This window comes from Frigoribacterium sp. CFBP 8754 (genome assembly GCF_014841815.1).
GTDB classification, from domain to species: Bacteria; Actinomycetota; Actinomycetes; order Actinomycetales; family Microbacteriaceae; genus Frigoribacterium; species Frigoribacterium endophyticum.
This window is the reverse complement of the sequence record NZ_JACYUO010000003.1, coordinates 1-55,905: the sequence shown is the minus strand read 5'-3', so window position 1 is coordinate 55,905 and position 55,905 is coordinate 1. Positions and strand designations below refer to the sequence as shown.

The 55,905-nt window shown below is 73.0% G+C and carries 53 protein-coding genes and 4 tRNA genes (1 of these 57 only partly in view); 42 read left to right on the top strand and 15 right to left on the bottom strand.

From position 1 onward, the window contains the following. Window positions 1-339: the final stretch of a dimethylargininase gene (gene ddaH, locus IFT72_RS10675; RefSeq protein WP_056057959.1), read on the top strand. Its footprint begins 540 nt before the window's first position; only the last 339 of its 879 coding nucleotides appear in the window; the start codon falls outside the window, past its left edge; its stop codon occupies window positions 337-339. Continuing rightward, the gene (rocD, locus tag IFT72_RS10670; RefSeq protein WP_192046423.1) at window positions 336-1,571 is read left to right on the top strand and encodes an ornithine--oxo-acid transaminase; all 1,236 of its coding nucleotides are present in this window, start codon (window positions 336-338) and stop codon (window positions 1,569-1,571) included. The genes ddaH and rocD overlap by 4 nt, the downstream gene beginning before the upstream one ends. A gap of 57 nt (window positions 1,572-1,628) precedes the next feature. On the opposite strand, the gene IFT72_RS10665 is transcribed toward rocD, so the two are convergent. The 4 genes from IFT72_RS10665 to IFT72_RS10650 form a co-directional block, all read right to left on the bottom strand. Further along, entirely contained in the window at window positions 1,629-3,158 is a 1,530-nt protein-coding gene (locus IFT72_RS10665) for a glycosyltransferase family 39 protein (protein ID WP_192046422.1), read from the bottom strand. A gap of 251 nt (window positions 3,159-3,409) precedes the next feature. Further along, a tRNA-Phe gene (locus IFT72_RS10660) sits at window positions 3,410-3,485 on the bottom strand. Between the two features lie 59 nt (window positions 3,486-3,544). Then, window positions 3,545-3,618, bottom strand: a tRNA-Asp gene (locus IFT72_RS10655). Between the two features lie 64 nt (window positions 3,619-3,682). Continuing rightward, window positions 3,683-3,755 (bottom strand) — tRNA-Glu (locus IFT72_RS10650). A 261-nt stretch (window positions 3,756-4,016) separates the two neighbouring features. Between IFT72_RS10650 and IFT72_RS10645 the strand changes: the two genes are divergently transcribed. Beyond that, the gene (locus tag IFT72_RS10645) at window positions 4,017-5,312 is read left to right on the top strand and encodes a M23 family metallopeptidase (RefSeq protein ID WP_192046421.1); all 1,296 of its coding nucleotides are present in this window, start codon (window positions 4,017-4,019) and stop codon (window positions 5,310-5,312) included. A gap of 69 nt (window positions 5,313-5,381) precedes the next feature. Here IFT72_RS10645 and ppa read toward each other — a convergent pair whose 3' ends face one another. Beyond that, the gene (gene ppa, locus IFT72_RS10640) at window positions 5,382-5,873 is read right to left on the bottom strand and encodes an inorganic diphosphatase (protein WP_192040539.1); all 492 of its coding nucleotides are present in this window, start codon (window positions 5,871-5,873) and stop codon (window positions 5,382-5,384) included. A gap of 67 nt (window positions 5,874-5,940) precedes the next feature. Here ppa and tilS point away from each other — a divergent pair, with 67 nt between their 5' ends. The 13 genes from tilS (at window position 5,941) to IFT72_RS10575 (ending at window position 19,968) form a co-directional block, all read left to right on the top strand. Beyond that, entirely contained in the window at window positions 5,941-6,933 is a 993-nt protein-coding gene (tilS, locus tag IFT72_RS10635) for a tRNA lysidine(34) synthetase TilS (RefSeq protein ID WP_192046420.1), read from the top strand. Between the two features lie 107 nt (window positions 6,934-7,040). Further along, window positions 7,041-7,592, top strand: coding sequence for a hypoxanthine phosphoribosyltransferase (hpt, locus tag IFT72_RS10630; RefSeq protein WP_056057941.1), 552 nt, complete (start codon window positions 7,041-7,043; stop codon window positions 7,590-7,592). A 160-nt stretch (window positions 7,593-7,752) separates the two neighbouring features. Next, entirely contained in the window at window positions 7,753-9,750 is a 1,998-nt protein-coding gene (gene ftsH, locus IFT72_RS10625; RefSeq protein ID WP_056057937.1) for an ATP-dependent zinc metalloprotease FtsH, read from the top strand. Between the two features lie 90 nt (window positions 9,751-9,840). Further along, window positions 9,841-11,331, top strand: coding sequence for a dihydropteroate synthase (gene folP, locus IFT72_RS16670; RefSeq protein ID WP_371741257.1), 1,491 nt, complete (start codon window positions 9,841-9,843; stop codon window positions 11,329-11,331). Further along, on the top strand, window positions 11,328-11,819 hold the full coding sequence (gene folB / locus IFT72_RS10615) for a dihydroneopterin aldolase (protein WP_371741256.1): 492 nt from the start codon (window positions 11,328-11,330) through the stop codon (window positions 11,817-11,819). The genes folP and folB overlap by 4 nt, the downstream gene beginning before the upstream one ends. Further along, window positions 11,816-12,484, top strand: coding sequence for a 2-amino-4-hydroxy-6-hydroxymethyldihydropteridine diphosphokinase (folK, locus tag IFT72_RS10610; protein WP_192046419.1), 669 nt, complete (start codon window positions 11,816-11,818; stop codon window positions 12,482-12,484). Before folB ends, folK begins: the two co-directional genes overlap by 4 nt. Further along, on the top strand, window positions 12,481-12,954 hold the full coding sequence (locus IFT72_RS10605; protein ID WP_167260846.1) for a DUF3180 family protein: 474 nt from the start codon (window positions 12,481-12,483) through the stop codon (window positions 12,952-12,954). Before folK ends, IFT72_RS10605 begins: the two co-directional genes overlap by 4 nt. A 38-nt stretch (window positions 12,955-12,992) precedes the next feature. Beyond that, window positions 12,993-13,472, top strand: coding sequence for a PH domain-containing protein (locus tag IFT72_RS10600; protein ID WP_192046418.1), 480 nt, complete (start codon window positions 12,993-12,995; stop codon window positions 13,470-13,472). Beyond that, window positions 13,469-15,742, top strand: coding sequence for a PH domain-containing protein (locus tag IFT72_RS10595; RefSeq protein WP_192046417.1), 2,274 nt, complete (start codon window positions 13,469-13,471; stop codon window positions 15,740-15,742). The genes IFT72_RS10600 and IFT72_RS10595 overlap by 4 nt, the downstream gene beginning before the upstream one ends. Then, window positions 15,739-16,509: a Rossmann-like and DUF2520 domain-containing protein gene (locus IFT72_RS10590; RefSeq protein ID WP_192046416.1), complete on the top strand. Its 771-nt coding sequence runs from the start codon at window positions 15,739-15,741 to the stop codon at window positions 16,507-16,509. The genes IFT72_RS10595 and IFT72_RS10590 overlap by 4 nt, the downstream gene beginning before the upstream one ends. A gap of 67 nt (window positions 16,510-16,576) precedes the next feature. After that, window positions 16,577-18,103, top strand: coding sequence for a lysine--tRNA ligase (lysS, locus tag IFT72_RS10585; RefSeq protein WP_192046415.1), 1,527 nt, complete (start codon window positions 16,577-16,579; stop codon window positions 18,101-18,103). 77 nt (window positions 18,104-18,180) lie between these two features. Next, entirely contained in the window at window positions 18,181-18,363 is a 183-nt protein-coding gene (locus IFT72_RS10580) for a hypothetical protein (RefSeq protein WP_056057920.1), read from the top strand. A 585-nt stretch (window positions 18,364-18,948) separates the two neighbouring features. Continuing rightward, window positions 18,949-19,968, top strand: coding sequence for a sigma-70 family RNA polymerase sigma factor (locus tag IFT72_RS10575; protein WP_056057917.1), 1,020 nt, complete (start codon window positions 18,949-18,951; stop codon window positions 19,966-19,968). Window positions 19,969-20,084: 116 nt separating this feature from the next. Here the strand turns inward: IFT72_RS10575 and IFT72_RS10570 are convergent, their stop codons facing one another. Then, window positions 20,085-21,131: an NAD(+)/NADH kinase gene (locus IFT72_RS10570; RefSeq protein WP_192046414.1), complete on the bottom strand. Its 1,047-nt coding sequence runs from the start codon at window positions 21,129-21,131 to the stop codon at window positions 20,085-20,087. A 185-nt stretch (window positions 21,132-21,316) separates the two neighbouring features. Between IFT72_RS10570 and IFT72_RS10565 the strand changes: the two genes are divergently transcribed. The 4 genes from IFT72_RS10565 to IFT72_RS10550 all read left to right on the top strand — a co-directional run bounded on the left by IFT72_RS10565 (window position 21,317) and on the right by IFT72_RS10550 (window position 25,939). Next, on the top strand, window positions 21,317-23,800 hold the full coding sequence (locus IFT72_RS10565) for an ATP-dependent Clp protease ATP-binding subunit (protein ID WP_056057913.1): 2,484 nt from the start codon (window positions 21,317-21,319) through the stop codon (window positions 23,798-23,800). Between the two features lie 249 nt (window positions 23,801-24,049). Beyond that, window positions 24,050-24,583 (top strand): amino-acid N-acetyltransferase, encoded by a 534-nt coding sequence (locus IFT72_RS10560; RefSeq protein ID WP_056057910.1) that lies wholly within the window; start codon window positions 24,050-24,052, stop codon window positions 24,581-24,583. A 155-nt stretch (window positions 24,584-24,738) separates the two neighbouring features. Further along, entirely contained in the window at window positions 24,739-25,416 is a 678-nt protein-coding gene (locus tag IFT72_RS10555; RefSeq protein ID WP_167260832.1) for a hypothetical protein, read from the top strand. A 4-nt stretch (window positions 25,417-25,420) separates the two neighbouring features. Further along, the gene (locus IFT72_RS10550; protein ID WP_192046413.1) at window positions 25,421-25,939 is read left to right on the top strand and encodes a dehydrogenase; all 519 of its coding nucleotides are present in this window, start codon (window positions 25,421-25,423) and stop codon (window positions 25,937-25,939) included. An 844-nt stretch (window positions 25,940-26,783) separates the two neighbouring features. Here the strand turns inward: IFT72_RS10550 and radA are convergent. Both radA and IFT72_RS10540 read right to left on the bottom strand, forming a co-directional pair. Next, complete coding sequence (gene radA, locus IFT72_RS10545; protein WP_056057903.1) at window positions 26,784-28,148, bottom strand: DNA repair protein RadA; 1,365 nt, start codon at window positions 28,146-28,148, stop codon at window positions 26,784-26,786. 161 nt (window positions 28,149-28,309) lie between these two features. Then, window positions 28,310-29,185, bottom strand: a complete 876-nt coding sequence (locus IFT72_RS10540) for an SGNH/GDSL hydrolase family protein (protein WP_192046412.1) — start codon at window positions 29,183-29,185, stop codon at window positions 28,310-28,312. Between the two features lie 216 nt (window positions 29,186-29,401). Here IFT72_RS10540 and IFT72_RS10535 point away from each other — a divergent pair. Beyond that, window positions 29,402-29,491, top strand: a tRNA-Ser gene (locus IFT72_RS10535). Between the two features lie 129 nt (window positions 29,492-29,620). Here the strand turns inward: IFT72_RS10535 and IFT72_RS10530 are convergent. Beyond that, a complete protein-coding gene (locus IFT72_RS10530) occupies window positions 29,621-29,827 on the bottom strand; it encodes a hypothetical protein (protein ID WP_056057898.1) in 207 nt (68 codons plus the stop codon). A 96-nt stretch (window positions 29,828-29,923) separates the two neighbouring features. After that, the gene (locus IFT72_RS10525) at window positions 29,924-30,919 is read right to left on the bottom strand and encodes an NADP-dependent oxidoreductase (protein ID WP_192046411.1); all 996 of its coding nucleotides are present in this window, start codon (window positions 30,917-30,919) and stop codon (window positions 29,924-29,926) included. A gap of 388 nt (window positions 30,920-31,307) precedes the next feature. Here IFT72_RS10525 and IFT72_RS10520 point away from each other — a divergent pair, with 388 nt between their 5' ends. Beyond that, window positions 31,308-31,682 carry a hypothetical protein gene (locus IFT72_RS10520; RefSeq protein WP_192046410.1) on the top strand — a complete coding sequence of 125 codons (375 nt, stop codon included), beginning with the start codon at window positions 31,308-31,310 and terminating at the stop codon, window positions 31,680-31,682. Between the two features lie 33 nt (window positions 31,683-31,715). Here IFT72_RS10520 and IFT72_RS10515 read toward each other — a convergent pair whose 3' ends face one another. After that, window positions 31,716-32,156 carry a hypothetical protein gene (locus tag IFT72_RS10515; protein WP_192046409.1) on the bottom strand — a complete coding sequence of 147 codons (441 nt, stop codon included), beginning with the start codon at window positions 32,154-32,156 and terminating at the stop codon, window positions 31,716-31,718. Between the two features lie 211 nt (window positions 32,157-32,367). Between IFT72_RS10515 and IFT72_RS10510 the strand changes: the two genes are divergently transcribed. Beyond that, on the top strand, window positions 32,368-33,213 hold the full coding sequence (locus IFT72_RS10510) for an oxidoreductase (RefSeq protein ID WP_192046408.1): 846 nt from the start codon (window positions 32,368-32,370) through the stop codon (window positions 33,211-33,213). Between the two features lie 40 nt (window positions 33,214-33,253). Here the strand turns inward: IFT72_RS10510 and IFT72_RS10505 are convergent, their stop codons facing one another. Next, the gene (locus IFT72_RS10505) at window positions 33,254-33,613 is read right to left on the bottom strand and encodes a hypothetical protein (RefSeq protein ID WP_192046407.1); all 360 of its coding nucleotides are present in this window, start codon (window positions 33,611-33,613) and stop codon (window positions 33,254-33,256) included. Between the two features lie 144 nt (window positions 33,614-33,757). On the opposite strand from IFT72_RS10505, the gene IFT72_RS10500 reads away from it, so the two are divergent. The 15 genes from IFT72_RS10500 to IFT72_RS10430 all read left to right on the top strand — a co-directional run bounded on the left by IFT72_RS10500 (window position 33,758) and on the right by IFT72_RS10430 (window position 49,715). Next, entirely contained in the window at window positions 33,758-34,060 is a 303-nt protein-coding gene (locus IFT72_RS10500; protein ID WP_192046406.1) for a hypothetical protein, read from the top strand. 215 nt (window positions 34,061-34,275) lie between these two features. Then, entirely contained in the window at window positions 34,276-35,169 is an 894-nt protein-coding gene (locus tag IFT72_RS10495) for an EamA family transporter (protein ID WP_192046405.1), read from the top strand. A 236-nt stretch (window positions 35,170-35,405) separates the two neighbouring features. After that, window positions 35,406-36,335 (top strand): phosphate/phosphite/phosphonate ABC transporter substrate-binding protein, encoded by a 930-nt coding sequence (locus IFT72_RS10490; protein ID WP_192046404.1) that lies wholly within the window; start codon window positions 35,406-35,408, stop codon window positions 36,333-36,335. 137 nt (window positions 36,336-36,472) lie between these two features. Then, window positions 36,473-37,357 (top strand): phosphonate ABC transporter ATP-binding protein, encoded by an 885-nt coding sequence (gene phnC, locus IFT72_RS10485; RefSeq protein WP_192046403.1) that lies wholly within the window; start codon window positions 36,473-36,475, stop codon window positions 37,355-37,357. Next, window positions 37,354-39,192 carry a phosphonate ABC transporter, permease protein PhnE gene (gene phnE / locus IFT72_RS10480; protein WP_192046402.1) on the top strand — a complete coding sequence of 613 codons (1,839 nt, stop codon included), beginning with the start codon at window positions 37,354-37,356 and terminating at the stop codon, window positions 39,190-39,192. Before phnC ends, phnE begins: the two co-directional genes overlap by 4 nt. Beyond that, on the top strand, window positions 39,189-40,586 hold the full coding sequence (locus IFT72_RS10475) for a TIGR03364 family FAD-dependent oxidoreductase (protein WP_192046401.1): 1,398 nt from the start codon (window positions 39,189-39,191) through the stop codon (window positions 40,584-40,586). The genes phnE and IFT72_RS10475 overlap by 4 nt, the downstream gene beginning before the upstream one ends. Beyond that, a complete protein-coding gene (locus IFT72_RS10470) occupies window positions 40,583-41,383 on the top strand; it encodes a phosphonatase-like hydrolase (RefSeq protein WP_192046400.1) in 801 nt (266 codons plus the stop codon). The genes IFT72_RS10475 and IFT72_RS10470 overlap by 4 nt, the downstream gene beginning before the upstream one ends. Next, window positions 41,380-42,618: an alcohol dehydrogenase catalytic domain-containing protein gene (locus IFT72_RS10465; RefSeq protein ID WP_371741254.1), complete on the top strand. Its 1,239-nt coding sequence runs from the start codon at window positions 41,380-41,382 to the stop codon at window positions 42,616-42,618. The genes IFT72_RS10470 and IFT72_RS10465 overlap by 4 nt, the downstream gene beginning before the upstream one ends. Window positions 42,619-42,737: 119 nt before the next feature. Further along, on the top strand, window positions 42,738-43,856 hold the full coding sequence (locus tag IFT72_RS10460) for a 2-keto-3-deoxygluconate permease (protein ID WP_192046399.1): 1,119 nt from the start codon (window positions 42,738-42,740) through the stop codon (window positions 43,854-43,856). Beyond that, window positions 43,853-45,196: a four-carbon acid sugar kinase family protein gene (locus IFT72_RS16665; RefSeq protein ID WP_192046398.1), complete on the top strand. Its 1,344-nt coding sequence runs from the start codon at window positions 43,853-43,855 to the stop codon at window positions 45,194-45,196. The genes IFT72_RS10460 and IFT72_RS16665 overlap by 4 nt, the downstream gene beginning before the upstream one ends. Beyond that, window positions 45,193-46,233, top strand: coding sequence for a 4-hydroxythreonine-4-phosphate dehydrogenase PdxA (gene pdxA / locus IFT72_RS10450; RefSeq protein ID WP_192046397.1), 1,041 nt, complete (start codon window positions 45,193-45,195; stop codon window positions 46,231-46,233). The genes IFT72_RS16665 and pdxA overlap by 4 nt, the downstream gene beginning before the upstream one ends. Window positions 46,234-46,259: 26 nt before the next feature. Beyond that, window positions 46,260-47,177, top strand: a complete 918-nt coding sequence (locus IFT72_RS10445) for a GntR family transcriptional regulator (protein ID WP_192046396.1) — start codon at window positions 46,260-46,262, stop codon at window positions 47,175-47,177. 163 nt (window positions 47,178-47,340) lie between these two features. After that, entirely contained in the window at window positions 47,341-47,634 is a 294-nt protein-coding gene (locus tag IFT72_RS10440; protein WP_192129371.1) for a hypothetical protein, read from the top strand. A 231-nt stretch (window positions 47,635-47,865) separates the two neighbouring features. Further along, window positions 47,866-49,101, top strand: a complete 1,236-nt coding sequence (locus IFT72_RS10435) for an amidohydrolase family protein (protein ID WP_192046394.1) — start codon at window positions 47,866-47,868, stop codon at window positions 49,099-49,101. Continuing rightward, window positions 49,098-49,715, top strand: a complete 618-nt coding sequence (locus IFT72_RS10430; protein ID WP_192046393.1) for a DUF2461 domain-containing protein — start codon at window positions 49,098-49,100, stop codon at window positions 49,713-49,715. Before IFT72_RS10435 ends, IFT72_RS10430 begins: the two co-directional genes overlap by 4 nt. 49 nt (window positions 49,716-49,764) lie before the next feature. Here the strand turns inward: IFT72_RS10430 and IFT72_RS10425 are convergent, their stop codons facing one another. Together IFT72_RS10425 and IFT72_RS10420 are read right to left on the bottom strand one after the other, a co-directional pair. After that, the gene (locus IFT72_RS10425; RefSeq protein ID WP_206758286.1) at window positions 49,765-50,511 is read right to left on the bottom strand and encodes a TetR/AcrR family transcriptional regulator; all 747 of its coding nucleotides are present in this window, start codon (window positions 50,509-50,511) and stop codon (window positions 49,765-49,767) included. A gap of 13 nt (window positions 50,512-50,524) precedes the next feature. Next, on the bottom strand, window positions 50,525-52,021 hold the full coding sequence (locus IFT72_RS10420) for an amidase (protein WP_192046391.1): 1,497 nt from the start codon (window positions 52,019-52,021) through the stop codon (window positions 50,525-50,527). 434 nt (window positions 52,022-52,455) lie between these two features. Here IFT72_RS10420 and IFT72_RS10415 point away from each other — a divergent pair, with 434 nt between their 5' ends. The 4 genes from IFT72_RS10415 (at window position 52,456) to IFT72_RS10400 (ending at window position 54,864) form a co-directional block, all read left to right on the top strand. After that, window positions 52,456-53,025, top strand: coding sequence for a recombinase family protein (locus IFT72_RS10415; RefSeq protein ID WP_192046390.1), 570 nt, complete (start codon window positions 52,456-52,458; stop codon window positions 53,023-53,025). Between the two features lie 43 nt (window positions 53,026-53,068). Then, window positions 53,069-53,902, top strand: coding sequence for a CPBP family intramembrane glutamic endopeptidase (locus IFT72_RS10410; RefSeq protein ID WP_192046389.1), 834 nt, complete (start codon window positions 53,069-53,071; stop codon window positions 53,900-53,902). Window positions 53,903-54,007: 105 nt separating this feature from the next. Beyond that, a complete protein-coding gene (locus tag IFT72_RS10405; protein WP_192046388.1) occupies window positions 54,008-54,208 on the top strand; it encodes a hypothetical protein in 201 nt (66 codons plus the stop codon). Between the two features lie 158 nt (window positions 54,209-54,366). Further along, window positions 54,367-54,864 (top strand): helix-turn-helix transcriptional regulator, encoded by a 498-nt coding sequence (locus IFT72_RS10400; RefSeq protein WP_056059200.1) that lies wholly within the window; start codon window positions 54,367-54,369, stop codon window positions 54,862-54,864. Window positions 54,865-54,923: 59 nt separating this feature from the next. On the opposite strand, the gene IFT72_RS10395 is transcribed toward IFT72_RS10400, so the two are convergent. Next, window positions 54,924-55,733, bottom strand: coding sequence for a GH25 family lysozyme (locus IFT72_RS10395; RefSeq protein ID WP_371741252.1), 810 nt, complete (start codon window positions 55,731-55,733; stop codon window positions 54,924-54,926). Window positions 55,734-55,905: the final 172 nt, after the last annotated feature.

The window sequence follows — 55,905 nt, the reverse complement described above, 5'->3', positions numbered from 1 at the left end:
CGGTTCTACCACCTCGACACCGCGGTGGCCGTGCTCGACCCGGAGCCGGTCGAGGGCGGCGCCCAGAACATCGCCTACCTCGAGAGCGCGTTCGACGAGCCCTCCCTGGCCGTGCTGCGCGAGCGGTTCCCCGACGCCGTCCTGGTCAGCGACGACGACGCGACCATCCTCGGCCTGAACAGCTACAGCGACGGTCTCCACGTGGTGATCGCCGAGAAGGCCACGGGGTTCGCGCGACAGCTGCGCGAGCGGGGCTACGAGCCGGTCGGCGTCGACCTCTCCGAGCTGCTGCTCGGCGGCGGCGGCGTGAAGTGCTGCACCCTGGAGCTGCGACGATGACGATCGACACGACCCGCGCCTCCGGCCCCACCGAGGCGGCCATCGCCGTCGAGGACGCCGCGCTGGCCCACAACTACCACCCGCTGCCCGTGGTCGTCGCGACCGCCGAGGGCGCCTGGGTCACCGACGTCGACGGCCGCCGCTACCTCGACTGCCTCGCCGCGTACTCGGCCGTGAACTTCGGCCACGGCCACCCGACCCTCGTCGCGGCCGCCCGTGACCAGCTCGACCGGGTGACGTTGACCAGCCGGGCGTTCCACAACGACCAGCTCGGCCCGTTCGCCGCCGAGCTCGCCGCCCTGCTCGGCAAGCAGATGGTGCTGCCGATGAACACCGGCGCCGAGGCCGTCGAGTCGGGCGTCAAGGTCGCCCGTGCCTGGGGCTACCGCGTCAAGGGCGTGCGGCCCGGGGCCGCGAAGATCATCGTGGCGTCGGGCAACTTCCACGGCCGCACCACGACGATCATCAGCTTCTCGGACGACGAGGAGGCGCGGGCCGACTTCGGCCCCTACACCCCCGGTTTCGTCACGGTGCCCTACGGCGACTCCGCCGCGCTCGAGGCCGCGATCGACGACGACACGGTGGCCGTGCTGCTCGAGCCGATCCAGGGCGAGGCGGGCGTCGTCGTGCCGCCGGCCGACTACCTGCCCGAGGTGCGCCGCATCACGCGGGAGCGCCGGGTGCTGTTCATCGCCGACGAGATCCAATCGGGCCTCGGCCGGACCGGCGCGACCGTGAGCTGCGACCTCGTCGACGTCGTGCCCGACCTCTACCTGCTCGGCAAGGCCCTCGGCGGCGGCGTCGTGCCGGTCAGCGCGGTCGTCGGCGACCGCGACGTGCTCGGCGTGCTGCGGCCCGGCGAGCACGGCTCGACGTTCGGCGGCAACCCGCTCGCGGCGGCCGTGGGCCTCGCCGTCGTGCGGATGCTCGCCACCGGAGAGTGGCAGGAGCGCGCGGCGCGGCTCGGCGCCCGCCTGCGCGAGGGCCTCGACGCGCTCGTCGGTCGGGGCGTCGTCACCGTGCGCGGCGCCGGCCTGTGGATGGGCGTCGACATCGACCCTGCGGTCGGCACCGGGCGGGAGGTCTGCGAGGAGCTCATGCGCCGCGGCGTCCTCGCGAAGGACACGCACGGCTCGACCATCCGCCTCGCCCCGCCGCTGGTGATCACCGAGGCCGAGGTCGACGAGCTCGTGTCGACGCTCGCGGCCGTGCTGCGCGACCTCCGCGCCTGAGGTCGGGTCGCCGGCCGGCCTGGCCGGCCCGGTCGGCCCGGCCGGGCCGGCCGGGCCTCAGCCGCCCGCGCGCCCCTCGGGCTTGACGAAGAGGTAGACGACGCTCCGCCCCGTGCGGTGCTCCTGGGCGTTCGCGAAGCCGAGGCCCTCGAGCAGCTCGCGGTCGTCGTCGGTCAGCACGTCGACCTGGCGCCGGACGATCCAGACCCGGTCGGTGGCGGCGAGGCGCTCCGAGAGCTCGGCGCGGTCGTCGGCGTCGTCGAGCTGGAGCGTCTCGTCGGTGAACCTCCCGGCGGCGATGCCCGAGCTGACGAAGGCCACGTCGTCGAGGCCCGCGAAGCGCTGCGGGTAGGCGTAGAGCGCCTGGCGGGGCCGGGTCGAGACGACCCCGGTCGCGTCGAGCAGGACGGCGTCGCCCGGGCGGGCCTGCTGCTCGACGTAGCTGGCGACCTGCGCGAGGTCGGCGCCGCCGCCCTTGCCGTCGGGCAGCCGCTGCAGCACGTACGTCGGCACCGAGGCCGCGACCAGCAGGGCGATCAGGGCGATGCTGACCCACCGCCTCCGGAACCCCGTGATGGCGACCGCCAGCAGCAGGCACATGCCCGGCGCCGACCAGGCCACCAGCCGGGCCTGGAAGAGCGGCGCGATGGCGAGGCCGACCAGCAGCATCACGCCGGTCGGCAGCACGACCCAGAGCGCGCCGAGCAGCACGACGCTGCCGGGGGTGCGCGAGCGGTCGCGGAGGCGCGTGCCGAGCAGGATGAGCAGGGCGGCGCCCAGCACGGCGTAGGCCACGGAGGTCGCGAACCAGGGCTCGACGAGCACCGAGTACCAGGTGACGTCGGAGCCCGTCGCGGGGTCGCCGTTGCCCAGCAGCCGAGTGCGCTCGCGGATGACCGTGCCGATCACCGGGGCGGTGACGAGCAGCGCGGCGCCGGTCGAGATGGACCAGCCGAGGAGGCGGTGGCGCGCTCCCCGACGACGTCGCTGCGCCGGGGCGAGCAGCAGGAAGACGCCGTGCACGAGCACGATCGTCGCCATCGGCACGAACACGGCGATGCACGCCGCGAGGCCGGCGCCGTAGGCGACCCACCACCACCGGCTCTGCCGCCGCGAGGCGACCAGGACGAGGACGGTCGCCCAGACGGCGAGGGCGGCGGTGAGGGCGTAGGGCCGGGCCTCCGCCGCCTCGAGGGTCAGCCGGGGCAGCACCGCGTAGATGCCGGCGGCGAGGACGGCCGTCGTGCGCGTCGTCAGCATCCGCACGAGCACCAGGAGGCCCGCGGCGCCGGCCCCCGCGGCGAGGGCGCTCGGCAGGCGGGTCGAGAGGGTGCTCTCGCCGAACAGGGTCGTCCAGGCGTGCATCACCACGTAGTAGGCGGTGTGCACGGCGTCCCGCTGGTGGGTGAACTCGAGCAGCGAGCCGAGGGGCAGGCGGGCGGCCTGGAGGGTGGTCGCCTCGTCGCTCCAGTACGACGGCACCCACGACGCCGCGAAGCCCACCAGCAGCGCCGCCAGGCCGGCGACCACGGGGTCGAGCCAGCGGCTGCGGGGGTGTGCGACCGCGGGGTCGTGCCCGATGCTCACGCGACGGCGGCCCGGAGGTCAGGGGAGCCGGGCCCCGCGGCGGCGGGGCCCTCGGCGTGGCTCTCGGCAGCTGGGCACGGCATCGATCCGTGGACCTCTCGGTTCTTCGGGCGCGGGGACGGTCGTCCGATGCTAGCGGGTGCCCCTCCGACGCGTCGCGAGCGACCCCGGGGGGAGCTGCGAGCGAGCCCGGGCACGTCGGCAGCGCGCGCCGGGCAACGAGAAAGCCCCCGGCGGGGCCGGGGGCTTCGTGGTGGCTGGACGCGGCGTCGATCCGCGGACCTTTCGATTTTCAGTCGAACGCTCTACCAACTGAGCTACCCAGCCGAGGGAGCCGTAGCTCCTGGTGAGAGGCGGTGCCTCTCGGACGGGGTGACCCGTCGCTGCGACCCTGACCGGACTTGAACCGGCGACCTCCGCCGTGACAGGGCGGCGCGCTAACCAACTGCGCTACAGGGCCAAACTGGTGGTGCGTGGTGTTTCCGTGAACGATGCTACCGGACTCGAGACCATTGCTGGAACCGTGACCCCAACGGGATTCGAACCCGTGCTGCCGCCGTGAAAGGGCGGTGTCCTAGGCCACTAAACGATGGGGCCGAGTGACCTCGGAAGATCACAGAGCAACCGAGGAAGGAGCATACGCAACCCGCGGCCACGATGCAAACCGGGGAGGCGCCTCCCCGGTCCAGGAGGGTCCCTCACGACCGCGACGCCCCGTCGCCACACCGACGGGGGTCTCGCTCGGAGGGGGGAGCGGGAGCTAGGTTCGACCTGTCCTTGATGCTTGGTCGCGACGGCCCTGCGCCCGGCCGGGCGGAGCCGCACGGCGCCTCGACCACGACGAACCGGTGATGCCTCATGATCTCGACCTCCCCCCGACGGCCGCGTGCCGCCCGCGGCCTCCTCACGAGCGCCGACCGCCGCCCCGTCCGCCTCGCCCTCGTCGCCGCCGCCCTCTCGCTGGTCGTCACCGGCAGCGTGCTCGCGGCCCCGACGCCCGCCCGGGCCGCCGACTACCCCACGTGGGAGCAGGTCGCCGCCGCCCAGGCGAACACGGACGCGAAGGCCGCCGAGATCGCCACCATCACGGGCCTCCTCGCCCAGCTCTCGACCGACCTCGAGGCCGCGAACGCCGACGCCGTCGCGAAGGGCGCGGCCTACGAGGAGGCGCAGACCGCCTACGACCAGGCCGAGTTCAAGCTCGGCCAGCTGCAGGACCAGGCCGACGCCGCGGACGCCGTCGCCGCCGCCAGCGAGGAGCGCGCGGGCCAGCTCGCCGCCCAGCTCGGCCGCTCGTCGGGCGGCAACGACATCAGCAGCAGCCTCATCGCCGACCCGGGCGACGCCAACGAGCTGCTGTACAAGATCGGCGCCATGTCGAAGCTGACCGAGCAGGCCGACGGCATCTACTCGCAGGCCACGCAGGACCGCAACACCGCCCAGTCGCTCAGCGACCAGGCCGACGTCGCCGCCACGGCGCTCAAGGCCCTGGCCGTCGAGGCGGAGGACGCGCTGGCGGCGGCCAACGAGGCCGCCCAGGCCGCGGCGGACGCCGTGGCCGCCCAGGAGGAGAACAAGAGCCGGCTCGACACGCAGCTCGCGATCCTCCAGTCGGACCTCACCACGACCAAGGAGGAGTTCGAGAAGGGCGAGGCCGAGCGCAAGGCCGCGGAGGCCGCCGCCGCCGCCGAGGCGGCCCGCCTGGGCAGCCCCACGAACGGCACCCCCACCGGCGTCGTCTCGAGCGCCGGCTGGACGCGCCCGTCGGGCGGGAACATCTCGAGCGGCTTCGGCATGCGGGTGAACCCGGTCACGCACGCCTACATCCTGCACGCGGGCACCGACCTCGCCGCGGCCTGCGGCACGCCGATCTTCGCGGCGACGAGCGGCACGGTGAGCTACGCCGGCTGGTACGGCGGCTACGGCAACTTCGTCCTGCTCGACAACGGCGGCGGCGTCACCACCGGCTACGGGCACCAGCCGAACGGCGGCATCACGGTGAGCGTGGGCCAGCACGTCGAGGTCGGGCAGCAGATCGGCCACGTCGGCTCGACCGGCAACTCGACCGGATGCCACCTGCACTTCGAGACGCGCGTCGGCGGCACGCCCGCCAACCCGGTCGACTTCATGGCGCAGCGCGGCATCCGCCTCTAGCGGCACGACGACGGAGGGCCCGACACCAGCAGGTGTCGGGCCCTCCGTCGCGCGGTCGGCGGGTGCGGGTCAGTGGCCCTCGGCCGCCAGCTTCACGATGCCGGCCTCGACGATGGCCTCGGCCTCGGCGGCGTCGCCCCAGCCCTCGGTCTTGACCCACTTGCCGGGCTCGAGGTCCTTGTAGTGCTCGAAGAAGTGCTCGATCTCCTTGCGCAGGTACTCGGGCACGTCGGTGACGTCCTGGATGTGCTCCCAGCGCGGGTCCTTCGCCGGCACGGCGATGACCTTGGCGTCGCTGCCGCCGTCGTCGGTCATGTTGAAGACGCCCACGGGGCGGACCTTCACGCCCACGCCCGGGAAGAGCGGGTAGTCGAGCAGCACGAGCACGTCGACGGGGTCGCCGTCGAGGCCGAGCGTGTTCTCGAAGAACCCGTAGTCGGTCGGGTAGACGAAGCCGGTGAAGAGCACGCGGTCGAGGTAGACGCGACCGGTCTCGTGGTCGACCTCGTACTTGTTGCGGCTTCCCTTGGGGATCTCGATCACGGCGTCGTACGCGGCCATGGGTGCTCCTGGTTCAGTCGTGGGGGTGCCGACCAGACCGGTCGGCGGCTGCCGGTAACGTTACAAGATGCCCGACAGACCGCGTCTGACCCCCGCCATGGCCGACGTCCGCCGGGCCGTCCGCGGCTCCCTCGGCGACCTGGCCGCCGACTCCCTCGTGCTCGTCGCCCTGAGCGGCGGGCCCGACTCGCTGGCGCTCGCCGCGGCGACCGCGTTCGAGGCGCCCCGGGCGGGGCTTCGGGCCGGAGCCGTCGTGGTCGACCACGGGCTGCAGGCCGGGTCGGCCGACGTGGCGACCGCGGCCGCGGCCCAGGCGACGGCGCTCGGGCTCGCCCCGGTGGTCGTCCGCCGCGTCGCCGTCGGCGTCGAGGGCGGCCCGGAGGGGGCAGCCCGGGAGGCGCGCTACCGGGCCCTGCGCGAGGTCACGGCCGAGACCGGTGCGGTCGCGGTGCTCCTCGGCCACACCCTCGACGACCAGGCCGAGACCGTGCTGCTCGGGCTCGCGCGGGGGAGCGGCCCCACCAGCCTGCACGGGATGGACGCGGTGCGGGGGCCGTGGCGACGGCCGCTGCTGGCCGTCCGGCGGGAGACGACCCGCGCCTCCTGCGCCGACCTCGGGCTGGACCCCTGGCTCGACCCGCACAACGACGACGCCTCGTTCGCCCGCGTGCGCGTCCGGCAGGTCGTGCTGCCGGTGCTCGAGCGCGAGCTCGGCCCCGGCGTCGCGGTGGCCCTCGTCCGCACCGCGGCGCAGCTGCGCGAGGACTCCGAGGCACTCGACCACTTCGCCGAGGAGCAGGCCGAGGAGGTCGCCGACCACGCCGAGGCCGGCATCTCGCTCGACGTCCGCGCTCTCGCGGCCGACCCGGCCGCGCTCCGACAGCGCTTGATCCGGCTGGCCGTCGAGGGCGAGTTCGGCGTCGTCCTCAGCCGCTCGCAGACCCTCGAGGTCGCCCGCCTCGTGACCGACTGGCACGGCCAGGGAGCCGTCTCGTTGCCGGGCGTTACAGTGGAGCGCACCGGGGGCGTGCTGCACTTCAGCGCCGCCGGCACCGCCTGAGGCCCGGCCGCTCGACCAGCGCCGCCGCCCCTCGCCCCCGACGTCGTCACCTCCGACGTCGTCGCCCCCACCCCGTCATCCCCGACCCCCCAGGAGAACGCGCGCCCATGGAACTCAGCGACATCGACGGCGACCTCACCAGCGTCCTCTACACCGAGGAGCAGATCCACGCGAAGATCGCGGAGGTCGCCCGCCAGGTCGAGGTCGACTACGCCGGCCGTGACCCGCTGCTCGTGGGCGTGCTCAAGGGCGCCGTCATGGTGATGGCCGACTTCGCGCGCGAGCTCAAGCTCAACGCGCCGATGGACTGGATGGCCGTGTCGTCGTACGGCTCGGGGACGAAGTCGTCGGGCGTCGTGCGCATCCTGAAAGACCTGGACACCGACCTGCACGGTCGCGACGTCATCATCGTCGAGGACATCATCGACTCGGGCCTGACCCTCTCGTGGCTGCTCGAGAACCTCAAGAGCCGCGGCGCCGCCTCCGTCGAGATCTTCGCCCTGCTCCGCAAGCCGGCCGCCGCCAAGGTGCAGGTCGACGTGAAGTACGTCGGCTACGAGATCCCCAACGACTTCGTCGTGGGGTACGGCCTCGACTTCGACGAGAAGTACCGCAACCTGCGCGGCGTCGGGGTGCTGGCGCCCCACGTCTACAGCTGACCGGGGCCCGGGCGGGCCGAGGGCCCGACGGGGGCCGTGGCCCCAGTGAGGGGCTCCCCGACCGCTCAGAGCGAACACCCACCAGCCCCCGAGGGGACGCGAGGTAACCTCTCCCTCACGTTCTCCCTGCAGAAAGGTGTCGGGCTCCGCCCGTACTGACATGGACCTCAAGAAACTCTTCCGCGGACCGATCATCTACGTCGTGATCGCGGTGCTCGGCATCGGGATCGGCTGGAGCGTCATCAGCGCCTCCGGCTCGACGCGCGTGTCGACCCAGAAGGGCCTCGAGGCTCTGAACGACGACAAGGTCTCCTCGGCGACCATCTTCAGCAACGAGCAGCGCGTCGACCTCGTCCTGAAGGACGGCGACGAGCAGCAGCAGTTCTACTACGCGACCCCGCGCGGCGACGAGGTCGTCCAGGCGGTCGACGACGCGAAGCTCGAGAGCTTCGACGACAACGTCACGCAGGGCAACTGGTTCCTCTCGCTGCTGAGCGTCCTCCTGCCCTTCGTGATCATCGGCGCCATCTTCTGGTTCCTGCTCTCGTCGATGCAGGGCGGCGGCAGCAAGGTCATGCAGTTCGGCAAGTCCAAGGCCAAGCTCGCGTCGAAGGAGACGCCGCAGGTCATGTTCACCGACGTGGCCGGCGCCGACGAGGCGATCGAGGAGCTCGAGGAGATCAAGGAGTTCCTCAAGGAGCCCGCTAAGTTCCAGGCCGTCGGCGCTCGCATCCCCAAGGGCGTGCTGCTCTACGGCCCTCCCGGCACCGGCAAGACCCTGCTGGCCCGCGCCGTCGCCGGCGAGGCCGGCGTGCCGTTCTTCTCGATCTCCGGCTCGGACTTCGTCGAGATGTTCGTCGGCGTCGGCGCCAGCCGCGTCCGTGACCTCTTCGAGCAGGCCAAGCAGAACTCGCCCGCCATCATCTTCGTCGACGAGATCGACGCCGTCGGCCGCCACCGCGGCGCCGGCGTCGGCGGCGGCAACGACGAGCGCGAGCAGACGCTGAACCAGCTGCTCGTCGAGATGGACGGCTTCGACGTCAAGACCAACGTCATCCTGATCGCGGCGACCAACCGTCCCGACGTGCTCGACCCCGCCCTGCTGCGCCCCGGCCGCTTCGACCGCCAGATCGGCGTCGACGCCCCGGGCCTCGACGGCCGCAAGCAGATCCTCGAGGTGCACGGCAAGGGCAAGCCCCTCGCCGCCTCGGTCAACCTCGAGGTGCTGGCCCGCAAGACGCCGGGCTTCACCGGTGCCGACCTGGCCAACGTGCTCAACGAGGCCGCGCTGCTGACGGCTCGCTCGAACGCGCAGCTGATCGACAACCGCGCCCTCGACGAGGCCGTCGACCGCGTCATGGCCGGCCCGCAGCGCCGCAGCCGCATCATGAACGACCACGAGAAGCTCATCACCGCGTACCACGAGGGCGGCCACGCCCTCGCCGCCGCGGCGATGCGCCACACCGACCCGGTCACGAAGATCACGATCCTGCCGCGCGGCCGTGCCCTGGGCTACACGATGGTGCTTCCCCTGGAGGACAAGTACAGCGTGACCCGCAACGAGCTGCTCGACCAGCTCACCTACGCCATGGGCGGCCGCGTCGCGGAGGAGCTCGTCTTCCACGACCCGACCACCGGCGCCTCGAACGACATCGAGAAGGCCACGGGCACCGCCCGCAAGATGGTCACCGAGTTCGGCATGAGCAACAAGGTCGGCTCGGTCAAGCTCGGCCAGGGCTCGGGCGAGCAGTTCATGGGCCGCGACATGGGCCAGCGCGACTACTCGGAGACGATCGCCGAGACCGTCGACGCCGAGGTGCGCGTGCTGCTCGAGCAGGCGCACGACGAGGCCTGGGCCGTCATCAACGACAACCGCGACATCCTCGACCACCTCGCCGCCGAGCTCCTCGAGAAGGAGACCCTCGACCACGACGAGCTGGCGGAGATCTTCAAGGACGTCAAGAAGCTGCCCGAGCGCCCCCAGTGGCTCTCCAGCGACAAGCGCCCCGTGTCGGACCGCCCCGCGATCCCGATGCCGACGAAGGCGCCCGTCGACGCCGACGCCGTCGACGGCGGGGTCGGCTCCGAGCCGGAGCCCGAGGGCCTCACGACCCGCAAGCGCCCGCCGCGCACCGCTCCCGGCATCGCCACGGCCTGAGCGGGCCACCCGACCGGGGCTGTGTGGAGCTCCCGCCCCGGTCGGTAGCCTGGTCAGTCGAACCGTAGGCCTGATGGCAAGGAGCACCTCGTGACCGACTCGCCGACCGGCGGCTCCCGCCGCGACCCGGCCGCCGCGCCCGACGCTCCGGCGTGGCGGCGGCCCCGCGGGCGAGAGCGGTACCCCGACCCGGTCGAGGTCGACGCTCCGCCGACGTCGGCCCCGGCCTCCGGCACGGAGCGACGCCTCGCGCTCGCCCTCGACGAGACGGCCGCCGTCCGGCCGCCCGCCCAGCTCCCTCCCGTGACGCACACTCCGGCGACGCGGGCAGCGGCGGAGGTGCCCGCCGCGGTGATCCGCGTGCCGCCGGCCCGGACCCCGGCGCAGCCGACGCCGACTCCCGCGCAGTCGACCTCGGCGCAGCCCGCGCAGCCGACGCCGGCGCGCGACGCCGTGTCGCGACGCGCGGTCTCGACCCCCGTGCAGGCGGGCGGCGAGGCCGAGCCGACCCGCGCCTCCGGCCGTCGCCTCGTCGCGGGGGGCCGCTTCGACGGCCCGCTGCCCGTCGGCGCCGAGCGCACCCGGGTCGGCTCGCACGCCGCCCCCGGGCTGGTCGACGGGCCCCCGCGCTCCTCGGTCGAGCCCGGCCGGCCCCGTGGTGAGCGCGCACGGCGTCGGGGAGCCGACGCGGCGCCCGTCGTCGTCCGGTCCCGCCCGGCCGTCCCGCTCGACCTGCTGCCCGCCGACGGCGGCCGCGCCCTCGTGATGGGCATCCTCAACGTGACCCCCGACTCCTTCAGCGACGGCGGTCGCTGGGTCGGCCTCGGCGCGGCCCTCGACCACGCTCGCGAGCTCGTCGCCGCGGGTGCCGACCTCGTCGACGTGGGCGGCGAGTCGACGCGCCCCGGGGCGTCCCGGGTCGACCCGCTCGAGGAGCAGCGCCGCGTGCTGCCCGTCGTCCGCGAGCTGGCGTCCGAGGGCGTGCGGGTCAGCGTCGACACGATGAACGCCTCCACGGCGCGCGCCGCCGTCGAGGCCGGCGCCGACGTGATCAACGACGTCTCGGGCGGCCTCGCCGACGACGCGATGGCCGACGTGGCCGCCGAGACCGAGCGGCTGTTCGTCGCCATGCACTGGCGCGGTCACCTCGAGCACGGCCGCGGCGCGCCCGACTACGGCGGCGACGTCGCCCGCCGCGTCCGCGACGAGCTCGCCGCCCGCGTCGACGCCCTCGCGGGTCGGGGCGTGCGCCTCGACCGCCTCGTGCTCGACCCCGGCGTCGGCTTCTCGAAGGACGCCGCCCAGAACTGGCGCGTGCTCGCCGCCCTGCCCGAGCTGGCCCGCCTCGGCCAGCCGCTGCTGGTGGGGGCGTCGCGCAAGAGGTTCCTCGGGGAGCTGCTGCCCGACGGCGCCCCGCCCGAGCAGCGCGACCTGCCCACCGCCGTGGTGAGCGTGCTCGCGGCCCAGGCCGGCGTGTGGGCGGTGCGCGTGCACGACGCGGCCGGCACCCGCGTCGCCCTCGACGTGCTGCACGCCTGGCAGGGCGCCGCCGTGCCCGCGCGACCGGCGAGGCACGCGTGAGCGCCGAGGTGCCGGCGGGCGGTGCCGCGGACGCCGCCGGCGCTGCTGCCGCCGGCGCTGCTGCCGCCGGCGCTGCCGCTGACGGCGCAGCTCCGGCCGCCCCGGCCCTCCGCCTCGTGCCGCGCGGCCTGGACGTGCTGCGCCTGAGCGGCGTGCGGGCCACCGGCCACCACGGCGTCTTCGAGCACGAGCGCCGTGACGGCCAGGAGTTCGTGGTCGACGTCGTCGTGCACCTCGACGCCGCGCCGGCCGCCGACGGCGACGACCTCGCGCAGACCGTCCACTACGGCGTGCTCGCCGAGCAGCTCGTCGCCGCCGTCGAGCGCGACCCGGTCGACCTCGTCGAGACCCTCGCCGAGCGGCTCGCGCACGTCGTGCTGTCGTTCCCCGCCGCGGTGCGGGCCGAGGTCACGGTGCACAAGCCCCACGCGCCGATCACGGTGCCGTTCGGCGACGTGTCGATCACCGTCGTCCGGGAGCGCGCGTGAGCACGGCGGGGCCCGCGCGCTCCGGCCGCGGCTCCGTCCCGGTCCCCGGCTCCCGCACCGCGCCTCCCGGGCCCCTCGCCCGTCGCGCGGTGATCGCGCTCGGCTCCAACCTCGGCGACCGCGACGGGCTGCTCCGCGACGCCGTCGCGGCCCTCGACGCCGTCGACGGGGTGCACGTCGTCGCAGCGTCTGCCCCCGTCTCGTCGGTGGCCGTCACGCTCGACGGGCCCGACGAGAGCAAGCCCGACTACCTCAACGCCGTCGCCCTCGTCGACACCACCCTCGGGGGTCTCGACCTGCTGGCGGCCCTGCAGTCGATCGAGTCCGACCGGGGCCGGGTGCGCACCGAGCGCTGGGGGGACCGCACCCTCGACCTCGACGTGGTCGTGCTCGGCGACGACGAGAGCGACGACCCGCGCCTCACGCTGCCCCACCCGCGCGCCGCCGGGCGGGCCTTCGTGCTCGAGCCCTGGCTGCAGGTCGAGCCGGAGGCGCGGCTCGGCCGGGCAGGGCGCGTCGCCGACCTGCTCGCCGCGCTGCCCGACCGCACCCGGCCGGTCGCGGGAGCCGGCGCGCTCTGGCCGCCCGCCGAGCGCGCTCCCGGCGCCGTGCGCTCCGAGCCCGCCGCCCCCGCCCCCGACCACACCCCCGGAGCCGACGCGTGAGACACACCCGCCCCGCCACCCTGATCGGCCTCGCCGTCGTCGCCCTCGTGGTCGGCTTCGTGCTCGACGCGGCGCTCGTCGCGACCGGTCGGCCGTCGATCGTGCCGCCCGTGGTGCTCGGGCTCGTGCTGCTCGCCATCGGCGGCATCGTCGTGACGATGGCGATGCCGGTCCGGCGCGTGGCCCGGGGCTCGCGCACCGAGCGCGTCGACCCGTACTACGCGACCCGGGTGCTGCTGCTCGCGAAGGCCAGCAGCCTGGCCGGGGCGCTCTTCGGCGGCGGCGCCGGCGGGGTGCTGCTGTTCATGACGACGCGCGGCGTGGGGGTGGCAGTAGGCTCCGTCGTGCCCGCGGTCGTGGCCGTCGTGGGGGGCCTCGGCCTCCTCGTCGGGGGGATCGTCGCCGAGCACATGTGCACCGTGCCGCCCGGTGACGACGACGACGGCGGGCCGGGGGCCCAGGCCGCCTGAGAGCACGCCCGCCGACCGCACCGCCCCGGAGGACCGCCATGAGCCGACTCGACGTCGCCGACGCGACCTGGACGGGCGTCTCGCCGCGGTACGTCTGGCCCGAGGTGATCGGCTGGCTCGTCACGGGTCTCGTCGTGGCGGCGGCCACCCTGCCGCTGTGGTTCCTCGACTCGCTGTGGTGGCGCCTCCTCACGGCCGGGCTGGTCGTCGTCACCCTCCTCGTCTGCGCGTTCGTGCCGCGGCGCGTGCGGGCCATCGGCTACCAGCTGCGCGACGACGACCTGCTGCTGCGCAAGGGCGTCCTGTTCACCCGCGTCGTCGCCGTGCCCTACGGCCGCATGCAGCTCATCGACATCAACCGCGGGCCGGTCGTGCGCGCCCTCGGGCTCAGCGACCTCAAGTTCGTGACGGCGGCCGCGTCCTCGGCCGTGACCATCCCCGGGGTGCCCGAGGCCGAGGCGGAGGCGCTGCGCGACCGCCTGGTCGAGCTCGCCGAGTCGAGGCGGGCGGGGCTGTGACCGACGTCGGGCCGTCGGCTGCCGGGCCGGCCGATCCCGCCGGCCCCGTCGGCCCGGCCGGTCGCGCTGGCCCCGCCGGCCCGTCGGCCCCCGCCGAGGTCGCGGCGCTCACCGACGGCGAGTGGCACCGGCTGCACCCGGCGACGCCCCTGCTCCGCGGCGGCACCGCGCTGATCGTCGCGCTCGGCATCATCGTCTACAACGCGCGCGACTGGGTCGTGCAGCTCGTCGCCGGCATCGTCAGCGGGCGCCGCGGGGGCGACGACGGCGACCCGTTCGGCTACGTCGTCGACCACGGCCTGCTCGGCTGGGTGCTGCTCGGGCTCGTCGTCGTCGTGGCCGTGCTGTCGACCTTCTTCTGGCTGGCCTGGCGGATGAACACGTTCCGCGTCACCGAGGAGACGGTGGAGGTGCGCAGCGGCATCGTCTTCCGCACCGAGCGTCGGGCCCGCCTCGACCGGGTGCAGGGCATCGCCGTGCAGCGGCCCGTCCTCGCGCGGCTGTTCGGCGCCGCCAAGCTCGAGGTCAGCCAGGCGGGCGACGACGCCAACGTCAGCCTCGCGTACCTGCGCTCCGCCTCGGCCGACGACCTCCGACGCGAGATCCTGCGCCGCGCCTCCGGGGCCCAGCGCGCCGAGGGGGTCTCGCTGGCGAAGGGGCCGGCCGGGCGGCCGGGCTTCGTCGGCCTCGTCGAGCAGCGCGCCGCGGAGTTCCTCGCGGACGGCACCGAGGAGGCGCCTCCCGAGTCGGTCGTGCGGGTCGACCTCCGCAGGCTGGTCGGCTCCGTCGTGCTCAGCGGCTACACGCTGTTCATCGTCGCCGCCGCGATCGCCGTCGTCGTCACGGTGCGGCTGACGGGGGAGTGGTTCTTGCTCTTCGCGCTGCTGCCGGCCGTGCTCGGCTCGGGCGGCTACTACGTCAACCGGGTGTCGAAGTCGCTGCGGTACAGCATCGCCGGCACCCGCGACGGCATCCGCATCGGCTACGGCCTCTTCTCCACCACGAACGAGACGCTGCCGCCCGGGCGCATCCACTCGGTGCGCGTGAGCCAGCCGCTGCTCTGGCGGCCGTTCGGCTGGTGGGAGATCAGCATCAACCGCGCCTCGCGCTCGAGCGCGGCGGCGTCGTCGTCGACGGGGCAGCAGGGCGCGAGCGTGCTGCTGCCCGTGGGCGACGAGGGCGACGTGCGCCGGGTGCTCGAGCTCGTGCTGCCCGAGCTGGTCGGGCTCGCGGCGGCGGCGGAGGCCGACGCGGACGGGGCGCCGACGGTGGTCGCCGACGGCCCGGCAGGGCCCGCTGCGGCGGCCTCGCCCCCCGACGACCTGCGCGCCGCGGCCGACGAGCACGCCTCGCACACGCTGCGCCTCGTCGAGGACGGCCTCACGTCGCGCGGCTCCGACGGCGGCTTCACGACGTCGCCGCGTCGGGCCGCGGTGCTGCGCTGGTTCTCGTGGCGGCGCAACGGCTTCCGGGCGGCGCCCGGCGCGCTGCTGCTGCGGAAGGGCGCGATCTGGCGTGAGCTGATCATCGTGCCGCTGCCCCGGGTGCAGAGCGTGAGCCTGCACCAGGGACCGCTGCTGCGGCGGCTCCGCCTCGCCGCCGTGCACCTGCACACGGTCGCCGGGCCGATCACCGCCCAGATCGGCGCCCTCGACGAGGCCGACGCCCTCGCCTTCTTCACCGGAGCCGCCCGCGACGGCGTCGAGGCCGCCCGGGCCGACCGCACCCACCGCTGGCTCGCCGTCGCCTCGGCCGCCGAGTCCCCCGCCTCCCCGGTCCCCGCCGCCGCCTCGGCTCCTGCCACCGCTGCCGGCGTCGTGCCCGCCGCCTCCCCGGGCCCAGCCGTCCCTCCCGCTCCCGCCGCTCCCGCTCCCGCCGTTCCCGCTCCCGCCGTTCCCGCTCCCGCCGCTCCCGCTCCCGCCCCTCCTGCTCCTGCTCCTGCTCCTGCTCCTGCCCCTGCCCCTGCCCCTGCTCTCAAATTTGAGAGTGATCCGGTGGCGAGCGACCAGGCAGCCGCGGAGAACGGGCTCGCTGCGTCGGATCCCTCTCGGATTCCCCCCGAGGAGTCGCGGGTCGGGTCGCCGACGCCCGTCACGCCCCCGGACGCCCCGCCGGCACCCGCCCCGGCACCGCCACGCGCACCCGCCCCGGCCCCGGCACCGGCCCCCGCACCGGCCCCGACGCCGGCGTCCGCACCCGCACCCGCGTCCGCACCCGCCTCCGCACCCACCCCCGCCCCCGCCCGCCACCGAGAGGACGACCCCCGATGAGCCCCCAGCAGAGCGGACGCCTCGGCATCGGAGTCGTCGGCGCCGGCCGCGTCGGGCCCGTGCTCGGCGCCGCGCTCGCCGCGGCCGGCCACGCGATCGTCGGCATCTCGGCCGTCTCCGAGCGCAGCCGCGACCGCGCCGAGGCGATCCTGCCCGGTGCTCCGGTGCTGACCGTGCAGCAGATCGTCGAGCGCTCCGAGCTCGTGCTGCTCGCGGTGCCCGACGACCAGCTCGCCGACCTCGTCACGGGCCTGGCCGCGACCGGCGCCTGGCAGGCCGGCCAGCTCGTCGTGCACACGTCGCCCGTGCACGGGCTCGAGGTGCTCCGCCCCGCGCTGCAGGCCGGGGCGATCCCGCTCGCCATCCACCCCGCCCTCACCTTCACCGGCACGACCATCGACCTGGTGCGGCTGCGCGAGGCGTACTGCGCGGTCACCGCGCCGGTGCCGGTGCAGCCGATCGGCCAGGCGCTCGTCGTCGAGATGGGCGCCGAGCCGGTGCTCGTCGCGGAGGCCGACCGGCCGCGCTACGCCGAGGCCGTCGCCACCGCGTCCGAGTTCTCGGCGGCGATCGTCACCCAGTCGGTCGGCATGCTCGCCGAGCTCGGCGTGCCCGACCCCGGTCGCGTGATCGCGCCGCTCGTCCGCTCGGCCATGGACCGCGCCCTCGCCGTCGCCGCGGGGTCGGTGGGCCCCGGTACCATCGACACTGCGCCGTTCGGGCGCCCGTCGGCCGACGACGGGCCGTCACCGCGGCACGGGGCGTGAGGTCCGGCCTCGACCCGCACCGCCCGCACCGCCTCCACCCTTCGTCCCCTGCAGGAGCCCCTCGCACATGACCGACGCCCCCGACACCAGCACCCCCACCGACGAGGCGGCCGCCGAGGCCGAGGCGGCCCGTGAGGCGTCGGAGCAGAAGCAGGTGCGCCTCGAGAAGCGCGCCCGCCTGCTCGAGTCGGGCCGCGAGGCCTACCCCGTGGGCGTGCCGGTGACCGACACGATCGCCGCCGTCCGTGCCCGCCACGCCGACCTCGAGCCCGGCGCCGAGACGGGCGACGTCGTCGGCCTGGCCGGCCGCGTCGTGCACGCGCGCAACACCGGCAAGCTCTGCTTCGCCGCGCTGCAGGCCGGCGACGGCACACGCATCCAGGCGATGGTCTCGCTCGCGGCCGTCGGCGAGCAGGCGCTCGCCGACTGGAAGGAGCTCGTCGACCTCGGCGACCACGTCTTCGTGAAGGGCGAGGTCATCTCGTCGCGGCGGGGCGAGCTGTCGATCATGGTCGCCGAGTGGAGCATCGCCGCGAAGGCGATCCTGCCGCTGCCGAACCTGCACTCCGAGCTCAGCGAAGAGACGCGCGTGCGTCAGCGCTACCTCGACCTGATCGTGCGCGACCAGGCTCGCGTGACCGTGCGGGCCCGTGCCGCGGCCGTCTCGTCGCTGCGTCGCACCTTCGACTCGTACGAGTACCTCGAGGTCGAGACCCCGATGCTCCAGACGATGCACGGCGGCGCCGCGGCGCGTCCGTTCCAGACGCACAGCAACGCCTTCGACACCGAGCTCTTCCTCCGCATCGCGCCCGAGCTGTTCCTCAAGCGCGCGGTGGTCGGCGGCATCGACCGCGTCTTCGAGATCAACCGCAACTTCCGCAACGAGGGCGCCGACTCCACCCACTCGCCCGAGTTCGCGATGGTCGAGGCCTACCAGGCGTACGGCGACTACGAGCAGATGGCCCGCCTCACGCAGGAGCTCGTGCAGAACGCCGCGCACGCCGTGGCCGGCTCGCACCTCGTCACCCTCGCCGACGGCTCGGAGTACGACCTCGGCGGCGAGTGGGCCCGCGTGCCGATGTACGAGTCGCTCAGCGAGGCCGCCGGCCGCGAGATCACGCCCGAGACGACGGTCGCCGAGCTGCAGGAGCTCGCCGACTCGGTCGAGCTCGTCGTGCCGCACGAGACGCACGGCAAGCTGGTCGAGGAGCTGTGGGAGCACTTCGTCAAGCCGTCGCTCGACCGCCCCACCTTCGTCGTCGACTTCCCGGTCGACACGAGCCCGCTCGTGCGCCAGCACCGGTCGAAGGCCGGCGTGGTCGAGAAGTGGGACCTCTACGTGCGCGGCTTCGAGCTGGCGACGGCGTACTCGGAGCTCGTCGACCCGGTGATCCAGCGCGAGCGCTTCGTCGAGCAGGCCGCGCTGTCGGCCCGCGGCGACGCGGAGGCGATGCGCCTCGACGAGGACTTCCTCCGCGCGCTCGAGCACGGCATGCCGCCGAGCGGCGGCATGGGCATGGGCATCGACCGCCTGCTGATGGCGATCACCGGCCTCGGCATCCGCGAGACGATCCTCTTCCCGCTCGTCAAGTGAGGGAGGCGCGGGTCGGCTCGTGAGGGCCGGCCGCGGTACCCGGTGGACTCCCGGGCACCATCGCTTACCCTTGTGGAGTGCCTGAGACTTTCTGGGGAGCTGCGCTCTTCGCCGTGACCCCGACCATCGTCGTCGGGCTGATCTTCTGGTTCGCCGTCCGGTCGCTGCTCCGAGCCGACCGCACCGAGCGGACCGTCTACTCGCAGATCGAGGCGGAAGAGCGCGCCCGCGCCGAGGCCGAGGAGCGCTCCGGCCGCTGAGGCGCCGCTCCGAGCTCTGACGAGGTGACTCGTCCTGGGTCCTCTCCCTCGTGGAGGGGCCCGGACGGGTCACCTCGTTCGTCGTCGTCAGCCCACTACCCCTCCCGCGGCGACCCCGCCCGCGGCGGGCGGCGGCACGCCCGCGACCGCGCTCTCGACCCCCTGCTCACCCGGGTGGTCTCGGGGGGCCGAGGGGTGCCTCCCACGGGCCTCGGTGTCCCCCTCCCCGGGGCAGGGTCAGCCGGTCGCCGCGTACCCCGGCGCGTTCGGTGGACAGTCGCGCAGTGTTCGCTTGACACCCCGCGATCCGCGTGTTCATGGGGATGCGCGGGGGTCGCACCCAGGAAGCCGTACCCCGTGCGGCCCCGACCGGGCTTACACCCGCGATGTGCCCCGAGTCAAAGCCGCACCCCGTTCGTCCCCCGAAGCACTCGAAACCCTGTACGTGCCCTCCGAACAACCTTGTGAACTGCCTGAATGACACCAGTGTCATTTCGTGCTGGCACCAGACTCGAAGTACGCCGAAGAGCTTCACGAACTATTCGACACGACACCACGGTCTGAATTCGAGCAGGGAGAGAAACGATGACTACCGTCACCACGCGCAACACCACCACGGACACCACCGACGACACCGAGGTCGAGGTCCTCTCGCAGGTGCGAGGCGCCTCCACCGACCAGGTGGGCGACTACCTCCGCCACATCGGCCGCATGCCCCTCCTCGACGCCGCGGAGGAGACGGAGATCGCCCGCCGCATCGAGGTCGGCCTCTTCGCCGGCGAGAAGCTCAAGGAGCTCCAGGCCGCCGACGCCGTCAAGAAGGTCCGCACGAAGGCGCACGCCGAGACGATGCGCGACCTCCGCTGGCTGCAGCACGACGGCGAGCGTGCGAAGGACCGCATGATCACCGCGAACCTCCGCCTCGTCGTCAGCATCGCCAAGCGCTACACGCAGCGCGGCCTCCCCTTCATGGACGTCATCCAGGAGGGCAACCTCGGCCTGGTGCGCGCGGTCGAGAAGTTCGACTACACGCAGGGCTACAAGTTCTCGACCTACGCCACCTGGTGGATCCGTCAGGCCATCGCCCGCGGCCTCGCCGACAAGGCGCGTGCCATCCGCATCCCCGTGCACACGGTGGAGCGCATCAACCGCATCTCGCGCGCCGAGCGCGACCTGACCGTCGACCTGGGCCGTGCGCCCACCGTCGAGGAGGTCGCCGCCGAGGTCGCGATGGAGGTCGCCGACCTCGTCGAGCTCAAGTCGCGCTCGCACGAGCCCGTCTCGATCCACACCGTCGTCGGCGATGCGGAAGACAGCGAGCTGGGCGACTTCATCGAGGACGAGGAGACCCCGTCGCCGACGGCCGCCACCGAGAACTCGCTGCTGAACCGCGACATGCACGCCCTCGTGGCGACGCTGCCGGAGGACGAGGCCCGCGTGATCCGCATGCGCTTCGGCCTCGACGACGACCAGCCGATGACCCTCGACGAGATCAGCAAGCGCGTGCACAGCTCGCGCCAGGCCGTCTCGCGCGTCGAGAGCCGCGCCCGCCTGCGCATGTTCGCCAAGGCCGTCAGCCAGGACCTGCAGCTGTACCTGCAGTAGTCCGGCGGCAGCGTCCGCTGCACCTGCACCACCACGAGAGGGCCGCCTCCCCGCCCCGGGGAGGCGGCCCTCCGTCGTGTGCCGCCCCGCGCCTCCCCGGGGCCTCCGGGGTCAGGTCAGGAGGCGGCGTCGCCCGCCTCGTCCTCGGCCTCGACGCTCGCCACGACCTCCGCCGCCTCGGCCTCGAGCTGCGCCGCGGAGACGAGCCCGCCGCGGCGGTGCGCCGTCCGGGCCTTGAACTTGGCGCGGACGTCGCTCGGCACGAGCTCGAGCAGCTGGTCCTCGCGGAGAGGCAGGTCGAGCAGGCTGAGCTTCAGCCGCCCCTTCGTCGCGTGCCGCCCGGCGTCGAAGCGGATCACCTGGCCGGCCTCGCGCTGCAGCCGCATCGACACGACGCAGCCCTCGCTGACGTCGGCGACCACGCGGCCGTCGACCTCGAGCGCCGCCGACCGGGTGCCCGCGCCGACCTGGAAGCGCAGGGCCTCGCCCGGCCCGAGCACCACCGAGCGGTCGATGCCCGACATCGGGGCGACCGGCGTGATGAGCGTCGCCGCGACGGCCGGCGACATGACCGGCCCGCCCGCGGCGTAGTTGTAGGCGGTGGAGCCGGCGCTCGTGGCGACGATGATCGCGTCGGCCTTGTAGTGGCCGTAGGGCGTGCCGTCGACGACGAGGTCGGCGGTGACGACGCCCTCGCCCGGGCGGCGGGCGATCGAGACGTCGTTGAAGGCGAGGAAGGTGTGCTCGTCGGTGGAGGTGGAGTGCACCACCTCGACGGCGTGGTGCGGCTCGAGCGAGAAGCGCTTCGCGGCGAGGCGCTCGAGCGCGTCGGGCAGGTCTGCCGGCTCGACCTCGACGAGGAAGCCCAGGTTGCCGTAGTTCACGCCGAGCACCGGCACCGGGCGGTCGGCCACGAGGCGCATCGCGCCGAGCATCGTGCCGTCGCCGCCGAGGGCGACCACGACGTCGACCCGGTCGCGGAACGACCGCTCGTCGACCAGCTCGACCGCGCCCGCGACCCGGTGCTCGTCGCTCTGCAGCGCGATCAGCAGCACGTCGCCCTTGCCGGGCAGGCCGTCCTGCTTCCAGGCGCAGAGGATCGCGACCGACTCGGCCACGGACTTGGTGGGGTGCGGCACGAGACCGACGGTGAAGGTGCCCATGGAGCGACCGTACCGGCGCCCTCCGACAGGTCGCTGCACCTCCGTCACGCCCCCAGCGAACAGGGGCTGCGAACCCCGGGGCCCGTGGTTACTCTCGACAACAGACACCGGTGCTGCCCCCAGTTGGCACCGACTGCATGAGCGGTGGCGCCACTCCCACCCCGCCACCGAGGGAGCAAGAGAAGATGTTCGAGAGATTCACCGACCGTGCCCGTCGCGTCGTCGTCCTCGCCCAGGAAGAGGCGAAGATGCTCAACCACAACTACATCGGTACCGAGCACATCCTGCTCGGGCTCATCCACGAGGGCGAGGGCGTCGCCGCCAAGGCCCTCGAGTCGCTGGGCATCTCGCTCGACGCCGTGCGCGAGCAGGTCCAGGACATCATCGGCCAGGGCCAGCAGCAGCCCACCGGTCACATCCCCTTCACGCCGCGCGCGAAGAAGGTCCTGGAGCTCAGCCTCCGCGAGGCCCTCCAGCTCGGCCACAACTACATCGGCACCGAGCACATCCTGCTCGGCCTGATCCGCGAGGGCGAGGGCGTCGCCGCCCAGGTCCTCGTGAAGCTCGGCGCCGACCTCAACCGGGTCCGCCAGCAGGTCATCCAGCTCCTGTCCGGCTACCAGGGCAAGGAGGCGGTGGCCGTGGGAGGCGAGCAGCAGCAGGGCACGCAGGGCGGCAGCCAGGTCCTCGACCAGTTCGGCCGCAACCTGACCCAGGCCGCGCGCGACAACAAGCTCGACCCGGTCATCGGTCGCGAGAAGGAGATGGAGCGGGTCATGCAGATCCTCTCCCGCCGCTCGAAGAACAACCCCGTGCTGATCGGCGAGCCCGGCGTCGGCAAGACCGCCGTCGTCGAGGGCCTCGCGCAGGCCATCGTCAAGGGCGAGGTGCCCGAGACCCTGAAGGACAAGCAGCTCTACTCGCTCGACCTGGGCTCGCTCATCGCCGGCAGCCGCTACCGCGGTGACTTCGAGGAGCGCCTGAAGAAGGTCACGAAGGAGATCCGCACGCGCGGCGACATCATCGTCTTCATCGACGAGATCCACACCCTCGTGGGTGCGGGCGCCGCCGAGGGCGCGATCGACGCCGCGTCGATCCTCAAGCCGCTGCTGGCCCGCGGCGAGCTGCAGACCATCGGCGCCACGACGCTCGACGAGTACCGCAAGCACTTCGAGAAGGACGCCGCCCTCGAGCGCCGCTTCCAGTCGGTGCAGGTCAACGAGCCGTCGCTGCCCCACACGATCAACATCCTCAAGGGCCTCCGCGACAAGTACGAGGCCTTCCACAAGGTGTCCATCACCGACGGCGCGATCGTCTCGGCGGCGAACCTCGCCGACCGCTACGTGAGCGACCGCTTCCTGCCCGACAAGGCCATCGACCTGATCGACGAGGCCGGCGCCCGCCTGCGCCTCTCGATCCTGTCGGCCCCGCCGGAGCTGCGCGAGTTCGACGACCGCATCGCCGGCGTGCGCGCCCAGAAGGAAGCCGCCATCGAGGACCAGGACTTCGAGAAGGCCGCGTCGCTCCGCGACGAGGAGAAGAAGCTGCTCGGTGAGCGCCTCCGCCTCGAGAAGCAGTGGCGCTCGGGCGAGGCCGGAGCCGGCGGCACCGTCGACGAGGGCATCATCGCCGAGGTGCTGGCCCAGGCGACGGGCATCCCCGTCTTCAAGCTCACCGAGGAGGAGACCTCGCGTCTCGTCTTCATGGAGCAGGCGCTGCACCAGCGCGTCATCGGTCAGGAGGAGGCCATCGCGGCGCTCTCCAAGACCATCCGCCGCACGCGTGCCGGCCTGAAGGACCCGAACCGCCCCTCCGGCTCGTTCATCTTCGCGGGGCCCACGGGCGTCGGCAAGACCGAGCTGGCCAAGGCGCTCGCCGAGTTCCTCTTCGACGACGAGGGTGCGCTGATCAGCCTCGACATGTCGGAGTTCGGCGAGAAGCACACCGTCTCGCGCCTCTTCGGTGCCCCTCCCGGGTTCGTCGGCTTCGAGGAGGGCGGCCAGCTCACCGAGAAGGTGCGTCGCAAGCCGTTCTCCGTGGTGCTGTTCGACGAGATCGAGAAGGCCCACCCCGACATCTTCAACAGCCTGCTGCAGGTGCTCGAGGAGGGTCGTCTGACCGACGGCCAGGGTCGTGTCGTCGACTTCAAGAACACGGTCATCATCATGACGACCAACCTCGGCTCGAAGGGCATCGCCGGCGGCCCCGTCGGCTTCCAGATCGAGGGCGACACCGCGACCGGCTACGACCGCATGCGCGCCAAGGTCAACGAGGAGCTCAAGAAGCACTTCAAGCCCGAGTTCCTCAACCGCGTGGACGACACCATCGTCTTCCCGCAGCTGTCGGGCCCCGAGCTGCTCCAGATCGTCGACCTGTTCGTCAAGCGCCTCAGCGAGCGTCTGCTCGACCGCGACATGACGGCCATGCTGACGGTGCCCGCCAAGGAGCGCCTCATCCAGGTCGGCTTCGACCCGGCCCTGGGTGCTCGCCCGCTGCGTCGTGCCATCCAGCACGAGGTGGAGGACCGCCTCTCCGAGCGCATCCTCACGGGCGACCTGACGGCCGGCGACCACGTCGTGGTCGACTACGTCGACGGCGAGTTCGTCTTCACCACGACCCGCCAGCAGGGCCGCGACGAGGTGCTCGTGCTCGAGAAGAGCGACGACTAGGCAGCACCCCGTGCGGGTCTCACCCGCAGTGACGCCCGAGGGCGGTCCGGCTCCGGCCGGGCCGCCCTCGGGCGTCCGTGCGTCCGCGTGCTCCCGTGGTCCGGTGCTCGCGCGGTGGGGTGCGGCGGGTCACCCTCAGCGCGGGCGGGTGGGCGCTGACCCGCCGTCACCGACGCCGACCCGCCGACCCGCGCCTCCTCGGCTCTCCCCGTCCGCCGGAGGCGCGGGGCGCGTGGGTAGGCTGGCCCGATGACCTCCGCCGACCAGCACGGCATCACCGTGCGTGACGCCGTCGTCAGCGACGTGCCGCACATCCAGAGGCTCTGCGAGCCGTTCGTGCAGCGACGCATCCTGCTCGGCAAGGACCTGGTGACGCTCTACGGCGACGTGCAGGAGTTCCAGATCGCGGTCGGCCCCGACGGGGTGCCCGTCGGCTGTGGTGCGCTGCACGTCATGTGGGACGACCTGGCCGAGATCCGGACCCTCGCCCTCGACCCCGCGTGGATCCGCAAGGGAGTCGGCCACCGCCTCCTCGACGGCCTGGAGGAGGCGGCCCGTCGTCTCGAGATCGGTCGCCTGTTCTGCCTGACGTTCGAGGTCGACTTCTTCGAGAAGCACGACTACCTCAACGTCGGCGACGAGGGGCTCGTGCCGCCCGAGGTGTACGCGGAGCTCGTGCGGTCGACCGACGAGGGCGTCGCGGAGTTCCTCGACCTCGCGCGCGTGAAGCCGAACACGCTCGGCAACTCGCGCATGCTGAAGGCACTGCCGCCGCGGCCGTAGGTCGGCGACTCGGCGCGCGTGGCTCGCGGGGTTCGTCCGGCTCGTCCGGCTCGACGGGCTCGACGGCCGGCGGCTCGGCGCACGCTCGGCCCATTCTCAGCGCACACGCCGCCGCCCTCCCGGGCACGGCGGTGACCAGCGCTTAACCTCTGCTCATGTCGACGTTCATGGATCCGACCGGGCCGCAGCCGCCCTCGGTGTACTGGCGTCGGCGTGCGATGGTCGCCCTCGGTCTCGTCGTCGTCATCATCGTCATCGTGTTGATCGTCGTGCGACCCGGCTCCGGCGCCGCCGAGCCCGGCGCCGCCGCGACGAGCACGCCCCCGGCCGCCGCCGAGGAGACGACCGAGGCCTCGGCGCCCGCCACGGGCGCGGCTCCCGCCGCCGACGCGACCGCTCCGGCCACCGACGCGCCCGCCGCGGGTGACGACGCCACCTGCGCCGCGGGCGTCGTCGACCTCGTGCCGATCACCGACGCGGCGACGTACGCGTCGACGCAGCTGCCGCAGATCTCTATGTCGATCACGAACACCGGCTCGGTCGACTGCTCGCTCAACCTCGGGTCGAGCCAGCAGGCCCTCGTGGTCACGAGCGGCCAGGAGCAGTGGTGGTCGTCGAAGGACTGCCAGGTGAACCCGACCGACCAGGTCGTCACCATCCAGGCCGGCCAGACCCTGACCACGCCGGCGATCGCCTGGGACCGCACCCGCTCCACCCCCGACACCTGCGAGGGCACGCGCACCCCGGTTCCTGCGGGAGGCGCGACCTACCGTCTGACCGTCAGCGTCGGAGACATCGTCTCGGCCGACACCGCCCCCATGATCCTGAACTGAGCGCATGACCGATCCTTCTCCCCGTTCCGAGGCCCTCGAGCTGGCGCTGGCGTCGCAGGACGTCGCGGCCGTCGCGTTCGCCCTCCGTCACGATGTGGTCGTGGTGCCGAAGCTGGTGGCGCCCGCGGGCGGTGCTGCTGCGGGTACTGATGCTGCGGGTGCCTCGGGTGCCTCGGGCGCCTCGGGCGCTGGCGGTGGCTCGACGGCCGACGGAGCCGAGGGAGGCGCGGGAGGCGCGGACGAGCCCGCCGACGACGGTCCCGTCTTCGGGGCGGCCGAGCAGGTCCGCGTCTTCGGCCGCGAGAACACCGACAAGCGGATCCTGTTGCTCTTCTCGTCGGCCGACGCCTACGCGGCGATGGTGCCGGACGACCCGCGCCGCGAGGTGATGCTCTACGACGCCGACGCGCTGCGGGCCTTCCTCGACGTGCACCTCGACGTGCTCGAGCAGGTCTTCTTCGACATCGCGGGGCCGCACACCATGGCTGCGACCCCCGAGGACCTGCTCAAGGCCCTGCGCTAGCCGCCCCGCCCTGGGGCACGCCGTGCCGCACCACGTCTTTGCACCGGAACCATGCCGCGGCGTGGTTCGCGTGCGAGGACGTGGTGTCTCGCGGGCCGGGCCGGGCCGGGCCGCGCCGCGCCGCGCGTGCCGCCGCACCCCGTCTTCGCACCGGAACCCTGCCGCGGCGGGGTTCGTGGGCGAGAACGGGGTGTGTGGCGAGGCGCTCCGGGCGGCGCGGGGCGTGCCGCACCACGTTCTCGCCTCGGCACCACGCCGCGGCGTGGTTCGTGCGCGAGGACGTGGTGTCTCGCGGGCCGCGCCGCGCCGCGCCGCGCGAGGCGTGCCGCCGCACCCCGTCTTCGCAGCGGAATTCTGCCGCGGCGGGGTGCGTGTGCGAGAACGGGGTGTGTGGCGAGGTGGGCCGGGCGGCGCGGGGCGTGCCGCACCACGTTCTCGCCTCGGAACCACGCCGCGGCGTGGTTCGTGCGCGAGGACGTGGTGTCTCGCGGGCCGGGCCGGGCCGGGCGGCGCCGCGCCGGGCCGCGCCGCGCGAAGCGTGCCGCCGCACCCCGTCTTCGCAGCGGAACCCTGCCGCGGCGGGGTTCGTGTGCGAGAACGGGGTGTGTGGCGAGGTGGGCCGGGCGGCGCGGGGCGTGCCGCACCACGTTCTCGCCTCGGAACCACGCCGCGGCGTGGTTCCCGTGCGAGGACGTGGTGTCTCGCGGGCCGGTCCGGGCGGCGCCGCGCCGCGCCGCGCCGCGCCGCGCGAAGCGTGCCGCCGCACCCCGTCTTCGCCGCTGAACCCTGCCGCGGCGGGGTTCGCGTGCGAGAACGGGGTGTCTCGTGGCGCGCGCGACGCGCGCTAGAACGCGGCGTCGAGCTCGCGCTCGCGCGGCGTCGCCGCAGCGCTGAACGCGCGGCGCAGCGCCTCGCGCAGGTTGCCCGACTCCGAGTCGACGAGCTGCGTGAAGCCGAGCCGCCGGGCCTCCGACGCGCGCTGCTTCGGTGACGACACGGGCCGGATCTCGCCCGCGAGGCTGATCTCGCCGACGGCCGCGAGGGTGTGGGGGAAGCTCGCGTCGCGGCTGGCGCTCGCGAGGGCCAGGGCGATGGCGAGGTCGGCGCCGGGCTCGGTGATCTTGATGCCGCCGACGGTCGAGACGTAGACGTCGGCGTCGCCGAGGCGGATGCCCGCGCGCCGTTCGAGCACGGCGAGCAGCATGGCGACCCGGGAGGAGTCGACGCCGTTGACGACCCGGCGGGGCTGCGGGGTGCTGCTGGCGACGATGAGGGCCTGGACCTCCACCGGGAGCGCCCGCCGCCCCTCCATCGCGACGGTGATGCAGGTGCCGCTGACGGGTGGCCCTCCGCGTGACATGAAGAGGCCGCTGGGGTCGGCGACCTCGGCGATGCCGTCGCCGGTCATCTCGAAGCAGCCGACCTCGTCGGTCGGGCCGAAGCGGTTCTTGTGGGCGCGGATGAACCGCAGCGCGGTCTGGCGATCGCCCTCGAACTGGCAGACGACGTCGACCAGGTGCTCGAGGAGGCGCGGGCCGGCGATCGTGCCGTCTTTCGTCACGTGCCCCACCAGCAGCACCGGCAGGTTGCGGTCTTTGCTGACGCGGATCAGGGTCGAGGCGACCTCGCGCACCTGCGACGTGCCGCCCGCGATGCCGTCGATGGACGACGACGAGACCGTCTGCACAGAGTCGACGATGACGAGCTGCGGGTCGACCTGGTCGATCTGGCCGAGGATGACGGAGAGGTCGACCTCGGCGGCGAGGAAGAGGTTGTCGTGCATGGCGCCGGTGCGCTGGGCGCGGAGGCGGACCTGCGCCGCGCTCTCCTCTGCGGTGACGTAGAGCACGCGGGCACCGGTGGCGGCGGCGCGGGAGGCGACCTCGAGCAGCAGGGTCGACTTGCCGACTCCGGGCTCGCCGCTGAGCAGGATCGCCGCGCCGGGGACGATGCCGCCGCCGAGAACGCGGTCGAACTCGTGGATGCCGCTCGGCCAGTACGCGACGCTGTTCGCCTCGACCTGCGTGATGGGGCGGGCGACGCGGTCGCCGCCGACGGTGACCGGGGCCGTGCCGCGGGCGCTGACCAGGGCCGAGGTGACGTCGACGACGGTGCCCCAGCGCTGGCACTCCCCGCAGCGACCGACCCACTTGAGGCTGGTCCAGCCGCACTCTGTGCAGCGGAAGGAGGGGGAGGTGGAGCGGGCCATGCGGTCAGCCTAGGTGGGTCCACCGACAGCGGGGGCGCCTCCTCGGGGCTGCGGGGGAGAAGGCTCTCTCGGCCGACCTGGGGAGGGCGGGAGGCGCGGGTCGAGAGGTCGCGACCGGCTCCTCGTCGCCGGAGTGCGAGCCGTTCGCGACCACCCGGCGCTCAGTGGCCCGGGGCGTCCGTCCCGCGCTGGGAGGCGCGGCCGGCACGGCGCTCGGCGGAGCGGGCGACGGCCCCGGCGGCGGCGGCGTCGTGCACGGTGGCGGTGGCGTCGGTGACCGCGCGGTCCGCGGCGATGCGGGCGACGCGGGCGGCGACGGCCGGCTCGAAGGCGGAGGCCCAGACGCGGTAGCCGCGGTCGTTGGGGTGGAAGAGGTCGCCGGCCGAGTTGCGGTAGGTGCGGAAGAAGCCCTGCCTGCGGGTGGTCTCGTAGAGCGGGGCGACGGTGAGGCCGAACTCGTCGGCGACGCGGCGGACGATGCGGTTGGCCTCGACGAGCTTCTTCTCGCGGTCGGGGATCCACATGGCGGGCAGGTCGCCGACGATGGCGTGCGACGGCAGGGCTCCGTAGATGACGCGGATGTTCTTCTCGAACGACTCGGGGTCGAACTGGACGATGTCGTTCGCGCCGATGGCCACGGTGACGACGTCGGGCTCGTACTTCTCGAACCTCGGCAGCTGGTCCTTCCGGCAGAGCCAGGTGGTCGAGCCGCTGACGCTGAGGTTGACGACGCGCAGCGAGGTGTGGCCCTGGCGGCGGATGTACGCCGAGAGGCGGCCGACGTAGCTGCGGGCGGGGCTCGAGGCGCCGATGCCCTGCGCGGCGGAGTCGCCCATCGCGACGTAGAGCAGCGCGCCGCCACGGTCGAACCGGGCGCGCCACCAGGCCGAGTGGACGGGCAGCAGGGCGTTGAGGTCGGCGGCGGCGGCGTTCCGGTGGCGGAGGAAGCTGCGGACGCCGGCTCCGGCGGCTGCGGTGGCGGCGAGGGTGACGCCGACGCCCGAGAAGAAGGCGGCGGCGGTGTGGCGTGTGGGCATCCCTGGACGCTACGCCGGGCAGTTCGGCGGCTGCTCACGGCGTGCGCGGCGTGGCCATGAACCGCGTTCCGTTCCGTGAACCGAGTCGTGCCGCGGTCCACGGAGCGGAACGCGGTTCTCCGTGGCCCCGGCCGAGTGCAGGAGGCGCGGGTCAGCACCCCCCCCCCCGCCACCACGATTTCCGACATGGCCGCGGGATGTACTAAACTCTCTCCCGGTACCGTGTCCGAGCGGCCGAAGGATCATGTCTCGAAAACATGTGTGGGGGAGACTCCACCGTGGGTTCAAATCCCACCGGTACCGCCAGAGCAGAAGCCCCGAGAACCTCGCATCGACGAGGGGCTCGGGGCTTTTCTCTTCCCTCTCGGAGGCGACGCGGTGAGGCAGCCGGACGACGGGCAGATGTCCGACGCAGTCGAGAGGCCGCTCCGTCACCTACGCGTCGCTCGCCTCGAGGGCCGCGTGCTGCCGCTCGATGCGACGGTTCACCACGATGGTCCGTGCGGCTACGGCGATCGAGGCCACAGCGCTGATCGACATCAGCACGCCGACCAGCTGGCTGTCGCCAGCGATGAGGACGATCGCGCACGCGAGGACGACCGCGGACAAGGCGATCTGGACGGCTGGCCACGTGTTCGTCATGCGACGAGCCTACGAACTGCACGTCGCCCTCGCCTCGTTCAGCACCAGCAGCGTGAGCAACCGGAGCGACCCCCGCAGCGTCGACGTGACCGGCTGCTACGGGACGGTGACGACGACCTTGCCCCGGACGCTCTCTTTCCCCAGGCGGGCGAGGGCCGCCGCCGTCTCGGTGAAGGGCTCGACCTTGCCGACGACGGGTCGGATGACGCCCGCGTCGACCAGGGCCGCGATCTCGGCCAGTTGACGGCCGTCGGCGCGCATGAAGAGGAACTGGTACGAGACGCCGAGCTTGCGCGCCTGGGCCCTGACCTTGCGGCTCAGGCCCGCGATCGCCAGGCGCAGCACGGGGTTCAGGCCGGCCGCCTTCGCGAACGCAGGGTCGGGCGGCCCCTGGATGCCGATCGCGAGGCCGCCGCGCCTGAGCACTCGGAGCGACTTCACGAGGTTCTCTCCGCCGAGGCTGTCGAGCACGAGGTCGTAGCCGGACAGCTCCTCCTCGAAGTCCTGGGTCCGGTAGTCGAGGACGACGTCGGCGCCGAGCTCGCGGAGGAAGTCGGCGTCGCGCGCCGACGCGGTCGTGGCGACGTGGGCGCCGAGGTGCGCGGCGAGCTGGATCGCGATGGTGCCGACACCGCCGGCGCCGGCGTGGATCAGGACCTTCTGGCCGGGCTGCACGTCGCCGCGCTCGACGAGCGCCTGCCACGCGGTCAGCGCGACGAGGGGCAACGACGCCGCCTCGACGGTGCTGACGGAGGTCGGGGCGAGGGCGACGTCGGCCTCGTCGACGGCGATGCGCTCGGCGAAGGTGCCGATGCGCGGGTCACGGGGGCGGGCGAAGACCTCGTCGCCGGGTGCCAGGGTGCTGACGGCCGCGCCGACCTCGACCACCGTGCCGGCGAGGTCGTGACCGAGCGTCAGTGGCAGCTCGAAGGGGAGGATGAGCTTGAAGTCGCCCTGTCGGATCTTCGCGTCCAGGACGTTCAGCCCCGCCGCGTGGACCTCGATCAGGACGTCGTGGGCGCCGACGGCCGGCTCGGGCACCGTGACCTCGCGCAGCGGTCCCTTGTAGGCGTCGAAGGCGAAGGCTCGCATGGTGGGGGCTCCTGGCTGGTCGGTCGGAGTGATGTCGAGGAGGCGCTCGTGAGCAGCACGGCAACACCCGAGTCGCCTCGATTCTGAGCGCACTCAGTCAGTCTGTCAAGCGAAGAAGGAGCGTCGACCGTGTTCGGTGGTCATCATGGGGGCGACGACTCGCGGACCTCCACGGCACGATCCGTGTCACGTGCTCGCGCCAGGTCTCGATGCCGTGCGCCCCTGTCGCTTCCCGAGGAGTTGTTGCCACTCATCGTCGGTAAGTGGCAACAACTCGCCGTCTGTTGCCGCTTTCACGCTCCGCGACTCCGAGCACGATGCGTGATGCGGCCCCCCGGTACGATTCGACCCGACGGGGCACCTGCTCCGCCGAGGCGACAGGAGCACCATGACCGACCCCGACGAGTTCGTCGGCTCCGAGGCCGACCGCAGGTTCCGGGAGGAGCTCCGCCGCAGCCTCGAGGCCGCAGACCGCGAGGGTGACGGCGCCTCCGAGCCCGACGAGGCCGCCACCGGCCTCAGGCCTGCGAGCGGCAGCGCCGGCAGCACCGGCACCGGCAGCACCGCCCGGCCCTCGACCCGCGGCGCAGGCCCCGCCGCCGGCCCCGGCGACGCGACCCCCGCCTCCCCGGCGAAGCCCCCGCGCTCGCGCCTCGACGTCGTCATGGACTGGGCTCCGCTCGGCGTGGGCCTGCTGGCGATCGCCGCGATCGCGGTCATCGCGCTCTACGGCATCTCCGGCGGCGACCTCGGCCCCTGGTGATCCCGGAGCCGCCGCGCGCGGAGCGGGGCGGCGTCAGCGCTCGCCGACCCCCGCTGCGTCGGGCCCGCCGCCGAGCTCGGTGAGCAGCTCTGCCGGCGACACCACGGGCACCCGCCCGCGCGCCCCCTCGACGAGCCGGGGGTCGGCGGTCACGACGGCGTCCGCCTGCAGCACGGCGACCGCGAGGTACTCGGCCGGGCCGGGGTCGTCCCAGCCGAGGTCGCGGGCGAGGGCCCAGGCGCGAGCCCGCGAGACGCGGTCACCGAGGAGGCGCACCGGCAGCTCCGCGAAGCGGTCCAGCTGGCGACGCCCCACCGCGTCGGTCAGGGCACCCGCCCGCACCTCGGCGTAGAGGAGGGCCAGGACCTCCGACTTCAGGGCGACCGGGGCGACCAGCTGGTGGCGCGACTCCACCCGCTCGTCGCGGCGGAGCAGCGCGAGGCAGGTGTGCGCGTCGATCACGAGACGGGTCACGGTCGCGCCTCCCTGGTGTCGGTCGGCTCACGCTAGGGCATCGACCAGCCCTCCCGCAGCACGCGACGGACGGCCCCCGCCGTGGGGCGAGGGCCGTCCGTCGAGCAGGCGCGGACGCGGATCTGGCCACGAGGGTGACGCGCACCGCGCCTCCCTGGTTGCCTCGAGGTCGGCACGACGAGTGCCCGCGCACACGGAGAGAAGGAACCGCATGTCGACCTGGTTGATCACCGGATGCTCCACGGGGCTCGGACGAGCCTTCGCCGAGGAGGCCCTCGCCCGCGGGCACGACGTCGTCGTCACCGCCCGCGACGCGTCGACCGTGCAGGGCATCGCCGGCGCCCACCCCGACCACGCCGTGGCGACCGCCCTCGACGTCACCGACGCCGACCAGGTGGCCGCGGCCGTCGCGCTCGCCGGCGAGCGGTTCGGCGGGGTCGACGTGCTCGTCAACAACGCCGGCTACGGCTACCGCGCGGCCGTCGAGGAGGGCGACGACGCCGACGTCGCCCGCCTGTTCGACACGCACTTCCACGGCTCGGTCCGCACGATCAAGGCCGTCCTGCCCGGCATGCGCGCTCGTCGCAGCGGCACGATCGTGAACTTGTCGTCGATCGGCGCCCGCCGCACCGGGCCCGGCTCGGGCTACTACGGCGCCGTCAAGGCCGCGATCGAGCAGATGACGATGGCGCTCCGCACCGAGCTCGCGCCGCTCGGCGTCACGGCGACCGTCGTCGAGCCCGGCTCGTTCCGCACCGACTTCTCGGGCCGCTCGCTCACCGAGTCGGCGACGGTCATCGACGACTACGCCGAAACCGCCGGCAAGCGCCGCATCGGGGTCGACAGCTCCCACGGCACCCAGCCGGGCGACCCGACGGCCGGTGCGCGCCTGCTGGTCGACGCGGTCGAGTCGGGCGAGGCGCCCTACCTCCTGCTGCTCGGCTCGGACGCCGTCGACGTCGTCACCGGCGCCCTCGACGACCTCCGCTCCGACATCGACGCCTGGGCCGACCGCAGCCGCGCGACCGACTTCGGGGCCTCCGGCGTCGGTCGCTGAGACACGCCCACGCAGCGGACCGGGGGAGGCGCGGGTCGGCCTAGAGGAACCCGGTCACCGCGACGGCGACCGCCGCGAGCAGGGCCACGGCCGCGAGCACCCGCGACGACCCCATGACGAGGCGCCGCCGCGGTCCGCCCGACCACGGCTCGTCGTCGGCGTCGCGCAGCTCGGGCGGCAGCTCGGCCTCACGGCGGCGGCGCTCCCGCTCGAGCCGGGCCGCGTGCTCGGCCCGAGCCTCTCGAGCGGCGCGCTCGGCCTCGTGCTGGCGGGCCGCCTCGACCTCGCGGTCGCGGGCGACCAGCAGCTCGAGCTCGCGGTGCCGCTCGCTCGACCAGGCGTCGAGGTCGTCGTCGCGAGGTCTCGTCGGGTCGGTCGGGGCGGCGTCGTCGGTCGGCATGCGGGGCCTCCGTCACGGGGCAGGGCGCCGTCGAGCGGCGGGGACTCCGTCGAGGGTAGCTCGCGCGGCTGGGCCCGCACCGGCCGGCCGAGGCTCCGTCGCGCGACGGAGGCGACGCCCGCCCGCTCGTCGTAGCGTCGACGGATGGACGACTCGACGAAGCCCGACTCGACGAACCCCTCGACGAAGCCCGCCGCGACGAAGCCCGACCCGACCGGCGGCGCCCGCCCCGTCGCCGACGCGAAGGCGAACGACCTCGCCCTCGGCGTCGTCTTCCTCGCCGTCGGCGTCACCCTGCTGTCGACGCTCGACACCCCCTGGGCGAGCCTGCCGCTCGTGGCCGTGGGGCTGTACTACCTGACGAAGGGGCTCCGCGGCATGCGGGTCCGCACCGCCGAGCGCGACGAGGCGCACGGCCGGGCACCCGCCCAGGCCCCCGACGCCTGAGCAGAGCGCCACTCCGGCACCCCGCTCAGCTCAGCCCCGCCGCGTCACCCCCGCCTGCTACAGTCCCGCCGACAGCGCCTAGGGTTCCGGGGTCTCAGCACCCGTCTGGTCCGAGCGGCGCCACGGCCGGGCGCCATCGCCCGGGCGTCATCTGAACGGACAAAAGCCTGGAGGACCCCACCGGCGCGCCCCGCGCCGGCCCGAAGGGTCCCTCCGTGTCCACCACCGCGCTCCTCCTCGTCCTCGCCGCCGCCGTCTGCCACGCCTCGTGGAACGTCGTCGCCCACGGCGTCAGCCGCATCGGCACGCCCTTCCTCTGGTGGGGCGCGGTCGCCAGCGCCGTCCTGTGGCTGCCGGTCGTGCCGTTCACGGGCGGGTGGGGCGGCAGCCTGGCCGGCCTCGCCGTCGGGGCCACCGCCTCCGGAGTCCTCCACGTCGTCTACATGACGGTGCTGCAGCGCGGCTACGCGGTCGGCAGCCTCTCGACCGTCTACGCCACCGCCCGCGGCACCGGCCCGGCGGTCAGCGCCGCGCTCGCCGTGGCCCTGCTCGGCGAGCGGCTCTCGCCCCTCGCCGTCGTCGGCATCGCGGTCGTCGTGGTCGGGGTCGTCGCCACCGGGCTCGTCGACCGGGCCGGGGCCGCGGCGCGACCCGCGGCCACCGCACCGGGGGAGCCGAGGAGGCGCGGGCTCGACCCCAGCATCGCCTGGGGCCTCCTGACCGGCCTGGCCATCGCCTCCTACACGATCTGGGACGCCCACGCGATCCGCACCTGGCAGCTCTCGCCCGTGTCGTTCATGGTCGGGGTCACCCTCGTCGAGGTCGTCTTCTACTCGGCGACGCTCGGCCGGCGGCGGCGGGAGCTGCTCACCGTCGTGCGTGCGCACGGGGCGAAGGTGCTGGCGTTCGGGGTGCTGTCGCCGCTGTCGTACATCCTCGTGCTGGTCGCGATCCAGTCGGCCCCGGTCGCCCTCGTCGCGCCGGCGCGCGAGACGAGCGTCGTCATGGTCGCCGTCTTCGGGGCGCTGGTGCTGCGCGAGGGGTCGCTCCGCGGTCGCCTCGTCACCTCGGGCGTGGTGCTCGGCGGCATCGCGCTGCTCGCGCTGTAGCGCGGCTCATCGAGGTGCCTCGTTCTGGGCCCTCCGAGCGGGCGAGGACCCAGGAAGGGGCACCTCGAGGGCGCATCCCCGAGGAGGCGGCGGCCGCGCCCCAGCAGCAGCCCCCCGAAGAGGGGGTTGGGCATACAACACGTGAACTCGGGCTGAACAAGGCAGGAGGTAGGTTCCTACGTCGGTCGACCTCGTGTCACCATCGTGACGTCCCGCTCCCACCCCGAAAGGCCGTCATGCCCCTCCGCCGTCCCCGCGCCGCGACTGCCCTGCTCGGCGCTGCGCTGCTCGCCGCCACGCTCTCCGCCTGCTCCAGCCCCGCCTCCTCGTCCACCGGCTCGGCCGACGGCGCCGCCGGCGGCTACGCGGTCGACGACAGCACGCTCGTCTTCGGCGTCGTGCCCGACTCGGTCGACACCGAGACCAACTACCAGCCGCTGATGGACTACATCGCGCAGGAGACCGGCAAGACCGTCGAGTACCACGAGTCGACCGACTACGCCGCGCTGATCGAGGCGAGCATCGCCGGCCAGATCGACGTCGCCTCGTTCTCGGGCTTCACCTACGTCACCGCCACGAACAACGGCGCCGAGCTCACCCCGATCTCGTCGATCACCACCGCCGAGGGCCAGGAGCCCGGCTACTACTCGCAGGCCATCGTGCCGAAGGGCAGCGACATCGCGAGCATCGCCGACATGGCGGGCAAGAAGATCTGCTTCGTCGACCCCTCGTCGACCTCGGGCTACCTCTTCCCCAGCTACGCCCTGCTGCAGGCCGGCATCGACCCGGAGAAGGACATCACCCCGGTGTTCGCCGGCAAGCACGACGTCAGCGTGCAGAAGACCGGCGAGGGCACCGAGTGCGACGCCGGCTTCGCGGAGGACAGCGAGGTCGCCAAGAGCGACGCCGTCGAGGTCATCGACCAGCAGATGGTGCCCGGCGCCCCGATCGTCGAGTCGAACTCGCTGCCCGACGACGTCAAGGCGCAGCTGAAGGACATCCTCTCGAACGTCACCGCCGACGACATGGTCGCCGCGGGCATCGACAGCGCCGACAGCGAGGGCTTCCGCAGCGTCTTCTACGAGACGACGCCGGTCGACGACGCGTACTACGACGAGATCCGCGACATCTGCGAGAAGACGAACGCCACGCAGTGCCAGGCCTGACGGCCTCCGCCTGAGGGAGGCGCGGTGACGGTCGCCACCGCCACCGCGCCTCCCGCAGGCGCCCCCCTCCCGCACCCCGCGCCTCCCGCACCCGCCCGCCCCGCCGCGCACGCCCCACCGAGCCCCCGGAGAGACCCATGACCCCGCACGCCGACCCCGCCGCGACCGTCGTCGCCCTCGAGGGCATCACCAAGCACTTCGGCTCCACCGTCGCGCTCGACGACGCGTCGCTCACCGTCGCCCGCGGCGAGGTCGTCGTGCTGCTCGGCCTCTCGGGCTCGGGCAAGTCGACGCTGCTGCGCCACGTCGACGGGCTGGAGCGGCCCACGTCGGGCACCGTCCGCGTGCTGGGCCGGGAGGTCACGCGCCTCACCGGCCGGGCGCTCCGCGAGCTGCGCAGCGAGGTCGGCTTCATCTTCCAGCAGTTCGAGCTCGTGCCGTCGCTGACCGTGCTCGAGAACGTGCTGACCGGCTCGCTCGCCGCCGTGCGCGGCCCCCGCCTCGGCCTCTGGTCGTACGGCCGCGCCGCGAAGGTCGAGGCGCTCGCCCGCCTCGAGCGCGTCGGCCTGCTCGACCGCGCCTACCAGCGCGCCGACACCCTCTCGGGCGGCCAGCAGCAGCGCGTCGCCATCGCCCGCGCCCTCATGCAGCGGCCCCAGGTGCTGCTCGCCGACGAGCCCGTCGCCTCGCTCGACCCGGAGTCGAGCGACCAGGTGATGGCGCTGATCCGCGAGATCGCCGCCGACGAGGGCCTCACCGTCATCTGCAGCCTGCACCAGGTCGACCTCGCCCTCTCGTGGGCCGACCGCATCGTCGGCCTGCGCCACGGCCAGGTCGTGCTCGACACCGCGACCGAGGGGCTCTCGAAGGCGCAGGTGATGGAGATCTACGGCCGCGTCGCCACGAGCACCGACCAGTTCGAGGCGATCGAGCTCGAGCTGAGCACGGTCGGCAGCGCGACCGCCGGTGCGACCGGCGCCGCGACCGGCACCGCTCCCCTCCGCGGGGACGCCGTCCGATGAGCGCCGTCGTCGAGCGCCCGCGCACGACCGGGGCTCCGCTGGCTCCCGTCACCGCGCCTCCCCGGCGCCGCACCTCGCCCGAGCGCGTCGCCGTGGGCCTCACGCTGCTGGCCCTGCTCGTCGCGAGCGTGCTCGCGCTGCGCAGTGTCGACATCGACCCGGCCCGCATGGTGCAGAGCTGGTCGAACGCGCAGCGCTTCTTCGGCCGCGTCGGCGCGATCGAGTTCCCGCCCCTCGGCGAGCTGCTGCAGCTCACCGCCCTCACCCTCGGCCTCGTGATCTGCGGCACCCTGCTGGCCGCGGTGCTCTCGGTGCCGGTCGCCGTGCTCGCCGCGTCGAACACGACGCCCGGGCCGGTCTGGCGTGCCGCGGCCCGCTTCGTCACGGTGCTCGCCCGCGCGGTGCCCGACGTGGTGCTCGCCATGGTCTTCGTGCTGCTCTTCACGCTCGGCACGCTGCCGGGCATCCTCGCCATCGGGCTGCACTCGGTCGGCATGATCTCGAAGCTCTTCGCCGACGCGATCGAGCAGATCGACGAGGGCCCGCGGACCGCCGTCCGCGCCGCCGGCGGCACCCGCCTGCAGCAGTTCACGGCGGGCGTGCTGCCCCAGGTGCTGCCGTCGTGGGTGGCGACCGTGCTGCACCGCAACGACATCAACCTGCGCGGCAGCGTGATCCTCGGCTACGTCGGCGTGGTCGGCCTCGGCATGCAGATGTCGTTCGCCTTCAAGTCGCTGCAGTACGGGCTCGGCCTCGGCTACGCCCTCGTCATCTTCGTGCTCTGCGTCGTCATGGAGGTCGTCTCGAGCTCGGTGCGCGCCGCCATGCTCGGCGTCGCGCCGACCGGGCGGGGCCTCGGCGACCGCGTGGTGCGCGGGGTCACGAGGAGGCGCGGGGCCGGCCGGCAGGGGGCCGCCGCCCCCGAGACGGCGGGTTCCGCTGCCGGCTCGACCCGCGCCTCCGGTGCTGGCCCGGTCTCCGCCCCCGCGGCGGCCCCTGTCTCGACCGACCTGACCCGCGCCTCCGGCACGCCCTCCGCCGCCGTCGAGGCCGCGCTGCGCCGCCCGTGGGACAGGGCTCGCGTGCGCGGCGTCTCGTGGGGCTGGGCCGCCGTCGCGGTCGTCGTCGCCAGCGTGCTCGTCTGCGACGTCGCCTGGTCGGACCTGCTCACCGTGTGGGGTGGCGTGCCCGCCGTCGCCGTGCAGTTCTGGCCGCCGTCGTTCGGCAGCTACGAGGCGTCGACGATGTTCGCCGCGATGGGCGAGACGATCTCGATCGCGCTCGCCGCGACCCTGCTCACCGTCGGCGGCTCGCTGCTGATCGGTTCGCTCGCCGCCCGCAACGTCGCGCCGAGCCCCGGCCTGCGGGGCGGGATGCGCCTGCTGCTCGTCGGAATCCGCGGAGTGCCCGAGGTGATCCTCGCCATCGTGCTGATCGTCGTCACCGGCCTCGGCACCCAGGCCGGCACGCTCGCGCTCGCCCTCGGCGGCGTCGGGCTGCTCGGCAAATTGATCGCCGACTCGTTCGAGGAGGTCGACCCGGGCCCCGAGCGCGCGCTCACCGCGACCGGCGCCTCGCGCGGCCAGGTGTACGCCTCGGCGACGCTGCCGCAGGGCACCCGCGCGCTGATCGGCCACACCTTCTACATGCTCGACACGAACCTGCGCGCCGCGACGCTGCTCGGCATCGTCGGGGCGGGAGGCGTCGGCTACTACCTGCTGAACGCCAGCCAGGGCTCGAACTACGCGACGGTGACGGCGATCGTGCTGATGATCCTCGTGACGGTGCTCGCCGTCGAGGGGCTCGCGATCTGGATGCGGCGGGTGTTCCGATGAGCGGGGTCACGCCCACGAGCGCGCCGTCCCGCTGGCCCGTCGCCGGCACGGTCGGGCCGGTCAGCGCCTCCGCCGCAGCGACCACCGCGACCGCACCCGCCCCCGCACCCGACTCCGCCCCCGCCCGCCGCCCCGCCGCGGACCGGCACGACGTGGTCGTCGTCGGCTCCGGCATCGTCGGCCTCGGAGCGGCGCTCGCCGCCGTCGACCGCGGACTCTCGGTGCTGGTCGTCGACCGCTCGGCCGCGATCGGCGGCTCGACGGTGCGCAACTTCGGCCACCTCTGCCTCACCCCGCAGAGCGGCGAGGCCCGTCGGCACGCGGTCACCGCCCGCGAGCTCTGGCTGCGGCTCGCCCGCGACGCCGACTTCTGGGTGTCGCAGCGCGGCACCCTGGTCGCCGCCCGGCACGCCGACGAGCTCGCCCTGCTCGACGAGCTGGCCGCCGCCCGCACCGCGCGGGTGCTCGGCGACCGCCCCGAGATCGAGCCCCTCGACGAGGCCGCGCTCGCGGCGCTCGCCCCGGTCGCTCCCGGCACGACGCTCGGCGGTGCCCTCCTGCCGTACGACCTCCAGGTCGACCCGCGGGAGGCGGCGGACGCGATCCGCAGGCACCTCGAGTCGCGAGGGGTGCGCTTCCTGACCCGCACCTCCGTCGGCTCGGTCGCCTCGGGGCGCGTCGAGACGAGCCGCGGCCCGATCGAGGCGGGCACGGTGGTCGTCGCGACCAACCACGACCTCGACCAGCTGCTGCCGGACCTCGCCGAGCGCTCGGCGCTGGAGCGCTGCGGGCTCGACATGCTGCGCGTGCGGGCCGACCTCGCGCGGCCGCTCGTGGCGCCGCTGCTGACCGGGTGGTCGCTGATCCGCTACAGCGCGTTCGCGGGCACGACCGCCGCCGACGCCGTGCGGGCCCGGCTGCACGCCGAGCGCCCCGACCTGGCCGCGCTCGACCTCAACCAGATGTACACGCAGCTGCCCGACGGCACGGTCATCGTCGGCGACAGCCACCAGAAGGGGGCGGCGATCGCGCCGTTCCAGAGCGAGCGGGCCGCGACGGCCTTCCTCGACGAGTTCCGCGTGCTGTTCGGCGCGGAGCCGGTCGTCACCGAGCGGTGGCAGGGCGTCTACGCCTCGGGCCGCGACGAGTTCGTCGTCGACGAGGTCGAGCCGGGCGTGCTCGTCACGGTCGTCGCGACCGGCATCGGCATGACCACCGGGCTCGGGCTCGCCGAGCACGTCGTCGGGACGCACCTCGACGGCGGGCGCGACGCGGCGCTGGGCGCGTCGTCGGCCCGCGCCTCCTCTTCTTCTTCTCCCACCGCCACCACGTCGCGGGCCGCGGCTCCCTCCGGCCGCGACCTCCCCCTCCTCACAGGAAGCACCGCCTCATGAGCACCCCCTCCGCACCCTCCGCCACCGCCTCCGCTGCCGCCGCGGCTCCCGCGGCTCCCGCCGCCCCCGCGATCGAGCTCGTCGTGCTCGACATGGCCGGCACGACCGTCGTCGACGACGGAGTCGTCGAGCAGGCCTTCGCGCGGGTCGCCGACCGGGTCGACCTGGGCCCGACGCTGACGCGCGACGAGGCGCTGCAGCACGTGCGCGACACGATGGGGCAGTCGAAGATCGAGGTGTTCCGGCACCTGACGGGCGGCGACGAGCCGCTCGCGCAGCGGGCGAACGAGCAGTTCGAGGTGGCCTACGGCGAGCTGGTCGACGAGCTCGGGGTCGAGCCGATCGCGGGCGCTGGCGACCTCGTCGACGCGCTCCGCGCCTCCGGCCGGTCGGTCGTGCTGACGACCGGGTTCTCGCCCGCGACGCGCGACCGCCTGCTCGACGCGCTCGGCTGGACGGTCGACGCGGTCCTCTCGCCGGTCGACGCCGGTCGCGGCCGCCCCGCGCCCGACCTCGTGCTCACGGCGCTGCTGCGCACGGGAGCCTCGTCGGTCGCCGCCGTCGCCGTGGTCGGCGACACGACGAGCGACATCCTCTCGGGCCGGGCCGCCGGGGCCGGCCTCGTCGTCGGCGTGACGACCGGGGCGCACACCCGCGAGCAGCTGCTCGCGGCGGGCGCCGACGTGGTGCTCGACTCGGTGCGCGAGCTGGCGGGGCTGCCGCAGTTCGCGGGAGTCGCGGTGCCGGCGGCTGCGCCGGTCGCCGCGCCCGCCGCGGTCGCCGTGCCGGTCGCGTGACGACTGTCGACACCGCCCCGGTCGTCGGTGCCGCCGCCGGCACCCCGACGGCGGGGAGCCTCGTCGAGCTGCGCCTCGACCCCGCGCCCACCGCGATGGTCTGGACGGAGCCCGGCCGCCCGCACGACGCCGTCGCCGTGCCGAGCGTGCGGCTCGCGCCCGGCGACCTGCTGGTCGAGGTCGAGCTGGCGACGATCTGCGGCTCCGACGTGCACACCACGCGCGGTGACCGCGGGGCGCCGACGCCGCTCGTGCTCGGCCACGAGCAGGTCGGCCGCGTGGTCGCGGTCGGCGAGGAGGCCGTCGCGGTCGACGGCACGCCGGTCGTCGTCGGCCAGCGGGCCGTCTGGTCGCTGACGGTGAGCTGCGGCGTGTGCGCGACCTGCGGGCGGGGCCTGCCGCAGAAGTGCGAGCGGGTGCGCAAGTACGGGCACGAGCGGCTCGAGACCGGGTGGGAGCTCAGCGGCGGCTTCGCGACCCACGTGCACGTCAAGGCCGGTACGGCGGTCGTGCCGGTCGCCGACGACCTCGACGCGGCGCTGCTCGCGCCGGTCTCGTGCGGCACGGCGACCGCGGTGGCGGCGCTCGACGCGGCGTCGGCGATCGTGCCGCTGGGCGGCGGTGTCGACGTCGGTGCAGGTGCAGGTGCAGGTGCAGGTGCCGCTGCGGGTGCCCCCGTGGTGGTGCTCGTGCTCGGCGCCGGCCTGATCGGGTTGACCGTCGCGGCGCTGGCGACCGACGCCGGAGCCCGCGTCGTCGTGGTCGATCCCGACCCTGCTCGTCGTGCCCTCGCCGCCCGCTTCGGAGCCGTCGCGACGGCCGACCCCGTGGCCGCGCCCGGTGCGGCGGAGAGCGTCGACCGTGCCCTCGAGGTCGCCGGAGGCGCCCCCCTCGTGGCCGTGGAGGCCTCCGGTGCGCCCTCGGCCGTCGCCTCGGCGCTGACGAGGCTCGGCGTGGGAGGCGTGGCCGTCCTCGTCGGCAGCGTCTTCCCGGCTCCGGCCGTCGCCTTCGACGCCGAGAGCGTCGTCCGTCGGTTGGTCACCGTGAGGGGAGTGCACAACTACGCGCCACGGCACCTCGTCGAGGCGGCCCGCTTCGTGGAGCGGCGGCACGGCGCCTGGCCGCTCGCCGAGCTCGTGGGCGACGAGGTCGCGCTCGCCGACCTCGACGCGGGGATCGACCGGGCGGCGTCGGCGGGAGCGGTGCGGGTGGGGGTGCGGCCGGCGCGGCGCTGACCGCGGGCCCCGGGGCCTTGACGCGCTCGGGAGCACGACGTAGTGTCGGTACACCTTGTACGTACTCCCTCGCGGAGTGCGCTCGGGCACCGCCGCCCCCACCCGCAGAGGAGTTCGCCATGGCCGTCGGACCACAGATCACCAGCCGCGTCCCGTTGTTCGACGGGATGAACAAGATCCCGGGTGGGCTCATGCTCATCCCGCTCATCATCGGGTCGATCGTCGGCACGTTCGCGCCCGGCTTCCTCGACCTCGGCAACTTCACGACCGCGCTCTTCCGCGACAGCGCCCTGCCGCTGATCGGCGTGCTGATCTTCGCGACGGGCATGCAGATCACGCTCCGCACCTCGGGGCCGGTGCTCGCGACCAGCGGCGTGCTGCTGCTGACCAAGTCGATCATCCCGGCGACCCTCGTCGTCGTCCTCGGCACCGTCGTGGGCATCGAGGGGATCCTCGGCGTCTCGATCCTCGCCCTGCTCGTCAGCATGGACAACAGCAACGGCGGCATCTGGCTCGCGTTCACGGGCCGCTACGGCCGCGAGCGTGACCGGGGCGCGTACATCGCCTCGGCCGTCAACGACGGCCCCTTCTTCTCCCTGCTCTTCCTCGGCGCGGCCGGCCTGGCCGACATCCCCTACACGCTGCTGCTCGCCGCGGTCATCCCGCTGCTGCTCGGCATCGTCGTCGGCAACCTCGACCCCCGGTGGACGGAGGTCATGCGCCCGGTGCCCAACATCGTCATCCCGTTCTTCGCCTTCGCCCTGGGCACGGGCATCGACCTCGGCAACGTCGTCACCGGCGGCCTGTCGGGCATCGTCGTCGGTGTGATCGCGGTGCTGCTCACCGGCACCACGACGTACCTCGGCTTCCGCCTCCTGCTCCGCCGCGGGAAGGAGTCGGGCATCGGCATCGCCTCGGCGACGACCGCCGGCAACGCCATCGCCACCCCGGCCATCGTCGGCGCGGCCGACCCCAGCTTCGCCCCGTACGTCGAGGTCGCCACCGCCCAGGTCGCCTCCGCCGTGCTCGTGAGCGCCGTGCTGGCACCGCTGCTCGCGGCCTGGGTGCTCAAGCGCCAGGGCGGCGACCGCAGCCACGAGATCGCGGCCGAGGCCGACGCCGAGGCGGTGCTCGCCCACGACGCGGCCGCTGCCGCCGCCGCTCCCGATCGCGATCTCGATCCCGGCCGTGGCGACTCCCCGGGTCGTCGCCGCCCGACCGACGGAGGCGCCGCGTGACGGCGGGCCCCGTGGTCGGCCTCGTCGCCGACGACCTGACCGGCGCCGCCGACTCCGCCGTGCAGTTCGCCCGCGACGGCTGGACGAGCCGCCTCGTGCTCGGCGCCGGGGGAGCGCCCCTCGGGGGCCCCGGCTCCGTGACGGCCGTCGTCACCGACTCCCGGGCCCTCCCCGAGGGCGAGGCCCGCGCCGTCACCGCCGAGGCCGTGCGCGACCTGGCCGAGCACGGCGCGGAGCTCGTCTTCGTGAAGATCGACTCGACCATGCGCGGGTCCGTCGCCGCGCAGGTCGCTGGGGCCCTCGAGGCGTGGCGGGTCGGGTGCCCCGAGGCCTTCGCCGTCGTCACCCCCGCGTACCCGGGCATGGGCCGCACGGTGGTGCAGGGCGCTCTCCTCGTCGACGGCGCCCGCGTCGAGACGACGGCCGTCGGTCGCGACCCGGTCACGCCGGTCGCGACGAGCGACCTCTCCGCCCTTCTGCCCGGCAGCTCGTCGGTCACCGTGACCGGCGCGGGCGGCGGCGCCGCCGCCGAGCTCCTCGCCGGGGCCGCGGCCTCCGGCCACGACGTGGTCACCGTCGACGCCACGACCGACGACGAGCTCCGCACGACCGCCGACGCCGTCGTGCGCCTGGGCGCGCGGGCCGTGCCCGTGGGCTCCGCTGGACTGGCCGTCGCCGTCTCGCGCGCGTGGGGCGCCGGGCTCCCGGTGCCGGTGCCCGTCGTCGTCGACCGCGTGGGTCACGTCGTCGTCGTCGTGAGCAGCCTGCACGACGCGTCCCGCACCCAGTGCGAGCACCTCCTCCGGTCCGCGCCGGAGTCCGGGGGCGCCCCGCGACCGGTCGTGCGCACGGTCGCGCCGACGCTCGACGAGGTCCGGTCGGGCGACCTCGCCCCCGCCCTCGCGCGCTCCTGGTCCCCTGCTGACTCGTCCGCGGCCGAGGTGACCGTCCTGCTCGCGCCGCCCCGCGACTCCCTGGCTCCCGCGTCGCCCGACGTTGCGGGCGGCCCGACCGACGCGCAGCGGATCGCCGAGGCGCTCGCCGTGCTCACCGACGGGCTCGTCGACGAGCGGGGCGGGGTCGACGACGTCGCCCTCGTGCTCGTCGGCGGCGAGGGCGCCCGCGCCGTCCTCCGCCGGGCGGGAGCCGAGGCGCTCGTCGTCCGCGGGGCCCTCCGCGAGGGCGTGCCCTGGGGCACGCTGGAGGGCGGGCGCCTGCACGGGACGGCGGTCGTCACGAAGGCCGGCGGCTTCGGCACCGCCGCGACGATCACGGAGGTCGTCACCGACCTCCTCGACATCCCCCACCGATCCGACACTCAAGAAGGAGACCCCTCATGACCCTCCCGCGACTCGCACTGACCCTCGGAGACGTGGCCGGCATCGGCCCCGAGATCACCGCGAAGACCCTGCTGCACCACGACGACCTCCGCGAGCGGGCCGTGCCCGTCGTGATCGGCGACGAGGCGGCCATGCGCCGCGGCGTCGTCGCCGTCGGGGGCGACCCCGACCTGGTGCGCGTCATCGCCTCCGTCGCCGACGCGACGAACGAGCCCGGCACGATCGAGCTGCTGCAGACGGGCCCCTCCCTCGCCGACGTGCCGGTGGGTGAGCTGAGCCCCGAGGCGGGTGACGGCGCCTACCGCTTCGTGGTGGAGGCGTGCCGTCTCGCCCGTGAGGGAGAGGTCGACGGCATCGTCACGGCTCCCCTCAACAAGGCCGCGATGCACGCCGGAGGCCACAAGTGGCCCGGCCACACCGAGCTGCTCGCGCACGAGTTCGGCGTCGAGAACTTCTCGCTGGTGCTGTCGGCCGGCGACCTGTCGTTCTTCCACCTGACGACGCACGTCTCGATGCGCCAGGCGATCGACGGCATCACCGCCGAGCGCACCGGTCAGGTGCTCGACCTCGCGGGCGCGTTCGCCGCCTCCCTCGGCACCCCCGACGAGCTGATCGGCCTCGCGGGCCTGAACCCGCACGCGGGCGAGAATCGGCTCTTCGGCGACGAGGACGCCGACATCCTGGCCCCCGCCGTCGAGGCCGCGCGGGCCCGCGGGCTGAACGTCGTCGGCCCCGTGCCCGGCGACGCGCTCATCCCCGCGGCCGTCCGCGGCAAGTACAAGATCATCGTCGTCTGCTACCACGACCAGGGGCACGCGCCCTTCAAGGCCGTGTACGGCGACGACGGCGTCAACATCACGGTGGGGCTGCCCGTCGTGCGGGTCTCGGTCGACCACGGCACCGCGTTCGATATCGCGGGGCAGGGCATCGCCCGCGAGGCGAGCCTTGTACTCTCGGTGGAGCGCGCCGCCGCCCTCGCCCCCGGCTGGGAGCACGTGTGGCGCACCGCCCAGCAGCAGGACCCCGCCGTGCCCTGACCTGTCGCACCACCGAAGGGACCACCGTGTCGACCTGGCTCACCGAGCTCGACGCCGACGCGGTCGGCCCCGCCGCCCCGGGGCCCCTGCACGCGCAGCTCAGCGCGCTCCTGCGGTCGCACATCGTGGACGGCTCGCTGCCGGTGGGCGCCGACCTGCCCACCGAGGCGGAGCTGCAGGCGCACTTCGGGGTCTCGCGCTCGGTCGTGCGGCAGGCCCTGTCGTCGCTGACCGCCGAGGGGCTCGTGAGGCGTGGGCGGGGCCGCGGCAGCGTGGTCGCCCCGCGCGGCGAGCACCACCGCCTCGTGCAGCGGCTGTCGGGCTTGTCGACGCAGGTGCCCGCGGTCACCACCAGCGTCCTCGCGCTCGGGCCGGAGCACGACGAGGCCGCGGAGGCGCGTCTCGGCGTCCGTGCCGTGGTCGGTCTCCGTCGTCTGCGTCGGGCCGAGGGCGAGCCCATCGCCCTGATCCACACCTGGTTGCCGGAGAGCATCGGGGCGGGGCTCACGACGGCCCAGCTGACCGACACGTCCCTCCACGCGGTGCTGCGCTCCACGTACGGGGTGAGCCTCGTGTCGGGGAGGCGTCAGGTGCGCGCCGTGAGCGCGTCCGGTGCGCTCGCCGAGGCCCTCGAGGTGCCGGACGGGTCGCCGGTGCTGCTGCTCGAGGGCACGACCCTCGACCGGTCGGGGGTGCCGGTGGAGACCTTCCGGACGTGGCACCGCGCCGACCGGGTCGTGTTCGACGTCGACGTCGTCACGGACGACGGCCGGGCCGAGGTCGAGCCGGTGCCGGTGCCGGTGCCCGCGTCTGCGCCCGTGCCCGTCGATGACGCATCCCGCGAGCCGGGCGCACTCCCGGGCGAGGCCGGCCTCGACGAGCTGGCCCGCAGGGCCCGGGAGCTCGCGGCGGACCTCGACGGCCTCGCGCGGGGGAGACGGTGACCTGCTGCTGAACTCCGAGTGGGCGCCCGTCGTCGCTGCCGTCGCCGTCACGAGCGTCCTCGGCGTCGCGGCGGTGATCCACAGGAGGATCCGCCCTTCGCGTCAGAGTGCGATCAGAGGGGTCGCCGTGCCGTCGTGGCCGGCCGTGCGCGAGGCGTCCTCCGTGTTGACCGAGCGCGACCTCCGCGGCCTCAGGGCTGAGTTCCGGGTGGGGACGGCAGGCTCCGGCATCGCGGCGGGCCTGTTCGTGGCCCTGCTCGTCGAGAGGCGCTGGAGGAGACCGACGGCGTTCACCGTCCTGGCGAGCGGTCTCCCCGCGAACCCTGTCGGCGCCCTCGAGCTCCTCCTCACCACGGAGGACCCGGCGGAGGTGGTCGACCTGATCACGAGATCCGGCCTGACCTTCCTGCCCCCGGGCCTGGAGGCGGACGTGCTCTGGGCCGAGTACTTCCGGTAGAAGTTCCCGCATCGTGTTCCGCGGACTCGAGCGATTTCCTGCCGCAGCTAGCCGCGCTCGGGGTGATGGAGCCCGCGTCCTGACGTCGATGGTGGCTGTCCGACAGGCGGTCGCCCATCGGGACGCCTGCTCCGCTGGACAGCCGAGCCGCACACCCCTGATCTCGTGCTGCTAACATGATTTTGTTAGCAAGCGACAACTGGTCGCGGCTCCACGGAGAACAGGACTGCCATGACCTCCATGACCATCTCGAACGTTCGCGTCTTCGACGGCGAACACACCCTCGAGAACCACACGGTGATGATCGACGGGACTGCGATCGTCTCGGTCCGCCCCTCTACCTCGGGCGACCGGACGCTCACTGCGACGGGTGCGACGATCGACGGGACCGGTAAGACCCTCTTGCCGGGGCTGATCGACGCTCACACGCACTCATCCCTCGACGCGCTTCGGCTCGCGCTGCAGTTCGGGGTCACCACCGAGCTGGAGATGGGCGGGGTCCTCACGGCCCCCCAGCGGGTCGACATCGAGACCAACGACGACGTCGCGGACGTTCGGTCCTCCGGGTTCGGACTCACCCCTCCCGGCGGACACCCGTTCGAGATCATCCCGGAGGGCGCATTCCCCGGCGAGGGCGAACCCGGTCTCGGCGAGATCGTGATGCCTCTCTCGACCACCCCCGAAGAAGCGGTCGCGTTCATCCCGGAGCTGATCGCATCCGGGTCCGATTACATCAAGTTCCTGATCGAGGACGGTTCCGCCGCGAACGCTCCGGGACTGCCGATGCTCGACCAGGCCACGTTGAACGCCGGCGTCGCCGAAGCTCAGCGCCTCGGCATGATGACGTTGGCCCACACGCTGACGGTCGGCGCGACCCGCATGGCCCTCGCAGCGGGGATCGACGGTCTCGCGCACCTGTTCGTCGACGAGGCCCCCACGCCCGAGATCATCGATCTCATCGCCTCAGCCGGGGTCTTCGTCGTCCCGTGCATCGTGTTGAACTCCTCGATCATCGGGGTCACCGGCGCCGAGTTCGCCACCGACACCCGCGTCAGCTCCAAGCTCGCCCCCCATTGGCTCGCGACCCTGCAGGGCTCCTTCAACCACTACCCCGCAGGCAGTGTCGACGACGTCCTCGCCACCGTTCGAGCTCTGCACGCTGCCGGTGTCCCGATCCTCGTCGGCACCGATGCCTCGGCACCGGACCCTTCACTCGGTGGCCTCGCGCACGGGGCCAGCGTTCACCACGAGCTGCAGATGCTCGTGCGCGCCGGCCTCAGCCCCGTGGAGGCGCTGGCCGCCGCGACGTCCGTGCCCGCTCGGCACTTCGGCCTCACCGACCGCGGCCGGATCGCCGGTGGCCTCCGCGCCGACCTGCTGCTGGTCGACGGCGACCCGACGTCCACGATCTCGGACACGCTCAACGTCGCCGCGGTCTGGCGCCGCGGCTCGAAGGTCCAGATGTGAGCGGAGCGTACTTCGACGGCGACCTCGCTGGCTTTTTCGCCGGACTCCGACAGAACAACAACAGGGAGTGGTTTGACGCCCACCGGGATGAGTGGGAACGCGTTGTGCGCGTACCGATCGAACTCCTCCTAGGAGAAGCGGAACAGCAGTACGGGCCGGGCAAGGTGCTGCGACAGAATCGCGACGTCCGTTTTGCCCGGGACAAGAGCCCCTACCGGACCTCCGCCGCCATGGTTGCTGGCTTGATGTACCTCCGGGCATCCGATGAGGGGCTCGAGCTCGGCGGGGGGCTCTACAGCCCGACCCGAGAACAGCTCGGCGCCGCGCGCACCGTCATCGACGAGCGACCACACGCTGCGACTGCCCTCGAGAAGATCCTCGACGATCTCGAGGGCAAGGGGTACACCGTCACGGGCCCGTCACTGCGAACAGCGCCACGAGGGTTCCCCAGGGACCACCCGCGGATCGAGCTGCTTCGGCTGCAATCCTTCGCTGCTCTACGGCAACTGCCGCTGAGTGCATCTCGAGACGTGATCGGGGCAACGTGGGACGAGACGGAACCACTGATCCGGTGGATCCGAAAGTGGGTGGACAGCGGGGCTAACTCAGTGTGACGACGCCCCGCCACGTCGAGTAGGCAGCAAGCGCATGTGCGCTTGCTGCCTATTTTGCGAGGCGGTCGAGCCAGTCGCCGAAGAGGGCGCGCTCGTTCTCCGTCAGAGCGGTCGTGTCCTCGAGCTGGTGTCTGAGCTGCATCGCGGCACCATCGCGCTCGTCACGGTTCGCCGGCTCGGCGAGGATCGCTGCCAGTGTCGCTTCGCGGGCTCGAGTGGACAAGGTCATGTCGCGGGAGCCGTCAGGCATCGCAAGGAGGGTGAACACCACTCCGACCCCGGTCGCGCGGATCATGTTGACGGCGTCGGAGACGGGAACAGCCAAGAGGCCGTCCTTCGCGGCGACCTCGATCTGCGTCCGGAGGATCGCGTCGATGGCATCGGCAGCCGGGGACGAGGTGCCCGTACGGGGCTCGCCGTAGGCGATCGAGTACACCTGCGGGTGGAGCAGGCCCCAGTCGATGTGCATGTCCCACCCCTGACGGAGGGACTCGATCGGGTCAGCGCCGGGTGTCCAGCCGGTCCAGGTCGCGAGGTGTGCGGAGAAGCCGTGGAGGGCGACCTGGTCGAGGAGTCCTTGCTTGTCGCCGAAGATCCGGTAGATCGTGGGCGCCTGGATGTGCAGGGCCGACGTGAGCGCGCGCGTGGTGACGGCGTCGCGGCCCTCAGCGTTGAGAAGGTCGTGCGCGGTGTCGAGGATGCGGATGCGCATCTCCTCAGAACGAGTCAACGCGTGCCTTTCGTGTCGGGGGTACAGCAGAGCCGATGAGATCGTGGCTGCAGACCATGATCTCACCGGCTCAGGAGTGTCAGAGGTTCTCGATCGCCTGTCCGACCTGGAACAGGGTCGCCTCATCGAAGTGCTTGCCGATCAGCTGGATGCCCACCGGGAGCCCGTCGACGGTGCCGCACGGGACGCTGATGGCGGGGTGGTGGGTGATGTTGAACGGGGTCGTGTTCGTCGACATCTCGATCGAGGCGCCGATCGCTGCCCCAGCACCGTGGTTCGGGTCGGGCAGCGGGCGTGCGGTCTGCGGAGTGGTCGGGGTGACCAGCACGTCGAAGCGAGCGAGCTCTGCGTCGTAGGCGGCGCGGAGGGTGCGGGCGCGGTTGACGGCCTTGGCGTAGTGCAGGCGGCCGGCCTGCTGGTCGACGTACTTCCCGACGAGGGTGAACAGCCGGACGTTCGCGGGGTGCGCGTCGGCGTCTCCCTTGTGGTCGAACAGGTGCTGCATCATGTCGACCGGGTAGTAGTCGGGACGCCCGAAGCCGAGACCCTGGTTGCGCAGGACCGTCTCGGCCATGCCCTCGATGGCGATCGCAGTCCACAGCGCGCCCCCGAGCGAGTGCAGCGGGATGGAGACCTCTTCGACGATCGCGCCCTGCTGACGGAGGGCCTCGACGGTGTCGCGGACGGTCTTGTCGACCTCGGCTTCAGCGTTCTCGGTCCCGAAGCCTTCGGTGAGGACGCCGATCTTGAGCCCCTCGACGCCGTCGTTGATCCGGCTGAGGTAGTCGCCGACGACGATGTCCTTCTGGCGGAAGTCGATGCCGTCGGAGCCGGCGATCACGGTGAGGAGCCGGGCGTTGTCGGCGACGGTGCGAGTCATCGGGCCGACGTGGTCGAAGTAACCGTCGAGGGTGCCGATGCCGGTGTAGGGCACCAGGCCGTACGTGGGCTTGAGGCCCACGACGCCGGACCAGGAGGCGGGCATGCGGATCGAGCCGGCCTGGTCGGCGCCGAAGGTCATGTCGGCGTCGCCGGTGACGAGCGCGACGGCGCTGCCGCTCGAGGAGCCACCGGAGGAGTAGCCCATGCGGTGGGGGTTGTGCACGACGCCGGAGGCGGCGGTGTGGCTCCCGCCGGACATGCAGAAGTACTCGTTGGTGGTCTTGCCGATGACCTCGGCGCCAGCCGCGAGGGCACGGGTCACGATGGTCGCGTCCTCGTTGGGCACGAACGACTCGAGCTCCTTGGAGCCGTTACGCATGGGGACACCGGCGACCAGGATGCTGTCCTTCACGCCGAGACGAACTCCGGCCAGGGGACCTGAGTCGGCACCCGGGATCGAGGTGCGCACCTCCCATGCGTGGTGGGGGTCCTCGTCAGCGGTCGGGACTGTGTAGTCGACGGTGTCGCGGCTGACGAGGACTTCGGGCTCCGGGATAGCGTTGAGGGCGTCGAGGACGCCGACCATGCCGGAGATCATCGCTGTGTACTCCTCGGGGGCAGCAGCGATGTCGGAGTAACCGATCTCCGCTGCGAGGTCGGCGATCTGCACCGAGGTGGGCTTCTGGACGGACATTGTTGCTCCTACTGAGTCTGTGGTCACCCAACGGGTGCTAACAAGAAAACGTTAGCACCCGCCGACTGCCGCCGGTGTTCGTGGGGCAGATCCTCAGGCTTGGTAATTGGGTGGCGGCTGAGCGGGTCCGCCCAAAGCTCTGTTTGGCAAGCCGGAGTTGGCGGCGGCGTCCATGCACGATCCATTCCGGGTGGACTCGCCTGACAGTCGGATCTGCCGGCCAGAAATGGCGACCGGTTCGAAACGGGGTATCGAACCGGTCCGGGTTTCTGGGAAGCCCGCAGACCGGGCGCCCGTTAGACGGTCGTTCATCGGGACACTCTTCGCGACCGTGTTCGGCCGGTTGAGGTGAAGCGGCGCCCGGCCTGCGTATTCGCGTATGCCTGTCCCGCAAAAATGCCCGGTGACGGGGGTCTAAACGCTACAGTCGTCGGATGCTCATCGGATACGCCCGCGTCTCGACCTCAGGACAGGATCTCGCAGCACAACGTGACGGTCTTGCAGCACTCGGTGTTGACGATCAACACGTCCATGTTGACCACGGCTTGTCGGGCACGACTCGAGCGCGGCCCGGCCTCCGAGAAGCATTGGCTGCGTGCCGCACCGGCGATGTCCTGGTCGTCACGAAGCTCGACCGTCTCGCCCGCTCGCTGCGGGACGCAACCGACATCGCGGATGAGCTGACGAAGAAGGGCGTCTCGCTCAACCTCGGGGGAGCGGTCTACGACCCCACCGACCCCGTCGGTCGGCTCCTGTTCAACGTCCTCGGCATGGTCGCCGAGTTCGAAGCTGACCTCATCCGTGCCCGCACCCGTGAGGGCATGGCGATCGCCAAGGCTGCTGGCAAGCTCCGCGGCCGCAAGCCCAAGCTCACCGCCTCGCAGGAGAAGCACCTCGTGCAGCTGCACCGGACCGGCGCCCACACCACGAGCGAGATCGCGGAGCTCTTCGGCGTGGCCCGCTCGACGGTCTATCGCGCGATCCAACGGGGGGAGCAGGCGTGATCGCCGTCGGATCACGCCTCGTGTTGAAGGCAGTGGTTCGCTGATGATGCTCGCTGATCTGCGTTCGAGCTGGAAGGCGTTCTGGGCTCGAGGGGGTCTCTTGCCTTCGGTGCTGGCGGGAGGTGTTTACTTTGCGTTCCTCGCTGCATGTGTCGTGATCGCCCGGTCGTTGACGTCGACATGGTCGCTGACGGCCGCGAACGCGATGCTCGTCGGTTCAGTCCTGCCCCTGGTGGTCGGTGCTGCCGTTCTGGTCATCTTCGCGAGGTCGGCCGGTCTTGCTGGAGCCCTGTTCCGAGGGCAGCCTCTCCGCGGGCGGAGGTGGATGTGGGGCGTGGTCGTGGTCGTGGCGGGGTTCAACGTTCTGCACTTGTTGAGCGTCGACTACGCGGCGATCGGGACGGACGTCCTGTCTGTGTGGGTGCTCACCTGTGTTCTCGTCGGCTTCACGGAGGAGGTGCTCTGCCGTGGCCTCATCGTCGATCTCCTCAGGCGCGCGAGCTACCCGGAGGGTGCAGTGGCGGCACTCTCGGCGGGGATCTTCGCGCTGCTGCACGCAGGCAATCTCGTCGTCGGTCAAGCGCCCCTTGCGACCGGGCTCCAGATCGTGTTGGCGTTCGGGACGGGGATCTGCTTCTACCTGGCGCTCCGAGTCACCGGCAATGTGATCTGGCCGATCCTCCTGCACACGACGTTCGACCTTGGGGTGTTCCTCCAAGCGTCGTGGCCAGCCAGCAGCCCCGTCTCGGCTGTGGCAGATGCGGGGAACATCTCGATCATCGTGGTCGGCATCGTTGCCTTCTTCTTCATCCGCGGCCAGGCAGCAGGCCCTGCGTCCCTACCGGCAGCTAGCCCGAGGGCAGTTGATTCCGTGTGACACCGAGCGGAAACGGCCTCGACAACGGGGGCGATAGCCATCAGGAGGTCGCGACAACGCGGGCGGTTTCTTGACGCTGGCCCTCTGGCGAGAGAGCGTAGAAGCATGGATACCGACGGCGGTCAAAGCTCGAAGCGATCCCTAGCGTTGTTCTTCTTGATTGCCGCGTCACTCGTGGCTATCGCGGCAGTGACGTTGCTGGTGGTTGATCGCTCCCACACCGGCATGTACTTCACGCTGGGCGGCGCACTCATCACGATCTACCTCAATGCCCGGATCCTCAAGCGCGATCCGGACGCCCGATAGGCGATAGCCGATCGCTGATAGACCCAATCTGAGACCGCTGGCTGCGGCTGCGGCCTTGATGGGGCCGGGTGCCCCGAGGTGCTCTGTCGCGAAGGTGTCGGGTGCCTGTCGGGTCGGTGTCGTGGACCTCGGCGCCGGTCGTTCTTAGTGTGAGGTTCATGAATGAGACACGGATCGTCGATCTCCGGACCCAGATGGGTTGGACCCAGGAACGCCTCGCAGACGAGAGCGGTGTGACCGTCCGTACCGTCCAGAGGCTCGAGGCGGGCAACGACGGGAGCCTCGACACGTTGTCGCGGGTGGCGAAGGCGTTCGGTGTTCCGGTCCGCGAGCTTTTCGTCACCGTCGCTTCGGACGACTACGGCCGCTCGGTCACCGCCCTCGATGACCGGACGAGTCGCCAGCAGGAACGGCGGGGCCGTGTCGAGGAGGGCTTCCGAGCCCTGTACTACGGGGTGGGCGTGCTCTTCACGATCGCCGTGGTCGTCGCAGTCGCCGCTGACGTCGTGCCGAATGTCGCGATCTTCTCGATTCCCGCCTACTGGGTCGCCGGGTGGCTGCTGTCGATGTTCCTGTTCCTCGTCGTCCTCAGCCCGCGCCTGGACCGCGCCTATCCCCTCTCCCGTGCCACCACGGACGAGGCGACGAGCAGGTAGGCACAGCGTCCCGATAGGGGATCCGGCTGCGGGCATCAGGGCGGCCGCGACAGTGGGGGTCAGGGCAGCAGCAATGACTCCAGTTCTTCGCGGTTGCCTCGGAAGGCGTTCATATCGATGAACTCTTCATCACCGTCGTAACCCTCGAGCTGCTCGCGTGCCGACCATTGCCAGAAAGTCCAGTCGCGGTCGTCGGTGAGATGCGGTGAGGTGGCGACTGAGCGGAACCAGATGGGGTTGTCGGGGTAGCTCCCGGCGAGGTATCGCTCGTACCAGTCGCGGGTCGCGTAGAGCACGGCCGGTCGGCCGTATTGCTGTTCAATGGCGAGCAGGAGCGGGTCGAGCACCTCCCTGACTGTGGCTGCCGGGGGAGGGGTGTCGCAGTACGTGGCGTAGCACTCGACGTCGACCACGACTGGCAGGTCGCCTCGGTGCCGGGAGACGGTGGCGATGACGTTGGCTGCTTGGTCGGTTCCCGGGCTGTCGACGCTGAGGAAGTGGTAGGCGCCGACGAGTAGGTCGGTGTCGTGGGCGTCGGCCCAGTTGTCGTCGAATCGGGGGTCTTGGTAGCTCGAGCCTTCCGTCGCTTTGATCCACGCGAAGTCGATGTCCTCCTCCGCCAGGATGTCCCAGTCGATCGTGCCCTGGTAGGCGGATACGTCGACGCCCTGCACCGGGTACCGGAGGGCTGCTGTGCGGGTGGGCCAGAGCGTTCCCGTGAAGAGGAGCGCGGCGACGACGAGCATGGCGAGGGCAACTGCGGCGGCCCCGAGCACAAAGCGGCGCTGCCGACGCGGTCGAGGAAGGGCGCGTGCTCTGGCTGAGGCGTCGTCTCTGTTTTCGTTGGGTTCGTTCGCGTCGGGCTCCACAGGACACGAGGCTACGGGTGCAGCGCTAGCGGGCACATCCTTGGACCCGCTACCAGTCCCGATAAACGATGGCAGAGCGGACGGTCGTATCTGTGGCACGCGGACGAGCCTTGACGGGACCTCCGTGCAGGCCGCGTCGCCTGCGACGTTGTCGATCCTTGCTAAGCGGGGT

What these genes read in the sequence shown, in the direction of transcription:
- IFT72_RS10555 (WP_167260832.1), top strand. Translation starts at nt 24,739, where the DNA reads ATGTCGACGTTCATGGATCCGACCGGGCCGCAGCCGCCCTCGGTGTAC.
- IFT72_RS10510 (WP_192046408.1), top strand. Translation starts at nt 32,368, where the DNA reads ATGTCGACCTGGTTGATCACCGGATGCTCCACGGGGCTCGGACGAGCC.
- IFT72_RS10560 (WP_056057910.1), top strand. Translation starts at nt 24,050, where the DNA reads ATGACCTCCGCCGACCAGCACGGCATCACCGTGCGTGACGCCGTCGTC.
- IFT72_RS10600 (WP_192046418.1), top strand. Translation starts at nt 12,993, where the DNA reads ATGAGCCGACTCGACGTCGCCGACGCGACCTGGACGGGCGTCTCGCCG.
- IFT72_RS10415 (WP_192046390.1), top strand. Translation starts at nt 52,456, where the DNA reads ATGCTCATCGGATACGCCCGCGTCTCGACCTCAGGACAGGATCTCGCA.
- IFT72_RS10570 (WP_192046414.1), bottom strand. Translation starts at nt 21,131, where the DNA reads ATGGGCACCTTCACCGTCGGTCTCGTGCCGCACCCCACCAAGTCCGTG.
- ftsH (WP_056057937.1), top strand. Translation starts at nt 7,753, where the DNA reads ATGGACCTCAAGAAACTCTTCCGCGGACCGATCATCTACGTCGTGATC.
- IFT72_RS10540 (WP_192046412.1), bottom strand. Translation starts at nt 29,185, where the DNA reads ATGCCCACACGCCACACCGCCGCCGCCTTCTTCTCGGGCGTCGGCGTC.
- IFT72_RS10405 (WP_192046388.1), top strand. Translation starts at nt 54,008, where the DNA reads ATGGATACCGACGGCGGTCAAAGCTCGAAGCGATCCCTAGCGTTGTTC.
- IFT72_RS10400 (WP_056059200.1), top strand. Translation starts at nt 54,367, where the DNA reads ATGAATGAGACACGGATCGTCGATCTCCGGACCCAGATGGGTTGGACC.
- IFT72_RS10410 (WP_192046389.1), top strand. Translation starts at nt 53,069, where the DNA reads ATGATGCTCGCTGATCTGCGTTCGAGCTGGAAGGCGTTCTGGGCTCGA.
- IFT72_RS10520 (WP_192046410.1), top strand. Translation starts at nt 31,308, where the DNA reads ATGACCGACCCCGACGAGTTCGTCGGCTCCGAGGCCGACCGCAGGTTC.
- IFT72_RS10490 (WP_192046404.1), top strand. Translation starts at nt 35,406, where the DNA reads ATGCCCCTCCGCCGTCCCCGCGCCGCGACTGCCCTGCTCGGCGCTGCG.
- radA (WP_056057903.1), bottom strand. Translation starts at nt 28,148, where the DNA reads ATGGCCCGCTCCACCTCCCCCTCCTTCCGCTGCACAGAGTGCGGCTGG.
- IFT72_RS10475 (WP_192046401.1), top strand. Translation starts at nt 39,189, where the DNA reads ATGAGCGGGGTCACGCCCACGAGCGCGCCGTCCCGCTGGCCCGTCGCC.
- IFT72_RS10525 (WP_192046411.1), bottom strand. Translation starts at nt 30,919, where the DNA reads ATGCGAGCCTTCGCCTTCGACGCCTACAAGGGACCGCTGCGCGAGGTC.
- phnE (WP_192046402.1), top strand. Translation starts at nt 37,354, where the DNA reads ATGAGCGCCGTCGTCGAGCGCCCGCGCACGACCGGGGCTCCGCTGGCT.
- pdxA (WP_192046397.1), top strand. Translation starts at nt 45,193, where the DNA reads ATGACCCTCCCGCGACTCGCACTGACCCTCGGAGACGTGGCCGGCATC.
- tilS (WP_192046420.1), top strand. Translation starts at nt 5,941, where the DNA reads ATGCCCGACAGACCGCGTCTGACCCCCGCCATGGCCGACGTCCGCCGG.
- IFT72_RS10460 (WP_192046399.1), top strand. Translation starts at nt 42,738, where the DNA reads ATGGCCGTCGGACCACAGATCACCAGCCGCGTCCCGTTGTTCGACGGG.
- IFT72_RS10565 (WP_056057913.1), top strand. Translation starts at nt 21,317, where the DNA reads ATGTTCGAGAGATTCACCGACCGTGCCCGTCGCGTCGTCGTCCTCGCC.
- IFT72_RS10530 (WP_056057898.1), bottom strand. Translation starts at nt 29,827, where the DNA reads ATGACGAACACGTGGCCAGCCGTCCAGATCGCCTTGTCCGCGGTCGTC.
- IFT72_RS10470 (WP_192046400.1), top strand. Translation starts at nt 40,583, where the DNA reads ATGAGCACCCCCTCCGCACCCTCCGCCACCGCCTCCGCTGCCGCCGCG.
- lysS (WP_192046415.1), top strand. Translation starts at nt 16,577, where the DNA reads ATGACCGACGCCCCCGACACCAGCACCCCCACCGACGAGGCGGCCGCC.
- IFT72_RS10420 (WP_192046391.1), bottom strand. Translation starts at nt 52,021, where the DNA reads ATGTCCGTCCAGAAGCCCACCTCGGTGCAGATCGCCGACCTCGCAGCG.
- IFT72_RS10505 (WP_192046407.1), bottom strand. Translation starts at nt 33,613, where the DNA reads ATGCCGACCGACGACGCCGCCCCGACCGACCCGACGAGACCTCGCGAC.
- IFT72_RS10645 (WP_192046421.1), top strand. Translation starts at nt 4,017, where the DNA reads ATGATCTCGACCTCCCCCCGACGGCCGCGTGCCGCCCGCGGCCTCCTC.
- ppa (WP_192040539.1), bottom strand. Translation starts at nt 5,873, where the DNA reads ATGGCCGCGTACGACGCCGTGATCGAGATCCCCAAGGGAAGCCGCAAC.
- rocD (WP_192046423.1), top strand. Translation starts at nt 336, where the DNA reads ATGACGATCGACACGACCCGCGCCTCCGGCCCCACCGAGGCGGCCATC.
- IFT72_RS10590 (WP_192046416.1), top strand. Translation starts at nt 15,739, where the DNA reads ATGAGCCCCCAGCAGAGCGGACGCCTCGGCATCGGAGTCGTCGGCGCC.
- IFT72_RS10435 (WP_192046394.1), top strand. Translation starts at nt 47,866, where the DNA reads ATGACCTCCATGACCATCTCGAACGTTCGCGTCTTCGACGGCGAACAC.
- IFT72_RS10550 (WP_192046413.1), top strand. Translation starts at nt 25,421, where the DNA reads ATGACCGATCCTTCTCCCCGTTCCGAGGCCCTCGAGCTGGCGCTGGCG.
- hpt (WP_056057941.1), top strand. Translation starts at nt 7,041, where the DNA reads ATGGAACTCAGCGACATCGACGGCGACCTCACCAGCGTCCTCTACACC.
- IFT72_RS10575 (WP_056057917.1), top strand. Translation starts at nt 18,949, where the DNA reads ATGACTACCGTCACCACGCGCAACACCACCACGGACACCACCGACGAC.
- IFT72_RS10500 (WP_192046406.1), top strand. Translation starts at nt 33,758, where the DNA reads ATGGACGACTCGACGAAGCCCGACTCGACGAACCCCTCGACGAAGCCC.
- phnC (WP_192046403.1), top strand. Translation starts at nt 36,473, where the DNA reads ATGACCCCGCACGCCGACCCCGCCGCGACCGTCGTCGCCCTCGAGGGC.